The following is a 57,671-nucleotide window of genomic DNA, read 5'->3' on the forward strand; positions in this document are numbered from 1 at the left end:
TTCTTTTTGCTGTTTTACTTACTCATGAACCACTCATGAGTAACCTTTTTACTTCTTTTTGCTGTTTTACTAACTCATGGCTCCTTCCTGAGGAACTTATATTCATCTTCTCGGTATAAATGAGTTTTTGCTTAAAAGCTCTATTACAAAGTCCAATTAATAAGTAATCCTGCATGAGTTAATCCACCACCAAATCCATACAGTAAAACTTTATCTCCATGTTTAAGTTTTCCTTCCTTAACGCCCTTAACTAAAGATAATGGAATCGTTGCTGATGATGTATTTCCGCAATCTACTAAGCTATTTAATGTTTTATCGATTGGAAATTCACTTCTTTCGCAGATTGATTCAATCATTCTTAAATTTGCACTATGTGGAACAAACCAATCGACTTCAGTTAATAAAGTGGATCCATTGTTTAGTACAGCTTGCATTCCTTTTGGCACTGTCGTAACTGCCCATTTGTATACTTCGCGTCCATTTTGAATGATATTATTATTATTAATTAGCTCTTCGCCAAACATTTGATTTGATAAATTTGTACAATATAAATGTTTGCCTTTTTCGCCTTCTGATCCTAGGTAAGAGGAAATAAAGCTAGGTTGTTCTTCATCATACTCTACTAAAGCTGCACCAGCGCCATCACCAAATAAAATGCAAGTAGTGCGATCTTCATAATCGGTTATTTTAGATAAAGTTTCAGCTCCGACTACTAAAATTTTTCGATTTAATCCGGATGTAATTAATCCATTTGCCATATACAAACCGTAAGTAAAACCTGCGCAAGCAGCATTCAAATCAATTGCCCCAGCATTTTTTATTCCAAGCTTTGCTTGGATAATTGAAGCAACACTTGGTGTTTTGTAGTCTGGAGTTAACGTACAAACGATAATCATATCAACATCTTCAACAGACTTATTGTATTTTTCCATCAAGTCTTTTACTGCCTTAAAGCTTATGTCACTTGTAAATTCATTTTCATTTGCAATTCTTCTCTCTTTTATGCCAGTTCGCTTTACAATCCATTCATCATTTGTTTCAACTATTTTTTCTAAATCCTTATTTGTTAATACTTTTTCTGGTACATATGAACCTATTGCAGTGATACGTGCTTTCGAATTTTGCATTATGGTCACCTCAGTCATATTTTTTAATATCTTTCCAATATTATATCACCAGATATTAATACTAGGTACTAATTTTATTTTAAAATTTTTTCATTCTTTTAATTTAGAGGGCTAATTAGTTGAGGATTAAACTAAATAAAGTTGCTACAACAGCAACTTTACTTAAAAAATATTACAATTCTAATGTCATAAAAACACTGTTAGGGTCTTCTTTATAATCAGCAAAAGGCTTACAATACTTAAATCCAAAGAGTTCATATAGTTTTTTTGCTGGATCGAATGCTTCCATTGAACCTGTTTCCAAACTTATTCTCTTGTAGCCTCTATTTTTCGCCTCTTCGATGATGTGTTGGAGCATGCGCCTTGCCACTCCTTTTCTTAAATGAGCTGAAGAAGTTCTCATTGATTTTACTTCTCCATGCAAAGGATCAAGTTCTTTTAGAGCCCCACATCCAACTAATTCACTATGTTCCCATACACTCCAGAATGTAATTTCCGGTTTCTTTAATCCTTCAAGATTTAAAGCATGTATGCTTTCAAGTGGAGAATGCTGTGTCATACCTTGTAGATGCTCACTAATTAACATAGCAACTTCATTTCCAGTTAAATCATCAACCTTAATATCCACGTAATGACAACCTCATTCCCTTATTTATAATTGCTATTATTATACTAAATTTTGATAAACTTCTAGCTAGTTTTTTAGTCAAAAAAAAATAACTTATTAACTCTTAAATAAAATAGAATTTTATGGAAAAAATAAACATCTAGAAGAAAAATTAGAAGTCAAAAGAAGGAATTCAAATGAATCGTAAATTAAATATAAGTGGTTTTCAATTCTTTTGTATGATTTTTATGTTTGGGGTCGGTGCTTCTCCACCACTTGAAATATTTGCTAGAGCTAAACAAGATGGATGGATTAGTTTATTGATCGGACTCATCTCAGCTTGTATAATTTTTGCTGTGTATATTAAGTTATATTCATTATTTCCTGAACTTCCCTTAACAAAATATATTCAAATTATTTTAGGGAAATATGTAGGGAAAATACTTGCATTACTATATATCTTATATTTTATTTATATTGCTGCACGTGCTTTACGTGATTTTGAGGATTTATTAACAATCACTTTATATAATGCTTCTTCTCTAATTTCTATTGGATTAATCATGGTGTTATTAATCATGTATGCTATTTCTAAAGGACTAGAAACATTCGCTCGTTCGTGTGAATTTATTTTTGTCATGATCATGTTTCTTACTGTTATATTTATAGGATTTGAAATCATTTCAAAATTAATAAAAATTGATAATTTAAGACCTGTTTTAGAAAATGGATGGACACCAGTATTAAAAGCGGCTTTCCCAATTTCTTTAACTATTCCCTTTGGTGAAATCGTTACATTTACAATGATTATGCCACATTTAACTAAACAAAATTTAGCAATAAAAGTAGGAATACCAGCCTTACTATTTTCGGGTCTTGTATTAACTTTATTTGCAGTTTTAAATACTGCAATATTAGGCCCTTCCGTTATTGAAAGAACTACTTATCCACTTCTAACATCAGTTAGTTATATTAATATTGCCGATTTCATTCAAAGATTGGATACTTTCATAGTAGTAATTTCAGTATGCAATGCCTTTGTAAAAATTACAATTTACTTTTATTGTGCGGTATCTGGAGCAGCAGATTTATTTAATATAAAGAAAAGTGACCAACTAGTCTATCCTATTGGTATGATTACCGTTCTTACTTCCCTATGGGTCGCTTCTAGTTTTCTTGAGCACCATTTAGAAGGGATCCATTTAGTACCCTACTTGCTTCACATTCCACTTCAAATTATTATTCCGGTTAGTTTATTACTTGTTCTCCTAATTCAAGGTAAACTAAAAAGTAATAAAGACGACTTGAATTACAATTAACGAAAATTAAAAAGACAAAACAAAAGGCTTCAGTTTTCACTGAGCCTTTGTTTTTTATTTTGGTAATTTAGTATTATTGAGTAACCGTAATAGTTTTAGGCGTTGTTGTTACTTTAAAGCCATCTTTCGTAACAACATCTACTGTAACCGTATATGTGCCACTTGGAAGATCTTTTTCTGGTGCCCATTGTGTACTAAAAGTATGCTCATTTTCGAATGTAGATGAATCTACAAGATTTCCTTTAGCATCTTTAATATTAATTGTCCAGTCTACTCTGTTATAACCATATAGAGAAATTCTCGCAGGCTTAGATGCACTTACACCTGTAGATGGAGAAATACCCCAAGTTACCATTGCCATAGTTTGTTTATTATAACTTTGATCGCCCCATGTTGTCCAAGCATTGTTTCCAGCATAATCAAGAGATCTGATTACCATACCTTTTGGTTCTGTATTAACCGTTAGTTTCGTTACGCCCGGTCTAAGTTCATAAAATGTTCCATTTACATAAACATCAGCAAAGTTAAAGTCAGTTGCATTATCAGTCGCATTAAATGTAATATCATATTTACCGTTGTTTGGTGTTACTTTAATATCAGAAATTTTTGGTGCAACTGAGTCTACGATCATCGGCATTTTAACCGATTGTGGTCTAGCGTTTGGATATGCTAATGTTGTTTTAATTACGTAATAGTAAGTACCATCGGGAACAAAATTCCCTGATGCGTCTTTCATATCCCATTGATATAAACTATATCCGTAATCCGCATTAAACATTATATTTTTATTAAATCTCCAAGGCTCACCAGTACCTGTGTATTCACTATAGTCACCTAGATATTTAAGTTGTTTTCCAGCAGAATCTTCAATAGAGACCTCGGCTTTTTCTAGGTTACGTAAAACCGCCATTCCTCCAAAGATACCCTTATCAATATAGTTTGGAGAGAATGCAATATGGTTAAGGTCAAAGCCTTTCCCATTGTATCCTAATGGTGCGCCTCCCTCTGTAGTATCATTCCAAAGTGCCGTATGACCTGCAAATGAATCCTTTTCCCAAGCTGGAGCATCAATGTTTCGTGGCTCATCCCATTTTCCATAGAAGCCCATATAAGGCATAGTTAACGGTACAGCTTTATCTTGGTCTTTTGCCACTGGTACAAGACGAACATATCCTTCAACAAAACTGTTTTTCTTTAATGAATCCGGTAATGATATATTAACAGTTAACATTTTTGATTGACCTGGTTTGATTTTCAATGTAGACCCTGTTTTATCTGTTACGATATTATCATTAACAGTGATCTTTGCTCCTTTAATTTGTTCACTTGATAAGGTTAAATAATCTTTTGAATCTAATTGGCCATCATGATCAAAATCAAATTGCTTTGTTTCTGTCTTATCTTTTAATAAATCAACATATACATTGTATTCAATATCCGCACTATTATTTTTCCCTTTAGGTGCATCAAAAGCATCTACGTTTAATTTAAAGCTTGTATTTTGCCCGATTTCCTTTAATGCTACTGAACCAGCTTGTTCCAAAGGAGCGTTTCGATTTGTCACAACAACTGGTGTATTAATGGCATTTTGAATTTGCATTAAACCAGACCCTTGAATACGTGGTGAATATGGCGCTTCATTATTTGTTCTTGGATCCAGAATGACTTTAGATGTATTCATTAATGCAACTTTCGCTTTTAAAACTGTATCTTCTGAGTGTTGTAGCCCTTTTTCATAAAGTGATTGTAATACTAAAGCTGAACCACCTGCAACATGTGGCGTCGCCATCGATGTACCACTCATCACTTGATAACTATTTCCAGGGATTGTTGAATAAATATTTCCACCTGGAGCTGAAATTTCAGGTTTAAAATCTAATGTTGGAGTTGTACCCATAGATGAGAAATAAGACATTGTATCTTTAGCAGGATTATCTACCCAATAATCGCCGATATTTTTCATACTTAAATATTGACCAGTAGGCATTTTACTCATTTTATCTAATAATGCTTGACCAATCGATTTACTTGTTGAAGCAGTCGGTGTTGCTGAACCAGTTACTGGTAGAGTTGCATAATCAGGCGTGTTTGAAGATGGTATCATAATGATCGCCTTTGCTCCTGCAGATTTTGCAGTAAATTGAATGCTAGAAACAGAACTATATGAATTTAAAAGTTTAACTACGGCAATGTAATTCGTTTTTCCTTTTGGATAATCAGCCGCTGTTTTTCCTTCATTTACATATACCAAATCATAATTTGTATTCGGCAATAGATTATTAGATACATTAAATGCTTGTCCATATTGAGAATGGTCTTTGAAAGGTACCGCTAGACTTCCATCCGAAATTGCATTCATATGAAGCTTACTATTTTCATAGGAAGCAACCGATACCGCGAATGGACTGACTCCTGGTGATCCTACTGTTCCAATATCAGGATTTTCTGCAAATGGTTTTACTGTTGCAGGCGTTAAAAGAGCTTGTGAACTGAATGCTGAATTTCCAGCTGCTACTACAACTAATGTACCTTTTTCTGTCGCATTTCTGATTGCTTTTTGAATTGGATCATAATTTTCATCTACATAGCCTGCATCGCTACCTAAGCTCATGTTAATTACATCTGCACCCATTGTAACAGCATGCTCGATTCCTGCAATAATATCATCTTCATAAGCACCGCCACCATTATCAGAGAATACTTTTTCTGCTAATAACTGTACGCCTGGTGCGATACCAGCAACTCCACCTTTAGAATCATCACCGTTTGCTCCAATTGTTCCAGAAACGTGTGTACCATGCGAACTACCTTTTGGCCCAGGAATAACATCCGTATCATTGTCTGCCCAGTCATAGCCAGATGGTACTTTATCTGAATACCAAGTTTCATTTACATCTGTTGTTCCTGCAAACTGATCGAATTTATTCTTCATCCATTTTTCTTTTGCTTTAGCATCATCTGATAGTGTCATATCTTTATGTTTCCAATCAATACCAGAATCTACAACACCTACTACTAGGCCTTCTCCCTTATAACCATATTGCTCCCATACCTTTTGAGCTTGTACTAATTCTTTACTTGCTGCCATCGTTTCGTGGAATGTTCTAGCTACTTGAACATGCTTAACACCAGGAATCGATTGGATATCTTTTAAATTTTTATATTCTGTTTCAATACTAAACCCATTAAAACCTTCAAAGTAACGGTGCTTTACTTTAAAAGCAGCATTTGAATTAGAATTTTTTTCTTTTGAGATTTCATCAATTACATTGTCTTGTTTTTGTTTAAACATTGCTTTTTTATGCTCAGGTGTAGCTTGCTCGCTATCAGCTGGCTCATCTACCTCAACAATTAAATGCACTTCATCATCTGGTTTAAACGTATTTGCAACATCTTGATTTGTAGCTTCTTGACTGTTGCCTTCTTTATATAATGAGTTTTCTTGAGATAAATCTAAATTATCCTTAGTAAATGTTCCATGTTCAAAACTAACATCAGTTGAATCAGTTTGAGATGTAATGTTATCGTTATCCGCAAAAGCCAATGAAGTAAAAAGTAATGATACTAAAGCAGTTGTAGACATAACTTTAAACGCTTTAAATTTTCCGTTTTTCATAACAACACTCCTACAATTTTATTCGTATTTACTTAAATCCACCTTGGATCGATAGAGTAATAGTTAAATATAATAACAAACTTAAGTTTTCCTATTCATCTGATTTTCGTGGTTGTTAATTAAATACATTCAAATTTTACATCCAACCCCAGTGAACGTGTATTGGGGGAATTCAACTTATTTCATTAACAAACTTTTTTATCAAATTCACATGCAACAATGTCTAATAGATATAAAAATATGTTATATCATGGAATAAATTATATTTTTTTGTCGGATTTTTTATATATTGGTCTGGAAAATAAAACTGAAAATTGGGAAAAATTAAATACAAAACGTATTTTTTTAGCAAAAATTCTATAACCTTGACGAAAAAAACAGGATAAATGACCTATCAAAAGTGGTATAAATGTCGAAAAATTTTGAATTTTTAACATAAGTAGGAACGCGATTATTAAAATAGGTACTCTTTGGCTTTTAAATTTTTCCAAAATAAAAAAGAGCCACAAATAGGACTCCTTTTCCTTAACTAACTTACGATTAAATTAAGAAACTTACATTTTTCCTAAAGAAAAACCTTCAAACAGCTTTCCTCCAAAAGGGTGCAAAACTTCATCAACTAATTTGATTATTCGGTCCTTTTCACTAGTCGTATAAAACGAATCAAAAGCTTCTACAAAACAGTTCGCGAAATCCTCATTATAATTTCTTAACGAGCGAACAAGCCATTTTGAAGAACCAATCCATTTACAATTTGTTCTTAAAACGAATTCACTTACTAGTTCGGCTATTGTATTAGCTATAAATAAATCTTCTGCTCTATTAGAGGAACCTATAAAATCATTTAGTGCATCCGTAATAAAATATCGCTTTATCTTGATCGTTTCCACTGTCCATCTTTCTGGTCCTTTATCTAATAATTCATTTGCTTCTTTTTTTATCTCCTCAATTATTCCTTCATCTTTTAAAATGAATCCCTCAGAAACCATCCTTGGTAGTGAAGGCCTAGCTCTCTTGTAATCACTTTCAAAAAAATGTTTATAGGAAGTTAGGTTGTGTACAAAAACTTCTATGTCCCATCCGAGTTCTTTTAACGACTCTCTATATGAAGAGTTAAGGCTTGCATCAAAAATAACGATATCAAGATCCGATGTTTCGGTTGCCTCACCTCGAACTACGCTACCCGCTAATAATGCCCCCTGACAGTTTGGAAAATACTTATGAATAAAATGTTTTGCCGCTTCAATATGGTCTAACTTATTTAAATAACCCATTATTCATCACCCCATTTTTAAACATTGTCTAATTTAAGTATACTCGATATTTCAAAGGACAATTGTTTGATGTTGTTGTTGATCGCTTCCCAATCAAGTTATCAAAAAAATCCCTTGTGACAAACTGAGAAATCCGTCAAATTTAGCAAAAAAAAAAGAACACCTCCTGGAAAATCAGGAATTGCTCTTAACCTACTAAAATCAAACTTTTTGTCTACTGCTATAAGTACTTTTTGGTAGCTAAGTATTAAATACTATAAACGTTTTTTTATCGATTTTCAGATTAAAAACTTTTTTTATTTTCTTAAAACCTTCAATGCCCCACTCCAAGCAACAACCTGGTCAAGCATTAAATTAACATTATTTAGATGTAGATCCGCAGGTTTAAAGGTAGAGAAGTTCTCAAAATCTGTGAATATAGACAATGTTGGATGAACTTTCACATCAGCAATTAATAGCTCACCACAGATTCCACGTAAGTGTTCTGCTGCACGCGCACCACCAGTTGAACCATAACTTACGATTCCTGCTGCTTTGTTGTTCCAAGCTTCACGAGCTAAATCAAGTGCATTTTTTAACGCACCTGATATACTGTGATTATATTCAGATACTATAAATACAAATCCATCTAAGCTAGCAAGTTTTCCATTCCAAGCTGCAATTCCAGGCTCAGTTCCATCAGTTGTTCCAAAAAACGGTAATTGGTAATCAGCAATATCTACAATTTCATAATTCGCATCACCACGTTTGTCTGCGATCCCTTTTACCCACTCTCCTACTTGTGGACTTACTCGACCTTTGCGCGTGCTTCCTAGGATAATCCCGATATTTGAATTTTCGTTTGGCATTCGTTCTTCCTCCTTAAATTCCCTCTGATTTCTTTCAACTTAACACATTCTATACTTTCCATAATTTACCTTTATTTAATTCAATAAGTTTTTATCCAAAAAAACTTAAATTTCGACCAAATTTAGTATCATGAAATTAAATTAGATAGTTGGGTAAGAAATTTTATATTTTTTTGACACCTCTATCAGCTTCTGAATTTTTTTAGCTGAAGGAGGATCTTCAGGTTTTTTGAATCCTTTATAAAATGGTTCAGATAGTTCTTTAACAAATTGGTCAAAACCTGATGGATAAGCAGTAACAATGAATTGTGTTTCTTCAGAACATACTTTAAATGTGTGGGGAATTCCTCGAGGAGCATATACATAATCTCCAGCCTTTGCTAAAATTGTTTGATCCCCAATAAAAAAAGTGATTTCCCCTTCTAAGACATAAAATGTTTCATCTTCTAATTCATGTACGTGCAGAGGAGGTCCACCGTCTTTTTTACCATTGCAATGCAAGACACAAAAAGCCCCGTTTGTGTCTTCCCCACTTACTAATATGGAAGTAAAATCATTTAAAAAGAAGTAAGTGTTCTCTTCTGTAATACCTCGGTGCATAAAACCTGCTATACGTTTTTGTTCGAATGTCATTTTGATCTCCTTCTTTGAGATTTACATAATTGAATTTAGTTTTTAGATTGAACTATTAACCTACTAACTAATGCTATTCATAGAAAATTAGCTTATACATTCTTTTTGAGAGAATAATAAATTTAAATTATTAGCACTTAACCTTGTCTTACAGTCCTCTTTTATTGAACAAACAATTTTATATGATAAAGTTTTTAAGCATGCAAAAAAGGCTAGCATCGCTAACCTTTTTCATTAGAAATAATATTTAATTATTAGGATACAGAATCTCATCAATGATTCCATATTCTTTCGCTTCTTCTGCACTCATAAAATAATCTCGATCTGTATCCTTTGCTACTTTCTCGACTGACTGTCCTGTTCGGTCAGAGATTATTTGATTAATATGCTCACGTAATTTTAAGATTCTTCGAGCAGATATTTCGATTTCTGTTGCCTGGCCCCTTGCTCCTCCTAATGGTTGATGAATCATAATTTCACTGTTCGGCAGTGCAAAACGTTTCCCTTTTGTTCCCGCCAGCAAAAGCATCGCACCAAAGGACGCTGCCATTCCCGTACAAATTGTTCTAACATCAGGCTTTATATATTGCATCGTATCATAAATCGCAAATCCTGCTGAAGTCGACCCACCAGGGCTATTTATATAAAGTGAAATTTCTTTATCAGGTGCATCTGCAGCTAAAAATAACAATTGTGCAACTACACTATTTGCTACGTGATCATTTATTTCATCACCGATAATAATAATTCGATCTTTTAACAAACGGGAATAAATATCATATGAACGTTCACCACGATTAGATTGTTCAATTACATAAGGAACTGTCGTCATTTAAAAATCCTCCTTAAAAGCGTTAATTGGCTATGCAGCCATGCAGAGAGTGCTTGAAGGAGTTTGAGTACGGGATGATTGGAAATTACCGAATATCATTTTAGGATTTTCAATAATACGATCAAAGGAAGGAAGCGCTTGAATTAAAACAGCAGGGTCTTGAACTTCTAAAGCTAAATGAAAAATTTCTTCAAGCTTCATCCGTTCTTCCTCATTCCAAAAATATTCAATAGAAAGGGATTGTTCCTCTTTGTTTGTTTTATCTAGACGCTTTTTTGCTCGATGCAGGCTAGATTTTATGGCTATTTCAGTCGTTCCTAAAATGTCTGCTATTTCCCTGGATTTATATTGAAATGCTTCTTTTAGAAAAAAGATAACCGCTTGTTTTGGAGTAAAATGTTTAAGTAAGAGCTCCACACTATTCATTTTATGATCAATCGGATGACTAGCTACATATTTAGAAAGTTCAAAATCAGGAGTTATCGTTTCTTCTTTTCTTTTTCGTAAAGTATCAATCCAATGGTTGTAAGCTATTTTATTTAATAAAGCCGAATTCATTTTTTCTTTATGATAATATTTTACTGCTTTAAAAAATGCTTCCTGTGCAATATCGTCACCATCCCATTCATTCTGGGCTAGAAACCGACAATAGCGTTGCAATTTAGGATAGTACTTCTGCCAATAAAATTCGTCAGTTGCTTCATCCTGTTCTTCCTTTTCTATGCTGTGAAGACTAAACTTACTAGACATTTATGTTCACTCCTTTATTAACACTCTCTAACCTATAAACGGAATAAGAGTATAAAAAGATACGGGGGTTAAAAAATTTTTTTTTATTTATTTTAATTTATGTAATAGAAATTAAAACTCTTCTATGTTATTTTATTTTTCAACTTTTAATGCATTTTAACATAATTAGGACGTTTTCTAACAACACAAAAAAGCAGAAACCACTTATCTCCGCTTCTGTCTAAATTTAAATTTAAGTTAAAACTTTAGGCTAACCTATTTATGAGAGACTTCAGTCCTACTCTCTTTCCACTGAGTTTGCTCCGATTTCTTCTTTTATTACTCCAATTACTGAAATAACAGATCCAATTGCTTGAATCCAGCTTCCTGTTGCAACCAATTTTTCAGATTCCGATATTGTATTACTTTTTTTGAAGTAATCCCCATAAAAGCCAAACTCTTTTTGCTTATTTTCATTTGCTATAATTTCTTGTAATGCTTCTGACCACCCTATTGCTTGCATGGTGTTTCCTATAATTTGTGTTAGTCCACCTACAATGTTTTCAGATTGTCCTGGGAAAGGAGTAGTTTCGATTGCTTCTCCAACATTAACCCCTAACCCTAAAGCTTGTAACAAGTTTCCTGCAACGAATAATTTGTAGGATGCTTCTTTTGAAATGTCAAAAACCAGCCCTGAAGTAACCGTAATATTCCCACTTGCTGTTATTTCTTTACCAACTGCCCTAAGTACGGTCCCCTCTGCTTCAGCATCAATACCATTTCCTGTAGCCTGCAAAACATTACCTATTAGACTTAGGTCATCACGAATACTACTTTTTATGTAGTTAGATGGGGTTGAACCAATTGCAGCTGTTATTGTTCCAATTGATACGATTACAGATCCTACTAATGCTTTTGACTCTCCTCCCAATTCAACCACCAACCTGCTAAAAGGAACCTTTATCGTAGTATTATGAATGAAGGTCTGATTGTGTGCCTATTAGTATAGTTTTAATTTAAAATACCCTCTAAACGGGAATAAAAAAAATCGGTAACGACATGTTGTCGTCACCGATTTACTATGAATCTATGAATCAATTACTCTAAACCAAGGTCAGTTAAAACATCATCTAAAGTTTTACCTTTATATTTCTTAACTGGCTTACCTGCATTGTCATCCCATGGATTTTGCATAGAGTAGTTATCAATTACATACTGCATATCTTTCACATCAACTACACCATCATAGTTGATATCCGCATCACGCTTATTCGTTCCCCAATAAGTTTGAATGTAAAGAGCATCTTTTACATCAATGACATTATCTTTATTTACATCTCCACCTGGGATATAGCTATAATCAACCGGTTTAGATCCAGCTGTCACTTTACCGTCTTCTTTTATACCAACTGTAAAGTCTTTCTTGAATGTGAAATGTCCTGGTACGTCAATTGATAATGTAAATGGTTTATCTGTAATTGGTAATCTAGTTGTAAAACCTTCTGGAGCAGTTACACTATTACCTAAAGGATCTGATACTCCATATTCTTTTCCACTTGAATCTTTTAAACTAATTTTTGAACCTGCTTTATTATAGTCAATCTTTTTCATTGTAGGTTGACCTAGATTGTTAAATCCAGAAGCTAACCCTTCCGCTTGAACCGCTCCTCTCATTAGAGAATAAGTAGGAGTCACATAGAAATAAGGTTGAATGCCTTGAGTTGTTACTGTACTATTATCAACATTTGTATAAACAGCTTTAAAGAATCTAGATGTACCAGTTGGATCTTCTAACTGCATTGCTCCTTTGTAGTACTGGTCTTTTGCTTTGAAAGTCACGTCTACTAAAGAAGTATCTCCAGCAATCCCCGATGTTGCTAGGTCACCAGTTGCTGATGCTGTAATTGTCATAACATTGTACGTATTATTAAAAGCTGTATTTGTATATTTAACATCTAATTTTCCATCATATGCTCCATGTGGCTTTACATTCGTAATGTCTAAGAACTTAGCTGGATATAAGAATGAGTATTCAGCTTTTTTAACTGGCGTTGCTATATTTTTAGTTGAGAATGTTACTGTTGTAGAATCTCCCATGTTGATTCGTTGTTTATCAGAAATTGCTGTAGTATAAGCAGTTCCTTTTTTAATAAAGTATACGTCTTTAAAGCTTCCATAATTTTCTACAGTTGATTTATCTCTGTCATAGAAATCGTACTCGGTAATTGGTAAAGTATTTGGACCAGCTGTAGCCAATGGTATAGCAGAATTGAAGTTTCCATTTTCGTCTACTGGAATATTAATTTCAGCGGAGTTATTTGGATTATAATAATACATTTTATTTTCGCCTTGTGAAGCAGTAATGCCAGCTGCTTGCATTTCAGCAATATTTTTATCAAATGCATTACCTGATACTGTAACAGTTTTATCAGATGCATTAGCAGTTTCTACAATTTGACCAGCTTCATAGTTCATCGTAACTTTAGGCTCTTTTTCACCATAGAAAATTGGAGCGTCTTTAGTGAAGGTTTCACCATTATCATTTGTACCAACCATTCTAATTTTCCATAGACCTGGTGTAACTTCATCAAAACCAAATCCAACAGGGTTGTCTGGATCTCCTGTTAAAGGACTATATTGCCCATTGTTTAACACACCTCTGAAATAATACTCAGTATTCTCATCTGCACCCATTCCATCTGCTGTACCAAGATAACCGATTTCTTCGTTTGTTTTTGGATCAACTAAGAAGAAATCAAATGTACGCATATGAGAATTTAGTTTAAAGTTAACGCCAACTGACCATTTTGTTGCATTACTTCCTGCTTCATATGGTAATGTAAAGGCTGCTGGATTACCAGTAACATAGTCAATTCCCTCTTTTACTGTATGAATAGCAAACGGAATTTTATATGTTTCATTAGGATTTGTTTGATTTGTATAGACTACATAACCTTCATATGTTCCAAGCTTCGCAGTTTTAGGAACATTAATTGTAGCATCCATATTCGTACTGCTATATCGTTTTACTTTGACAGATGATTTCACATCTAATGTAACACCGTTTGCAGCAGCATCTTGATCCGCTCTAGAATCATTAGTGAATCGTGCATCCAATGTTTGGAATTGAACCTTTACATCAAATGTTTTATCTTCAGAGCTCTTATTAAATATCGTCATTGAACGTGAATCTGAAAAATCCGTGCCTTCAACAGCTTGTTCGCCAAAGCTTAATGCACCAGTAATATTTTTAATTGTTTTGATTCCTTTACTAGCAAGCGTAATTGAATCATCAATATTTTTAGCATTACTACTTAACGTTTTTGTCTGATCTTTCACTTGAATTTCTGTTTGTGCATGAACAGCTTTGTATGGATTTACAAGGCCTGCCCCAACTTCGTAAACACTATATTTATCATTTAACGGATCAGCTGAATTCATAAGGGATGCCTTAATATCTGCTGGTGTCATGTCTGGGTGAGCTTGTTTTAATAGTGCTGCTACTCCTGAAACGTTAGGTGTTGCCATTGATGTACCAGATAAGCGTTCATAAGCATATTTATAATCAGGTAATGGATTACCATTATCATCTTTATGCATATATGAAGGTACAGTTGAGAATACAGAAACACCTGGTGCTGTTACTTCTGGTTTAATATCATATAGCACACGTGATGGACCTCTTGAGCTAAAATCTGCTAATTTATTACCTGTCGTTACAGTTTGGCTCATATCACCAAATGTAAAATCCAATGTCTTACCTTTATTGGCTTCATTTAAAGGTATTTTTATACTAATATTCATACCTTGTGCGCTATTTATTAAAAAGGTTGGTATATACCCATATACGTTACCTAAGAAAACATCTTGCAATGTATCTCCAGAAGTATTAATTAAAACTACAGCCTTAGCTCCATGTGATTTAGCTCTTTTAACAATTTCTTCTATACCTAGGGTACCTCGTTGAGCAAGTACAATCTTTCCAGTAACATCGACTGGTATTGTATAATTTCCAGCTGCATCTCTTTTATAATAGGCAGTTTCCGCCCCAGTACCAACATTAACTATTTGATATGTTTTTCCTTGGAAATCTGCTATATTATCAGAAAGACCTTGAGCAGCCAATTTCAGATTAGCTGGTAAATCTCCAGTTGTTGATTTTGCTGTCGCTGTATAATTTGGAATCGTTGCTGAAGTATCACTTGCTCCAACTGTTATTGCCAAAGGAGCATTACCAGGTGCACCTAGTGAGTACATCTTGTTTCCAGAATTTCCCGCTGCAACTACTGCTGTTACCCCAGAAAGTACGGCATTATTTACTGCAATCGCTGTAGGAAATAATGGATCGTTGTAGTTTGCTCCAAGTGACATACTGATGATGTCCATACCATCTGTAACAGCTCTATCAATACCAGCTAAAATCGCTGAAGTTGAACCAGATCCATATGCCCCTAAAACACGGTAAGCATAAATATCAGCGTCAGGAGCAACTCCTGTTACCGAGTAATCTGCGTTGTTTTTACCTTGACCAGCAATAATTCCTGCTACATGCGTTCCATGCTCAGTATAATAAGGCTCGCCATTCGTTTCAGGCATTCCGGACTTTTTCCAATCTGCATATGTTGTCTCCATTGGATCATTGTCATTATCGACGAAATCGTAACCGCCTTTAAAAGCGCCTTTTAAATCTGGGTGATTGTAGTCAATCCCAGTATCAAGAATACCAATTTTTACACCTTTCCCTGTATATCCTTCTTGATGAAGTTTTTCTATTCCAGGGAATGTTACCATGTTATGAGTTGGACCTTGTTGATCAGAACTTTCTACTTTAGTAGTTGGATCATCCAATTGAACTTGTAAATCACTCCATACTGCTTGAACAGCGTTCGATTTTAGTAATGATTTTACTTTATTAGCAGGGAGTGTCATTGATACTCCATTAAATGCCTTTTTATATGAACGTTTAATTTTGTATGGGTTTTTCTTTTCTTTTAACTCTTTACTAAAAATTCCCTTTAAATCTTTATCAAATGTTTCGTGTGAAGCGTCTACTTTTGCTTGTGCATCTGCTTCAGAAACAGTTGTTCCTTGAGTTTGTGCTACCATTACAGCTGTTTGTGCAGGCTTGTCCTTAAATTCAACAATGACAGAAGTTGGCGCATCACTTGTTAAATCTAAATCTGGAGAAACTTGAAGTCCTTCTTTGTCACTAATTTTTAATTGTTTAATCGCCTCGCGTTGAGCTGGTGTTAGTGCTGATAAAACTTGTTCCACCTTCGATACTTGTTGTGCATGAACATTGTGTGTAATTGAAATCGGATTAAACACGCTAGTTACAAGACCTGTTGATATTGCCAAGGTCGTAACATTTTTCTTCATTTTCTTTTTCATCCCCATCTTCCTCTCTCTCTTGATAGTTTCATTATAGTGAGATTTGACAGGATTTTATTTTTCATAAATTTTATCAAACACAAATTTTTTTATAATTCGAATATTTTCTACAAAAAAAGATAAAAAAGTGGCGGAAATTCAAATAAAAAAAGCAAACGATCAATACTACACTAAACTGTTTGCTTTTTTCTGTAAGACATATTTATTAAAATTAGTTTTTGAGGTTCGGTATTACATGTCCGATTTAGCCCTTTTACAACATTTTCATCATTTTGATCCACAACTTTAATCGCTAATTGAATATTAGACTCCCCATTTCTACGACCTAAAGAACTTGCTAATTTCTCTATTACTGTCATTCATATTTCCACCTTTTTATTTGACCTAACTCTTTTATCAGTCTAAACATTGCAAAACACACACATCCTTTATACTTATTTAAGTCCTTTGTTTTTTCTTATCCAAATACATAATTTTCCTTAGAGAAACCATCCTATTGTGAGGAGGTGGTTTTATGTCTGAACCATTACAACCAGGGAATAAGAAACTTCCTGATTTTAATGAATTAAACGATCGGATTATTGCTGAGCATGGTACAACAGGACCGTCTTTAGTAATTAAAACAAATTTGGATCCTAAAGATTCTACTGTAGATAATCCTTATTATCGTAATGAAACACATACACCTAAAAAACCATTTAAAAATTATTTTGAAGAGTAATAGAAAAATGAGTCCGGTTTGATACACCGGCTCATTTTTTTACCCAAAATAGTCACTTGAATGAATTTAACTCCTACGTACATACTAAGAAATATATGGCAATTTCTTTAAGGAAAATGTTTATACTTTTCAATGTACTAGGAGGAATAGGATTTTGAGTCCAACAAAAAGTATGCTATCGGTTTTTGCCTTAGGTGGAATTAATGAAATTGGAAAAAATATGTATGCTATTCAATACTTAAAAGAAATTATTCTAATAGACTGTGGTTCGAAGTTTCCAGACGAGAGTTTATTAGGCGTTGACTTGATCATTCCAGATATTACTTATCTAAAAGAAAATCAAGAAAAGATTAAAGGTTTATTTGTTACGCATGGCCATGAAGACCATATTGGTGGAATTCCGTATCTTTTGAAACAATTGAATATTCCAGTCTATGCAACGAGATTAACGCTTGGATTAATTGAGCTTAAATTAACAGAGCATGGATTATTAGGAGAAACTGAACTAATTTTAATAGATTCTGATTCAGTTATTAAATTTGAACATTTTTCGATTTCATTTTTTAAAACAAATCATAGTATCCCTGATTGCTTAGGCATCGTATTCGAAACGCCTGAAGGAACTGTAGTACATACTGGAGATTTTAAATTTGATTTAACACCTGTTAACAATCAATATCCGGATATTCATAAAATGGCCGAAATAGGTAGTAAAGGTGTTTTATTACTTTTATCAGAAAGTACGAACGCTGAACGGCCAGGTTCAACACCATCGGAACGGATAGTTGGAGAGCATATAGTAGATGCTTTTATGAAGGCAAAACAAAGAGTGATTATTTCAACTTTTGCTTCGAATGTACATCGTGTGCAACAAATTGTTGATGCTTCAATTATCACTAATCGAAAATTAGCCTTACTAGGTAGAAGCATGGTAAATGTAGTTCAAGTTGCGATGGAGCAAGGATACTTATCAATCCCTGAAGGTATGTTGATTGATAAAGATGAAATTAATAATTTCGCACCAGAAGCAATTACAATTTTATGCACAGGTAGTCAAGGTGAACCCCTTGCAGCACTTGCTCGTCTAGCTAGTTCTAGCTTTAGAGGCGTTGACATTTATCCAGGTGATACTGTGATTTTAGCTGCTTCACCAATTCCTGGTAATGAGCGCGGCGTTTCTAAAATTATCGATAATTTTTACAATCTCGGAGCAAATGTTATTTATGGTTCAGGAAGCTCGACCGGGATGCATGTTTCTGGTCATGCTTATCAAGAGGAACTTAAGCTCATGCTTACTTTAATGAAGCCAAAATATTTTATTCCGATTCATGGTGAGTATAGAATGCTTCATCATCATCGTTCTCTTGCTGAATCTGTTGGTGTCAAACGAAATAATATTTTTATTATTAAAAACGGTGATGTTGTCGATATTCTACAATCAGAAGCGATTCAAAGCCGAAGAGTTCCAGCAGGAAATATATATGTAGATGGAATGGGCATAGGAGATGTCGGTAACATTGTCCTTAGAGATCGAAAACAACTTGCTGAAGATGGAATGCTTGTAATCGTCATCACCATTAGCAAAACGGAAAAGAAGATTATCTCTGGACCTGATACAATATCAAGAGGATTTGTCTATGCGCGTGACTCTGAAAGTTTACTGAAGGAAGTAAACCAATTAGTTATATCTTCAGTAAATGAATTACTTGATGAAAACAAGCTCCAATGGGGAGTTATGAAGCAAAATATTAAGAAGTCTCTAGGACAATTTTTATTTACAAAAACGAAGAGAAAACCAATGATTTTACCAATAATCATTGAAATATAAAAAACAAAAAACTCCCTATTCAAACTAATTAGGGAGTTTTTACTTTGAATGATTTTCTTTAATTTTAAAAATTAAATCCACTAAAGAACTGTTTTCTTGTTCAAAATAGGTTTGCATTGGACATGAACTATTTTCTAACCGGTTTAGTACGAAAGGAATTGTAAAAGTTTCAATTTTTAATTCATCATTTACCTCATCCCAAAAAAGAGGGGTTGCAACGGTTGGTTTTTCCTTTCCTCTTGTAGAGTATGGGCAAATAATTGTTTTTCCTTTTGCGTGCTGTATATAGTCAATATAAAGACGATTGCCTCGATTTTTCTTTAAACGTTCAATCGTAAAATCATCTGGAAATTTTTCAATTAAATAATGTGCAATAAAAGATGTAAAGACTCTTGTTTCATCATAGGTAAGAGAATCTTCTTTTATTGGAATATGGATTTGAATACCTTTACTTCCAGATACTTTTGGGTAGCTCTTTATTTGAAAAGAATCAAAGATTAATTTCATTTCCAACGCGGCTTTTATAGCTAAAGGAAATGCATCTGCATTAGGTGGATCCAAATCAAATACTATTTCAATCGGATTGTTTGCTTCATATGTTTGAAAAGGGATATGGTATTCGATAGCTAATTGATTTCCTAACCATAGCAATGTTGATACATCATTACAGATAATAAAATTATTCCCCTCATGCTCTTCAGTTTTAATAAAACTCGGAGCATAATCTGGACGGTTCTTTTGAAAAAAAGATTCACCGTCTATTCCATTCGGAAAACGAATTGTTGTTAATAAACGATTTTTTAAAAATGGAAGCATATATGTGGATATTTGAGCTAAATACGAAACAAAGCTCTCTTTATTTATATATGGATCTTTCCATATTACTTTTTCAGGACTGGTAAGTGTTAATTCTTCCTCCAAATTAAGATTACCCAATAGTAAACCATCCAAAGTACATTCATTCCATGCATGCTTTAATTGAAATGATATAAATTTTGCATTTGTTATTTGGTTGTTCTCTATACTTTGAAACTCAAGTTCAACACAGATCCCAGGATCAACAAATTTTATATTACCCTTTTTGGTTTTTTTATTTGCTTCGATTGCTTTAATCAAAATTCCCTTCTCTTCCCCGCTAAGTCCATTTGAGAAGAACCCCATTTGCAAAATATCATTTTCTTTTTTAAGGCCCACTAAAAAGGTCTCCTCTTTTAAATTGAAACCTAAAATAAAGAAAAAGCCTGTATAGTTTTTATTCCGTTTTTGAAAAAAGTAATGATTCATATCTTACTTCCCCTAATCTGTAAGAGTGCATTCTTTAGGATCTTTTTCGATAAAAGCTTGGATACTTGGTTGTCTTAATGAATGACCTTCAGTCCATTCAATAAATTGAACTTTAACAGTTAACAATGGTTGAATCCATTGTATTTCCTTTATTCTTTTTGGTTGGCTGCTGAATGGATTGTTTTCTATTTTTATCTTATTAATGACTGTAGTAAGGTCTTTCCATTCTGATTTCGTTAATTTCCCTGTTCCTACATGTCCAATAAACACGAGTTCACTATTTTCGTCATATAGTCCTACTAAAATAGAATTAACAATACCAGAGCGATACGTTACCCCACCGATTACTGCAATAACGTCCTTATAATTTTTTATTTTTTGCCACGCATTGTGCTTTCCATTGATCAAGTATTTACTATTTAAATTCTTACATACGATACCTTCTAAATTATGTTGTTTCGCAACTTCAAATAAGGCAACCCCATCAGTATTATTTGGAACTAACTGAATTTGTTTATTAGGTTGGATCGCTTCTAATAATATATTTTGTCTCTGCTCAAGAGATAATTGCGTAACCCATTCTCCATTGTAAAAAAGAATATCAAAAATCATATAAAAAATAGGTACAGCTCCTATAGCTGAATCAATCCGATCCATGCGTCTAATTCCATCTCTTCGCATTACCTCATGAAACGATGGATTGCCATTTTGATCGAGTGCGATGACCTCTCCATCTAAAATGATTGATTGAGCAGTACAATAGGATTTTATATCCGTTAGCTCTGGAAAAATAGTTGTACGATCATTTAATTTGCGGTTAAATAATTTAACTTCTTTCCCATCAAAATAAGTTAGAATTCTAACACCGTCCCATTTTATTTGCGAAATCCACTCAGGACCATTTGGTACAATATCTGAAGAAATAGGCTCAAAAGGAAAAATTGGATTTAGCTCCATTACTGCCTCCTATTTAACTCGTTGCTTTTTTAGGCGCTTTTGTTTTAGGCTTTTTCGGAGGTGTTGCTTGTCCTTTTGTTCGATCAATACTCGCTTGTAATGCAGACATTAAATCAACAACATTTTTTTGCTCTGCTGGTTTCTCCTGCCCTGTCGCGATATAATCATTTTTATTAACTTTTTCCGAAATTAATTGTTCTAAAGCTGTACGATATGTATCGGTATAGTTTTCTGGATTAAACTCTGTTGTTAATTGTTCAACTAGCATCATGCCAGCCTGTAATTCACGCTCCGCCAATCCAGCCTTTTCAGGAACACCACCTGGAAGATTTTCAATTGCTCTAATCTCATCTGGAAAATGTAATGTTTCAAGAATAATCGCGTTTTTATATGGCCGAATAGCAGCTAAATGCTGTTTGCTACGAATTGTAATTTTAGCGAGACCGATTTTCTTACTTTTCTTCAATATTTCCGAAAGTAAAGCATAAGCCTTTGTACCACCAGAATCTGGACCAATATAATATGTTCGATCAAAATACACCGGATCAATTTCTGAAAGTTTGACGAAATCAATAATTGATACAGTTTTTAGTTCAAATTCTTCTTTTAATTTATTCATTTCCTCTTCTGTTATTTCCACAACTCTACCATTTGGTGTTTCAAAGACTTTAATAATTTCTTCAGGAGTAACTTCATCGTCACAACTAGCAACTTTTTTATAGGAAATCGGTGTTTTACAATCCTTATGATATTGACGAAACTTTATATCCTTATCCTCAACTGCTGAAAACAACTTTACTGGGATCGTAACTAATCCCATGCTGATTGTACCTTTCCAAACTGTATGCATATCTTCACTACCTTTTTTATTTTTATGATTAGCTTTTGTTAAATGAAAGGGTTTAATTCAATATGCTTTTCTAGTTATCTCCATCAGAATAAAAAACACCTTTAAAAGAAGACTAAAAAAGTTCATCAACATATAAGTCTTAAATGGAGGATCTTATGAATAAATCAAATGATCTACAAAAAATGAATAAGGAATTTCATTATATGCCTATTACATCTATATCAAGTGGAAATGGGTTAGAATTAGCGAATGATTTATACTATGAAACAAATCAAATTGTGAATTTTTGCTTTTTCGGTAATCCTAATTTATCAAGTGAGTGGGTATTAATTGATGCCGGTATGCCAAAATCATTTGATCATATTATGGATTTAGCTGAAAAACGATTTGGTGAAAAACACAAATTAAAAGCAATCATACTTACTCATGGACATTTTGATCATATCGGGGCAATCTTTGACTTAATAAAAGAATTCCATATCCCCGTCTATGCGCATGAAAAAGAATTACCATATTTAACAGGTGAAAAGAATTACCCTGAACCAGATGGAACAGTTGAAGGTGGATTAATTGCAAAGTTATCTCCATTGTTTCCAAACGAAGGAATTAATTTAGGAGAATATATTCATGTGCTCCCATCAGATGGTTCTGTACCTGAAATGCAAAATTGGCAATGGATTCACACGCCGGGTCATTCACCTGGACATATTTCACTTTTTAGAGAAGATGATCAATTACTAATTGCTGGAGACGCCTTTGTTAATGTTAAACAAGACTCTATTTACAGCGTTCTAACTCAACAAAGAGAAATAAATGGTCCTCCTAGATATTTAACGACAGATTGGACCGCTGCTTTAATTCCGTAAAAAAACTGCAGGCTCTACATCCTAAAAGAGCAATAACAGGTCACGGCTTTCCATTCCTAGAAGACGATTTAAATGAACAATTAGATTACTTAGTTAAAAACTTCAACACAATCGCCAAACCTGATTATGGACGATATGTTTAAAAATAGATTGTTGCAAAGAGGTAAAAATAAAACTCCCTACTTTTGTAAGGAGTTTTTTAAATTTAATTTACTAAATCATATAAACCAGCTATGTTCATTTTGCATATCAGGAAATTCTGGATCAGGAAAACCTTTCGGAGGTTCATTTACGTTTAAACTCCTCATCAAGGAGCTAGTTTGTCCGGTTTTACCGCCCCGTTGTTACAATATTTTTAAAATTCAATTCAAAATTCTTCTATTATTTAGATGTGTTTTAATTGGATTTAGCGGTATCTGTATTTTGGTTTGGCTTAATATATTTGATGGACAAAATAAGTCCAAGTATTGCTAAGATAATGGAAAGATACAACATATAATTGTCTGGTTTACTCATCAAATAGGCAAAAACAGGAGGTCCTGCAGCTACTCCCACAAACCGTAAAGAACTATAAAGAGAAGTAATAGTCCCTCTTTGTTCCTTCTCAATCCCCTCAGTTATTAATGCATCTAAGCTTGGTAAAGACATTCCGATTCCAATTCCACTTATCAATAAACTCGTGATAATCATATAAATATCTTTATTGATAATCGGTATGACAAAAGAAATACTTATTAAGATAAAGCCGATAACAATGCATTTTTTCATGGCACCTTTTTGATTTCCAATCTTTTTACCTGTCTTATAAGATGTGTAGGATAAAGCAGCGAGTGGAATCGCTAACACACAACCTTTCCATATTCCAATTATGTGATAGCGCTTTTCTAATATTTTTGATAAATAAAAAAGCATACCAAATAAAATGAACATGATAATGGCGCCTAATATGAATATGGTATAAAGCCATTTGCCATTATTTCGAAATATTTTCCGAATTGATCTGATAAACAGTTTAAACTTTTCCTTTCTTTTATCTTTTCTTTTTGATCTCATCGGTTGTTTTGGAGGTTTTACAAAAACTAAAATTAAAATAATTGATAGTAAACAAAGGAACGGTATTGATAAAAATGGTAAATACCAAACAATCGCTGCTAATGCTGAGCCAAGTATTGGACTTAGTACTTTTCCAAAAGTATTCGATGTCTCAACTAAGCCTAATCCTTTACTAACCTCATTTTCATCCTTAAACATATCTCCCACACACGGAATAACAACAGGCATTGCCCCAGCAGAACCAATCCCCTGAATGATTCTCCCAACAATTAACCACGCGTAAGGATTTTCTAATTTCCAACAAACAAAGCCGGCTAAGGCTCCTCCAATTCCCGCAATAATTAAACTTGGAATGATTACTTTTTTCCTTCCATATAAATCAGACAAATAACCTGCTATAGGAATAAGAATGATTGCAAAAACTGAATAAACCGTAATAATCATTGAAACTTTAAGGCCAGATATATTTAATTGTTGTTCTAATTTTGGAAGTACGGGAATCAACATTGAATTACCTAAAGTCATTACAAGAGGTACTGTAGATAGCGCCCATAAACTCCGCTTTTGTTTTTTATCCATATAACCTCCGCGTTTTGTGTAACTAAAAACAATCACAATCCTTATATTTCCCAAGTATCGTTGTTGGTTGAATTGTAATTTTTACTAATTAAGCAAATTGGGGGCAAAATGAAGAATATACCATTTTCGAAAGGATGAGTCTTTATGACTACTTTAGAGAATTCAACTAATTATTTAAATTTATGGTCTGGAATTTTATTTGGCCTAGGATTGGTGGCATTTTTTGACGAAGTAGTTTTTCATCAACTTCTTCATTGGCATCATTTTTACGATAAGTCTACAACAAGTTTAGGGCTTATCTCTGATGGGCTTTTTCATGCTTTTAGTTGGTTCGCAACGATTGGCTCCTTATTTATGTTTGCAAATTTAAGGAGAAAAAAATCACTTTATATTAAAAGATGGATTGGCGGAGTTTTACTCGGAGCAGGTTTGTTTCAACTTTATGATGGAACTGTTCAACATAAATGGTTGAAGCTTCATCAAATTAGATATAACGTCGATATTATGCCCTATGATGTAACTTGGAATATTACTGCTTCTATTATGACATTAATAGGTTGCATTCTAATTTTTAAAACTCAAAATAAAGGTGATCAATTTGAGGGATAATTTTATAAATTACTTCAATTCGTTTGATCTATTCATTATTTTATTCATTTTACTTTTAATTATCGGATATTTGGTTGCTGCGATAAATCATAAAAAAAAGCCATGGCCAAAATCACGCTCTATATTATGGGTAACTGGTTTTGTTTGTATATTAGTTTCCGTTGTTGGACCAATTGCAAAACTAAGTCACCATCTTTTTGTTTTTCATATGATTATGCATTTGTTACTAGGAATGCTCGCTCCATTTTTCATCGCTTTATCTAGACCGATTACATTATTATTAACATCATTAAAAACTCAACATGCAAGGCGTGTGACACGTCTTTTAAAATGTGCTCCTGTTCGACTTTTAACTCATCCTATTACCACAATCCTTATAAATATTGGAGGACTTTGGGTATTGTATACCACCACAGTATTTAACTTAATTCATGAGAATATCTTTTTGTTAATTGTAGTACATATCCATTTGTTTTTTGCTGGGTATTTCTTTACAATTTCAATCATTGCAATTGAACCGATCTCACATAAATACAGTTTTTTGTTTCGCTCATCAATTATGATACTTGCATTAGCAGGTCATGATATTTTATCGAAGTTTCTTTTTTCAAATCCATTAGACAGTTTCAGTTTTAATGATGTTCAAAATGGTGCGGTCTTAATGTATTATGGAGGGGACTTTGTTGATTTATTATTGATTACCGTGCTTTGTTATTTCTGGTATAATTCTACAACTCTTAAGAAGCCTAGAACAATTTAATGGACTTTTTTGCCACATATATTCCTCCTAAAGATGCACAAAATATTATTGCATAAAGAAGGAGGGTTAAAGATGAATAAAATTTGTCTTACATTATGCACAGTTTCATTATCATTTATCATTTCAGCCAATGTTCATGCTGCTTCAACAGGACCTGATGCTACTCAATTAGAACCAAGCTATGATCATAACGGTAAACATATCAAAAGAGATTTTAACAATAATTTTAATGATCCAAACCATGTTGTAAATAATACAAAAAATACGGTAAAAGAAGGCTATTATGACACGAAGAATACCGTTAAAGAAGGATATTATAATACAAAAAATAATATAAAAAATACATCAAATGATATGTTAACTAACAATAATGGGGTAAATAATCCAGTTAGTAATGACGGAAATTATTATCGACGAAATGTAAATAATGTAACGCCTACACCAGTTACTAACACATTAAATACTACTGACAATACAAATAATAATCATTTCAATTATGGCTGGCTTGGACTACTTGGATTATTAGGATTTGCGGGTCTAAGAAAAAAGGAACGAGTTGAATAAAGGATTTTGTTTACACAATAAAACCTTATTGGGGTATCCAATAAGGTTTTATTGTTTGACGATGTTTTTATTACGAATTACTTCTTTATAAAAACTGATTTTTTGCTCTAACATTTTATTCGTATCTTCTAATGTTTTTAGCTGATGTTCAATAGACTGCTTATGCTCGACTAAAAGATCTAATCTAGCTAATGATGTATGCTCACCTTCTGTATATAGATGTGCATACTCCTTAATCTTATTAACTGGCATTTGTGTTTCTTTTAGCTTTAGGACAAATCTTAACCACTGAATGTGTGATTCAGAATAAAGCCTTTCACCATTTTCATTTCGATCAGGAAGAATGATCTGTTCTTTTTCATAATAACGTAATGTATGTGTGCTTATCCCTAACATCTGAGCGACTTCACCAATTGAATACATAAGACCTCCAGTTTGAGTCAAAAATAAAAACTGTTTGACTTAGAGTTTACTCTAACCAGTATAATAAATCCGTAACTGATACACAATTAATTTAATTTTAGTATAAACCAAATTATCGGGAGGAATTTAGATGAAAAAATATACTGTCATTACAGGTGCTAGTTCAGGAATTGGTTATGAATCAGCTCTTGCGTTTGCCGCACGTGGAAAAAACCTAATTATTGTTGCTCGTAGAACGGAAGAACTTGAAAAATTAAAATCAGATATCGCTAAATTGAATTCAGATCTTGATGTGGTCATAAAAACGGCTGATTTATCTGTTGTTAAGAATGCTTTTAATTTATATGAAGGACTGAAAGAATATGATATTGAAACTTGGATTAATAATGCAGGTTTTGGTAATTTCGCTTCAGTTGGTGAGCAAAATTTAGAAAAGATTGAAACTATGCTTAACTTGAATATTGAAGCTTTAACGATTTTAACTTCACTATACGTACGCGATTATTCAACAGTCGAGGGTACACAAGTTATCAATGTTTCATCTGGTGGAGGGTATACAATTATTGGTAATGCCATCACATATTGTGCGACTAAATTCTATGTAAGTGCCTTTACAGAAGGGCTGGCTCATGAATTAAAAGAAAAAGGTGCAAAGATGCAAGCTAAAGTATTAGCACCAGCTGCAACTGAAACTGAATTCGCAAAAGTATCCTATGATTTAGAAGAAAACATTAAATTTGAAGGCGTTCTACCAAAATATCATACTGCAAAAGAAATGGCCGGTTTCATGTTGGAGCTTTATGACAGTGAAAAAGTGGTAGGAAAAGTCGATGGAATTACTTATGAATTCCAATTATTAGATCCACTTTACCCTTATGCAACAAGATTAGAAAGGCAGGATTAAGGGTAAGAAGAGTCTTTTAGAACCTTCTACTTAACCTTAAACACTGCATCCTAATTTTAATTTTCTAACACTAAATTTAAATGTGGATATTTAGTAGCCCTATATTCAGAAGGGCTACTTTTTATATATTTTTTAAATATACGACTAAAGTAATTCGAATCTTGAAAACCAATTCGTGTAGCAATTTCTTGCATAGTTAAATCAGTCATTTCTAAATAAAACATTGATTTTTCAATTCTTATTCTATTTAAAAAATCAATCACACTTGTGCCAATTTCTTTTTTGAATAAGTGACTGAAATGATATTTACTTACGCAACAATATTGAGCAATTTCTTCCAATGTAATACTAGTTTGATGATTTTCTCGTATATACTTAGTTGCTTTACGAATAACAGGAGTCATCTGATTATTAAATGAATTGGTTATTTGAATTGTTAGCCAGTAAGCATATTCGCAAACCTTTTTTACAAATTTATCATAGCGAATAATATGATATAATTCCTGGATCATTTGAGCATTTTTTGACATGATGAGTGTTGCATTCACGCCTGACTCTACTACAACCCTAGAAATTAACATAATTAAATCGACTACTTCAGTTTTAAATACGTCTTCATTTAATCGGCATGCATTTGCTACCTTTTCAAGGAAACTTTTTAATTGATCGACTACACCTACTTCATCACCTATTCGTACAAGTGCTAATAATTCAATGCGATCTTCAGTTGATAATGCTCTTAGTGTATTTTCTTCCACCGGTTTAATACCACTATGAAATATCAGTTTGTTCCCTTGAAAAAACCGACCTGACATTGACTTTCTAGCCTCTTCAAAAGAGTGGTATAACAAATAAGGATCACTATATTTTTTACCAATTCCAATTGAAACTGTAATCTGAACCCTATCCAATGAATTTTGAATTTCTTCTGCCATTCTATAGATCTTTTTATTGAACTCGATTTCACTATCTTCATCATCTAGCTCAATTAGAAGAGCAAGCACACCTTCTTCTACCCAGTTCCACAAATAAGAAACTCCGATCGTCTGATCAATTTGATTGATTAGTTTATGGCCAATTTCTTGTTTCCACTGCTTTGGGTTTTCTACTGCTAAATCAGGATAGCGATCAATCGAAATGACCATTACAATATTTGGATAAGTATTAATGCCACATCTTTTTTGAACCTCATCAAAAGTTCCTATATGGACGAGCGTACCAGAAAGTAACAAATTTGAAAAAGCTGATTGAGTAGCATCTCGATTCATCTTAATTTCTCCTTTTTAGCTTATGATTTTTCTTAGTTGAACGTTGGTAGTAAGGATCAAAATGATTGAGCCATAAAAAAAGAAGCTGTCGTACTCTTAGAGTATAACTGCTCCTTTAAAAATTTCATAATTCCATGACCCCTATTTTCTCTTCAACAAGTTCAACAATCTCTCCATTATGAATTTGATTACGAATTGTTTCAATATCATGATAAAAATAGCGATCTTCTTCAACTGCTGGAACTTGATTTCTAATTAACTGATATACACTTGCCGTTACCGGTGACGGTTTTAGTGTATCATGGAATTCTAGTGCTTGAGTGGCAACCATTAGTTCGATTGCTAAAATATGTTCAAGTTTTTTTGAAATCTGATAGGCTTTCCTAGCAGCGAAATAAGCAAAGCTAACAACATCCTCTTGATTTGCACATGTAGATGTATTATCAATCGTTGCCGGATGCGACAGAACCCTTATTTCATTAAGCAATCCAGCTGCGGTATATTGAGGAATCATATAACCGCTATTTAAACCAGGATTGACAACTAAGAAACTAGGAAGCTCACTTACATGATAATTTACTAATCGATCAATACGACGTTCTGTTATTTTTGCTAAGTTTGCCATACCTATACAAATCGTGTCTGCATCAATTCCCACATAGGAAGCATCAAAATTTCCACCCATTAATGCAAGACCGTCTTCTTCCTCCGGCCAAATAATCGGATTATCACTTGAAGACATCATTTCATTATGAATATTTTCCAATGCATTTTTTAAGACCTTCTTTACTGCCCCATGAACTTGCGGTATGCATCTAAGACTAAGTGCATCTTGTAATCGATAGTCTTTATATTGTTTGGCAATCTCGCTTCCATCTAGTATTTTTGAAACGATTCGAGCTGTCTTTGCTTGTTCCAAATGTTTTTTTACCGAGTGCAGTCGAGGATCTAAAGCTTTTATCGTTCCCTTCAATGCTTCTAGTGACATAGCACCAGTAACATCCGCTGTTTTAACGGCCTGAATTGCATTATATATCGAGAGTACAGTAAATGCTGTGGCTGATGTAGTACCGCTTAATAGTGCAAGACCTTCTTTACATTCGAAGGTTACTGGTTTTAGACCAGCCCGCTCCAACGCCTCATGGCCGCTTAATAACTCATCCTTATACCAAGCTTTTCCCTCGCCCATTAACACTAGCGCCATATGAGCCTCAGGCGATAAATATGCAACAGATCCATCGCCTGGAACAAATGGCAATATATCATGATTAAGTATGGCTGCAATTAGCTCTAACACTTCTATTCTAACGCCTGAATAACCTTGACCTATATTATTTAAAACCATTAATTGAATGGCTCTTACCACTTCTTTTTCAAGTGGTTCACCTACAGAAACAGCATGAGAACGGACAATATTTCGTTGAAGAGTATGAGCATCTTCCTTTGAAATCACTTCGGTTACATTGCTTCCAAATCCTGTAGTTACCCCATAAACCGCTCTTTCTTCTTCAAGGAACTTTTCAATTAGATTACGAGATTTATTGATTCTAAGATAATAGTTTTCTGTAAATGATACTTTTGCACCATATCTTGCAACAGCAATTACTTCATTAATTGATAACTCATGTTCTCCAAGAATAACCTCTTTAATATTTTTTGGATGCATGTCATCAAACACCTTCTTACTTTATATATCTTAAGTTTAGTGACTTGAAACTGATTGTTTATTTGATTCAACTAAATCGCCTTCAAGTAATGGATTACTAGCTTCATTTAATGAAAGTGATTTTGTTTCCGGAGCCCAGGCGATCGAAACAATTGTACCAATGAATAGAATAATAGACATTCCTATCATAGAAGGTGCCATTCCCATTGAACTAACACTTATCGGTAATAGGAATGTACCAACAGCTGAACCAATTCGACTAACTGCTGTTGTCAAGCCAACTCCGGTTCCGCGTACCTCGGTAGGAAATAGTTCAGCAGGATAAACTAATGTTAAATTAGAAGCTGCTGACATTACAAATGTAAAGATTGCAAACACAATAATAGCAATTGTATGTAGACCTGGAGGTAAGACTGTTAATGCGAATAATGAAATCGTTAAAATAATAAATGTATTAATTGTAAACCCTCTACGAGTTAACTTTTCAGTACACCATACACCAGCTAACGCTCCTACTAGAAGGAACAAGTTTAGAACCATATCAACACCAAATGTTTCTTCAAATCCCAATTTAGTTAAAATAGTTGGTAGGAATGTATAGATTGCGAAATATGGAACGACCTGACACATATAAAAAAGTGATCCGAATGTCGTACGTTTCCAAAGCTGCTTATTGAATAAATCTGTAACCTTGTATGCATGTTTAGAATTAGCATCCACTGATTCATCCATTACAGCATTTTCGCCAATATACTTTCTTACAATAGCACGTGCTTCTTCAACACGGCCCATCTTTAATAACCAACGTGGAGACTCTGGTGTTCCAAAACGTAAAAGCAAGACAACTAGACCAGGAATGGCTGCACTCACTAGCATCCAACGCCATGCGTCTGGGCCTGTTTTTTCTAAATAATAACCAACTAGATTTGAAGCTACATATCCAACAGTCCATAAAACGTTTAATGAAGATAATAACATACCTCTATACTTTCTAGGTGCAAACTCAGCTAGTAAAGTAGATCCTACGGCATAATCTCCTCCAAGTGCAACACCGATTAAAATCCTTAATGCAAAAAGTGTATATGGATCGTGAACAAAAAACTGTAAAGCAGATGCGATTGTAATTATAACAAAGTTTGCTAAATAGATTTTCTGCCTACCAATGCGATCTGATAATCCGCCAAGAAACAAACTACCGAAAAATAGCCCGATTAATGCAGAACTACCGATTAATCCTTCCCAAACAGAATTTAATTTCATCTGTGGACCTAGTAGCGAAAGTGCCATACCTATAATTCCTAAAGCATAGCCATCCGAAAAATTCGATCCAAAAGTAAGTGCCGTAATACGAATATGGAATTTATTAAGCGGTGCATCGTCCATCATAAATTTTTTTTCTTTCAAAAGAATACCCCCTTTTTTGATTTTTCAGATAATATAATTTGTAAAAAATAGTAAGTAATAAAATAACTACTTACTTAACATGCCTAAAGCGCTTTCAAATTTTTCAGTATTTTTAATAAATTATAAATATTACTTATCAAATTATCTCTGGATAAAGTTTCGGATTATTAGCACAATATTGCTGAAATATTTGGTCAGGAGATGATTTATTTTTCTTCAATAAAATAAGAGATAGCGTATTCGCTATCTCTTACTTTATAAAACGGTTTAATGAAAACATGCTCAAATTAAAAGCAGATTTCTGTTTTGTTACTAGGTCAGCAATTATCTCGCCTACAACGCTTGCAAACTTAAAGCCATGGCCTGAGAAACCTGTGGCAATGATTAGATTATTGTATTCTGGATGCTGGTCAATAATGAAGTGCTCGTCTGGAGTCATTGTATATAAGCATGTTTTCCCTTTTACTAATCTACCATTTGCAAGTGGCATATATTCGCTTAAGAAATTTCTCAGATCCGTTTCATCTTCAATGAACTCTCCAAATTCTCGATTAAATTGATCCGGGTCTACAATTTGCCCCCCATCATGTCGACCAATTTTTAGTCCGCTATTATGAATACTTGGAAAGCCGTAATAATGACGATCAATTAGATCAATCGTAAATGCTGGTAGCAAACTAGAATCATATAGTTGATGATCACAATCAAACCAAGCAACTGTTTTACGAGTAGGTTTTACAGGTATATCAATACCAGTCTTTTCAAGAATTTTACCAGACCAAGCACCTGCACATACTACAAGTTTATCTGCTGTGTATACAGCATTCTCTGTACGCACCATTGTCTTATGAGTATCTACTTCAATATCTATAACCGGCGAGTTTGTATGAAGACTATTTCCTTTCTCTATATATAGTTCTTTATACGCTCGAACACATTCTTCGCTAAAAAGTATTCCAGAGGTCGTTTCTAAACAACCTATAAATCCTTTCGGTAAACGGAATCCGGGCCACCTTGCATTGATCTCATTACTATCCATTATTTCAAGCGGCAACGAAAATTCTTTTGCACTATTTATTACTTCATTCGTAAAAGTCGATCCGGGTGCACCAGCACATAAAACGCCTGTTCTCGAGAATAAATGTTTTCCAGATAATTGTTCTAGTTCTTCCCATAACTTTTGTGCTCTCAATGCTAGTGGCACGTATTCTCTACTTTCTCCATATGCATGACGAATGATTCTAGTATCGCCATGATGGCTACCAAGGCTATGTGGTGGATCAAAAGAATCTATTAATATAATTTTCTGATTTCCTTTTGATAAATAGTATCCTGCTGCCATTCCCATAGAACCGGCTCCAACAATAATTACATCATAGTGATTATTCAATCATTTCACTCCTTACCCTGTTCATTCGTATGACATATTCTTTTTGTTTTTACAAATTACCTTCTTAATATTATCATTTTTTGTAAAACAAACTTTTTCAAAATAACAAAAAACCCGTTTATGATCATTCATAAACGGGTTTTATAGTTTTTATAGTTTTTCGTATGCTGCTTGGTATTTTTGAATATCACCAGCACCCATAAAAATTAATACACTATTTTTATGGTTTTGTAAATTGCTGATATTGTCATCAGTCAATAATTCAGCACCTGCAATTTTACAAGAAAGGTCTTCAATTGTTAAAGTACCTTTATCTTCTCGTGCAGAACCAAAAATATCACATAAGTAAACTTTATCTGCTTTTTCTAATGTACCAGCAAATTCATCTAAAAATTTACTTGTGCGTGTAAATGTATGCGGTTGGAACACTGCTACGATTTCACGGTCAGGATATTTTTGACGTGCTGCTTGAATCGTCGCTTGGATCTCAGTTGGATGATGAGCATAATCATCAATTAACATTTGATCTCCGAAGCGTTTTTCACTGAAACGACGCTTAACGCCACCGTATGTTAATAAACGAGCTTTAATAATATTAACATCGATTTCTTCATAATGGCAAAGCGCAATTACTGCTAAAGCATTTAAAATACTATGATCACCATATCCAGTAATATCAAAAGTAGCGTAATACGTATTACGGACGAATACATCAAATGTTGTACCATTTGTATGTTTTTCGATATTACGAGCTTGGAAATCATTGTCCTCGTTAAATCCATAATACATTACAGGCACTTTTGCATAAATTCGTTGAAGATGTTCGTCATCTCCACATGCAATAATACCTTTCTTTACTTGATCAGCCATTTGTTGGAAAGCATCGAATACATCATCTACACTCTTATAATAATCCGGATGATCAAAATCAATATTAGTCATGATGCAATAGTCTGGAAAGTATGAAAGGAAATGACGACGGTATTCACAAGCTTCAAACACGAAATACTCGCTGTCTTTTTCACCTTTACCAGTACCATCTCCAATTAAAAAAGAAGTTGGACGCGCACCAGAAACTACATGGGCTAATAAACCTGTCGTTGAGGTTTTACCATGTGCTCCAGTAATTGCTACGCTAGTAAATTTATTCATATATTCCCCTAGGAATTTATGATAGCGTGCCATCGGTATTCCTTTTTCAATAGCAGCTGCAATTTCTTCATGAGTATCAGGAAATGCATTACCTGCTATAACGAATTGGCCTTCTTGAATATTTGCTTTATCAAATGGTAAAATCGTAATATTTTTTTTTCGTAATTCATTTTCAGTGAAAAAGTGCTTTTCATAATCTGATCCCTGTACGGTCAAACCAGAATCATGTAAAATTTGTGCCAAAGCACTCATTCCAGTACCTTTAATCCCTACAAAATGGTAAACTGTCATATTAAAAGAACCTCCAAAATCGATCACTAATACAACGGCCTATCTCTTAGACAGTATATGTGTGAATAAAAGAAATGGCATCAATATTTTATAAATTTGATGCATTGTTACTTTGCCGAGTCTAGTTATTTTTTTAATGATAACTAACTTAAATTTTTACGCAATTAGTATTATATCACTTTAACTCCCATAGGACTATTTATTTTAAGTCGCACTATGAGGAAATAGATGGAAAAGTAAATACTTTAAGTCATCTGTTTATCTTAAAATACTATCAATCTTAAATTGATTTTTTTGTCCCTTTATAGTCTAGGGCGCATTTCTACTCTTTCTAATCGAGAATTTTCACGAAGCTTTCTTCCAGCTTTCGCTTGTTGTATACCATTTAACTCGACATTATCACCTGTAAAGCCTATATTAACTTTTAATAAACTTCCGCCTACACCATATAAATCTACTGGTACACCTTGTTTCTCAAAAGCTAAGATTCTTTCTACAGTAAATCCACCGCTTACTACAATTTGCACATGCTGATACCCTTCTTGATCTAGTGCATTTCGTAAAGCAAAAATTAACGGAGGATTTACACCCCTAGGGTCAAAACTTCCTAATAATTCAGGATTACAAATAAAATACTGATCAATCATTGTTTTTGATGTATCTACACGTACAGCCTTTAATTTGCTACCATATTCTCGTGCAACCTTTAAAGCGTCATTTATAACATCATTATTATAATCTACTAAGACAATTAAATCATCTTGTGGATAAACTTCTGTGTATGCACGGGCAGCCTCTACTACATCACCATTATACATTTGAATTAGTGCATGAGGCATTGTACCCATACCTTCATTGCCCCACCACTCATTCATTGCATGGGTTGCTTGTGCAGTTGCACCACCAATAAATGCAGCATAACCGTCACCTGCTTGGGTCGTGAAATGATCATCACGATCTCCCATGAAAATAACAGGCTTTTTAATGCCTGCGGATTTTGCAGAATGTTTTACATTGTATACATTTGTAGCAACAGAAGTACGTCTAGCTAAAATACCGTCAATAATTCCCTCTAAATAGCCAAAATCAGCATATTTACCTTTAATTGTTAAGACCGTTTCAAATGGTTCAATCATATCTCCATCCTTTAAAGAATGAACAATAAGATTTTCTGGATGATCTGCAAAAGTTTGTAAAATCGCAATTGCTTCATCCGTGCCACATAATACTGCACTTTCTCTTTGGAAAAATTGCATTGTTACTTCAGTATCTGGCTTCTTTTTTCGAATAATTTCTCTAGTTTTTAAAAAATATACAGCTGAAAACCAGCCCTCTCCGATTCTCTCATCAAATTTAAATGTTTGGTTCGTTAATCGGCTTATTTTACCTTGTAATTTTAAATCTAATTCTTTTTCCATGAATCTTCACCTGCTGAAAAGTATCGTTCTTTTTTTTCTAGTATGGGTTAAAAAAACTTTAACATTCGTTACTTAATTTTTATCGAATTTTTAATTTATCACTCAGAACGAAACTCCTCTAATGATGTAATCAGTACATCACGAGGTTTACTTCCATTTTGATTCGATACGATCCCGTGATCAAACATTAGGTCAATTAATCTAGCTGCACGGTTGTATCCAATTCGAAAACGTCTTTGTAACATTGAAACAGAAGCACCTTTTTGATCAATGACAAACTCCACTGCTTCTTGAAAAAGTTCATCATCAACATCCTGTGCATCCGCTTTTGCTACAAGTTCCTCTTGATTAAATAAGTAATTCGGTTTTTGTTGGTCTTTAACAATCTCTACAACATGTTCGATTTCATCATCCGAAACATAAACGCCTTGTAATCGAATTGCTTGAGATTTTCCATTATCTAAGAATAACATATCTCCTCGTCCAAGTAACTTTTCAGCTCCGCCAATATCAATAATTGTTCTAGAATCTACTTGTGAAGAGACTGTAAACGCAATCCGTGTCGGTATGTTTGATTTAATAATACCGGTAATGACATCAACTGAAGGTCTTTGTGTTGCAACTAATAAATGGATTCCGCATGCTCTCGCTTTTTGAGCAATACGACAAATATAAGTTTCTACATCCCCAGGAGATACCATCATTAAATCCGCTAATTCATCAATAATAATGACTAAGTATGGTAACTCGTCATTATAAGCACCTTTTTTCTTCGCTAAATCATTGAATCGCTTAATATCTCTTGCCCCAGCATGAGCAAATAAATCATAACGTCGATCCATCTCATCACATGCCCACTTTAAAGCAGCAGTCGCGGCTCTAGCGTCAGTAATGACCGGCGAAATAAGATGTGGAATATGATTGTACGGTGCAAGCTCAACCATCTTAGGATCGATTAATATTAATTTCACTTCATGAGGTTTCGCTTTATATAAAATGCTAACTAAAATCGAATTAATACATACACTCTTACCAGATCCTGTTGCCCCAGCAATTAACCCGTGTGGCATTTTTGAAATATCTGCATAGACAGGATCTCCACCTATATCCAGTCCAAGAGCAACAGTTAAAGGTGACTCGCTTTGCAAAAATTTATCCTGGCTAACTAATTCTCTTAAGTAAACAGGCTTACTTTCTTTATTTGGTACTTCTATGCCTATTGCACTTCGACCAGGAATCGGAGCTTCAATTCGAATATCTCTAGCTGCTAAGCTTAATTTAATATCATCTTGTAAGTTCGTTATCTTATTTACTTTCACGCCAGGCTCGGGCTGTACTTCGAAACGAGTTACTGTTGGACCTTGGGTTGCGGCAATTACTCTAGCTCCTACATTAAAATTATGTAATGTTTCTTGTAGTAGTTGCTTTTGATCTTCAACCCAATCCCCATCATTAAATTGTTCAATTGGGGGTTCAACTAATAAATCTAATTCTGGTAATTCATAAAGTACTGGTGGTTGTTCATCTAAACTTTGAGGCTCATCAGTCTGAACAATCTCATTTTTAGTCTCTATCGTTATATCCGTTTCTGTTATACTTTCTACAGTTTCAAGAACTGGCTGATCTTGAATTCCTTCAGGAGGATTTTCATATGTGATTGCTTCGGCAATTATTTCACTTGGTTGAACTTTTTCTGAAGATAAAATTTCACTTTGTTCAGATAAACTAGCATTCTCGATCAACTGTTCATTTTGTTTTATCTCAACTTCTTCATTTACCTTTTCTACTGTTGCAGCAGATTCATTTTGTAATTCACGAAGTTGTCTCATTATATTTGCTTTTCTTGATGCCTCTACATCACTTCTAAGCATCATTACATTAAAAGGAAAATGACGTTTTTTCTGACGTTTCTCCATTGGTTTAGGTTCAGATTCCTCTTTATCGGCTTCAATTTCAGTCTGTTCATTAGAATTTGCAACAGAATTTTGATTAATTTCAGCGGATTCTTCTACTTTGGATTCTACCGTAGAACTTTCATGCTGTACTACTTCTTCTTTAATCTCTTCTATAACACCATCTAGCTCGACTGTTAATTCCGATTCTACTTCATACTCTTCATTATTTTGAACGAGTTCAATCCCTTTGTCTTCGTTTTCATCTAATTGAACCAAAGTCTCAGCTTTGTGCTCATTCGACTCATTTTTTTCAATGATATCTTCAACATTTAGTTTAATATGAGCATGGTAATCGTTTTCTTTTTCTTCTTTAATGGAGACAAGATCTAATCTATAAATATTTACTTCATGTTGTACTTCTTCACTCTCAACTTCATCTTCCGCTTTAATTTTTAGGGTTTCAAGCTGTACTTCTTCATCCATCACTTTAGCTTCTGCTTCAATTTGATGGATTTCAAACTTTTCTTCTTCATCTTTCTCCTCAGCTTCTGCTTCAATTTGGTGAGCCTCAAGCTGTACAACTTCATTCTTCTCTTCAGCTTCTACTTGAAGAGCTTTAGGTTTTAAATCTTCATTCTTCTCTTTAACTTCAATTTCATGAGTTTCAAATTGTACTTCTTCAACATTCAACGTATCTTCTACATTTTGATAATATTTAGCTTGTAGCTCTTCATTCTCAATTTGAATAGCTTCAGTTTGAAGTTTTTCATTTTCTACTAGATTTAATCCTTCAATTATTTCTTGATTTTGATTGCCGAAACTTCCAATTTCGAAAGAGTTGGTTTCAACTTTTTCAAGTACATTATTAATTTGAGAAGCTTCAACTCTCATTTCTTCATTTGTTGAAGAAAGGATAGAATCAGTAGCATTTTCTTCTTTTATTGGAGGCTTTTGATAACCATAAATTGGTGAAATATATTCACTAGGTCGAAATGGTGTTTTTCTTTTTGGACGAAATACAATATCGACCTTTTCTTCTTTTTCTACTTTTGCTGGTTCTTCTTCACTTTTTGTGACTTGATTTTTTTCAAGTCGACTAGATAAATTACTTTTATCAAAATGATTATTTTGAAAAGTATTTCTAACAAAATTAGTACTCTGATTATATGTAGGTTTATATTCTTTATTTAAATTGTTTGGTGACTTCTGCCAAATATCAGCATTTTTTTCTTGTTTAATAACTGGTTCTTCAATTTTTGTTTCCTTTATCGGCTTTGGTGATGGTAATTCTTCATCTAATTCAATTGGAAATCTAAATTTTGGACGCTCTTGTAAAGCGTTTCTCTTTTTTTCGATAGAGTGTGATTGATATACTTTCTCCTCAACAGGCTTTTCTTCAAACCCTTCTTCAAACTCTTCTTCAATCTCATTAAGGCTATTCGCCTTAAAAAGGCTTTTTAACCATTTTTTCATTTTTCTCACTCTCTCTATTTCTTTTCATACCTTTTATTTTAACATGTGACATAATGACAAAAAACACATTATTATTACAAATTGCGCTAGTTCAATCATATTTCGATATCAAATATATAATTTAATCAAATTAATATTAAAATAATAATTCTTTTATTGAAAAACAGAAAAAATACTAGACCAATTCATGGCCTAGTATTTATACGAAAATATATATTATTTAGTTAAAAAAAGCTTTTCCAACTTCAGCATCAGCTTCAAGAACTAAGATTCCTTTTTCTTGTGGAGCATCAGGTAAATCAAGTTCACGTGCAGAGCAAATCATACCAAATGAATCCACTCCACGTAAATTAGCATCCTTAATGACTAATCCTGATGGCATTACTGCACCAACTTTTGCAACAACTACCTTTTGTCCTTGTTCAACATTCGGAGCACCACAAACAATTTGTAATGTATCTGTTCCAACGTCAACTTTGCAAATATTTAATTTATCAGCATTTGGATGTTTTTCTTTTTCGATTACATATCCAATAACGAATTTAGGTGAAAGGTCTAATACTAAAGTATCTTCAAACCCTTCTTTTGCAAGTAATTCATTAACCGAATTAACAATATGTTCGGTAATCGTAACGATACCATTTTCTTGAACATCTACATAAGTAGATGCATCAAACACATTAATAGCAACTGTTTCATTCGTAACTGCACTATATACGCGTGCTATATTCCCTTTTCGTTCAACTTTACGATCTTCTGATGGAATTTGTTTTAATGTAATTAATAGCGTATCGCCGATTCCTTCTTTGTTATAAAAAATATTCACTTATTTCTTCCTCTCTATTGCTTCTTTTGTTTCCCTAAAATAAATACTGGCATTAGCTTCTCATTTTCGTAAGCAAATGACAATGATGTAATTGGTATTTTCCCACTTGCAAAGAAACTCATATTCATTTGCGCCATTATATCATAACCTATGTTATTTCGAATGTCAGCAAGGATTAGTACATCTCCATGAGGAATTCCTACTAATAATTCACCTTTTACTTTTGATTGAATTTCTTTTATAAAAGTACTGTTTAGTACTCTACTCGCATCGTATCCATCATTTGTACGTACAAAATAAAAAGTATTTTCTGCAACAATATCTTCTTTTACTTGAACAGGCATTTTTCTTAAATTAAATAAAGCAATAGAATGAAGTTGCTCTTTTGTATAACCTGACTTTACTAATAATCTTTCATCGATAAGTTGATACGTTTTTTCTGAATCAATAGCATAGTAAATTCTAGTTTCTGCAGTATGCTCATCAGTTACAAATAAATTTCCTTCTTCCTTTTCAGTCGGAAACGATGTAGCTCGAATAACTGGACGAATTTGTTCTTCAAGAAATACAGTTTCAGAGTGCATTGCAGAAAGTGCTTCTTTTATATAATAAATTAATTCGTTAAATGCCTCTTCACCTTCAGCCTCAAACTTTGCTACTGCACTATTTAAAGAGACACTCATCCCTTTATTACTTTCAATCCCTTCAATTCGAAGGTCTTCTTTTTCACGATCATAGATAAAACGCCAATCTTCATTTCCAAGGCGATTTTCTATCATTTTTTTTAAGTCTAGTGTTGTTTTTTTAGCCAATTGTTTTACCTACCTTATTAGCCTCTTAATCCTTCAAGAAACTCTTCTACTTGTTCTTTTGTTTTACGATCCTTATTTACATAACGACCAATTTCTTCACCATTATTAAACGCTACAAAGCTTGGTATGCCAAATATATCTAGATTTTGGCATAACTCAATAAATTGGTCACGATCTACATAATAAAAGGTAAAATCTTTATTTTCATCAATTATTTCTTGGAAGAACATATCTAAAAATCTGCAATCTGGACACCAATCTGCTGAAAATTGGAAAACCACTTTTTCTCCTTGTTTCGCTTGTTCGAATTGTTCAACTGATGTAATTTTTTCCATTCTTTTTCCCTCGCTTATTCGTTTTCTTTTATTTTATCTTATTTTTATCGATATGCAAAAAGGACGACCTCAATTGTTTTCTTCTTTTCGTTTCTTGAATTCATATTGTCCAAATAGTAATTCACAAATATGTTCAAAGATTTCTGTCCTAGTAATTCGACCATTTGTAAATACCCCTACTGCCCCTTCTTTACTTCGTATATCTTTTTCATTCGTATATTGTTCCATTAATACTGAAAGCTCAGTTCCATTTCTTAGCTCATTAATAAATTCGCTAGGTAATAAAATTTTTGCTCCGCTTGCTAGTATTACCTCATTTTCATACACAAGTGCTCCCCAGTTACAAAGAAAAAGCCGATCGTTTTCTATAATGACTCCACCTTCTAATCCAATACCGATTTCCGACTCACCTGCGATTCTAGCATTATATGCTCTATTTATAGCACCTTGCATAGTTTCTTGATCAGTCAAAGGTTGATTCGAAACATTTGATGGAACATTTAGTCCCTCAACTTTATACTGATTAAAAACTTTTTTAACAGCTCCTACTTTTGTGGGATTTAAAGAACCAATAATTATTTTCATTGTCTTAACTCCATTCACCGCTCTTATGCTTTTTAGTTAAATATAATTTTAATATACAATAAAAAAGACACTTTCAAAATGAAAGCATCTTTACAATCTATTGAATCATTCAATTATTACCTCATTTTGGGCAAACATTTTTCTGCTATGATAGCATAGAAACATAAAACCCCTTCCAATCTTTATCTTTTGGCTACAAAAGTATCAATATATCGATAAATAGCATGGGCAACGCCATTTTCATCATTATTTAGAGTAGAAGTTGTACAAATTGATTTAATATCTTCTTTTGCATTCCCCATTGCAACACTATATCCAACTTTTTCAAGCATCGAAATATCATTATTACTGTCGCCAATAGCCATGGACTGTTCTAAAGAGCCACTCATTAAAAAAACTAACTTTTCTAATGCTAATCCTTTTGATGCAGAGCGATTCGTAATCTCAATATTATGCTCCGCTGATGAAACAACCATCAAATCAATACGCTTATTAAATTGATTTCTAGCCTCTTCTAATTTTTTCATATCAAACGTACATACTAAAATATTATTAACTTCTTCATTTCGTTGTATGATTTCTTGACAATGATCAACTAATACATACCCAAACTGATCGAATTGTCTTTCCGCAACATTAACTAATTCTTTCATATCTTCATCTAACTCAACTCTTTTAAGGCTATTAATCTCATTTTGAAAAATTTCTCTTCTTTCTTTAAGAGCATAAATGCTTTTATCTGTAAAAACTTCAAAATAATAATTTCGTTCATCAAGCCACCTTAATATCTGTTCAACATTCGTTTTTGAGATTGTAATTGATGAGATACATTCTCCGTATTTTGAATGGATTGTTGCCCCATTTGTTCCGATCACATATGGCGATATCCTGAATCTTTCACAAATTTTTTTGGCATCAAAATGAGCTCGACCAGTTGAAATAACGATTTCAATTCCATTTTCCCCTGCAAATTTAATTGCATTAATATTTTCTTCACTAATTTCATTCTCATTATTTAATAGTGTTCCATCTAAATCTATTGCAATGAAACTCATTGATTATATCCCCTTTAATTTATTATGCTTTTCATCTAGTTTTATAGTGTTCAGTAATCGGTCATTACCAAAATGGCAAGCTTAAGAAGGACAATAACGATTCATTCATTATGTTATTGTCTACTTAACAAAAAAGAATTCAATGAATATAGTCCGTCTTTTTTAATTTGCTTGAATCCATTCGATTTCTTTTAATATTGAATGCTCTTTCCATTCTTCTGGAAATGAATGGTCACATACTATTGCATCAACCTTTTCAAGAGAACAAACTTTACAAAATGTATCTACACCAATTTTCGAGTAATCTGTTAATAAAATCACTTGCTTCGACACTTCCACCATTTTTCGAGAAACTAAAGTTTCATGGAAATGATAGTTGCTAACTCCATTTTGAGCTGAGACACCACCCGCTGAAATAAATGCCTTATCAACATTAAATTGACTTAGTAATTGTTCTGTTATACTCCCACTCATTGACTGTTGTTTTGGATCAACTATTCCACCTAGTAATAATATTTGTCCGGTAAACTTATTTTGATTTAATGATTCTGTTAACAGGGAAGATACCGGTAATGAATTAGTCAATATAGTAATGTCTTTTTTATTTTCAATACACTGAGCAAATTCAAGCATTGTTGTGCCTACATCAATCGCAATGACATCTCCATTGGAAATTTGGTCCATGGCCTTTTTACCAATTTTTACTTTTGCTTCCTGATTCACAGTCGTACGCTGCATAAAAGGAGGTTCCTCATTTTGGTATACTGTTTTAATTGCTCCACCATACACCTTTTTTAAAAGACCTTTTTCCTCTAATATCATTAAATCTCGACGAATGGTTTCTTCTGATACATTAAATTGTTCAACTAAATCGATAACTTTAACTTTTCCTTTTTTATTAAGTTCTTTTAAAATCTCGTTTTTTCTTTCCTCAGGTAAAACAGACATTTTAATCCTCCAGAAACTTTAAAAATTTATAAGATAACGCATTCTTTTTTAGGTACAATAATGTTCACATGTTCTCCTTGCTGGAACATTTCACCTCGGTGGTTAAGGTTGTCTACAAGAAATGCAGATTCTTCGGTTTCAACTTCGTACCTTAAGACATTACCAGTCATAGTAACATCTGAAATAATCCCCTTTATTCCCCAGTTTTGTTGTAAATCCATGCTGTCATTTCCTACAGCCACTAATTTTAATACTTCAGGTCGAATTGCTACATCATTTCCAATTAATTCATTACTACATACAAGTTTATGGAAAGCTTCCATCTTATAAATATTATAATTTCCGATGAATTTTGCTACGAATTTATTTACTGGTGTTGTATAGATCTCGGTAGGTGTACCTTCTTGTACTACATTTCCATTATTCATAACAAAAATTCGATCCGACATTGTCATTGCTTCTTCTTGGTCATGTGTAACAAAAATAGTCGTAATATTTAGTTCTTGCTGTATTCTTTTTAATTCCTTTTGTAAGCTTTTTCGAATTTTTGCATCTAATGCACTTAACGGTTCATCTAATAATAGTACTTTTGGTTCCATGACAAGCGCTCGAGCTAAAGCAACTCTTTGTTGTTGCCCTCCTGATAAGTGGTGAGGGTAAGATCCTTCTTTTCCTATTAAATCAACTATTTCTATCATCTTTTTTACTCTTACATGTATGTTTTTTGCTTTTTTCATTTTTAGACCATATGCAATATTTTCAAATACTGTCATATTTGGAAAAAGTGCATATGACTGAAATACCATACCTACCTCGCGTTGGCGCGGAGATAAATTAGTTATGTTCTTCCCATCTATTAATATATTTCCTATATCGACGTCTTCAAGTCCTGCAATAGAACGTAATAAAGTACTTTTCCCGCATCCACTTTGACCTAAAAGCGTTACGAATTCTCCTTTATTTAATGTTAATGAAATATTATTTAAGACGACTTGATTTTGATATTTTTTAGTCACTTGATCAATATTTACATAGCTCATTTAACTTCACCTTCTATTGCAGTATTTTTTATATAACCTTGTTTTTTAAAAATAGACCGCCTCTTATTTAACACGGCAGGATTTTTTTTAGTTTTAAACGTGAGTTTTAAGACTGTTCCAGTTAAAAGTAAAATCACCAAATAATAAGTAATAACTATGGCACTTGTTAAATGACCACTACTATTTAGTTTATCGGCAAGATAGATTTGAAGGGTTTCAAATCTTCCACCTACTAGTAAATTTGCAAATGCAAACTCACTAAATAAAAGAGCTACGGACAATAAACTTGATACTAATATTCCAGATATAATATTCGGAAGCACAACCGTTCTAAACGCTTGAAATTTAGTTGCACCAAGTAATTCAGCTGCATCTACAAGTTGAATGGCATTTATTGTTCTAAGACTATTACGAATACCTTGATACATAAAAGGTAGAATGGTTATAAAGTAAGCTCCAACTAGTATCCATGGAGTACCAGCAATTTGAAATGGTCCATTAGAATAAAGCTTAATTAGCCCAACTGCTCCTACAATAGGTGGGATACCATACGGAAGCATCGCAATTGCTTGGAGAATTCCTTCAAATTTATTAAAATATACAGTTATAATAAAGATTGTTGGAATCATGATTGAAACACTTAAAGTGACAGTTATGATAATTAAAAATAATGTTCGTTGAAAGGCCTCAAAAAATCGTCCATCTTGAAATAATTCAATATACCAATTTAATGTATAGCTCTCAGGTAAGATTGAATGATCCCATTTAGTTGCAATTGAAAATAAAAATGTACCGACTATTGGAATTAATAAATAGATTACAAGTAATCCAACTATTACTTTAAAAAATGTTGTTTGTAATTTCATCGTAAATCCCTCCTAATGCGGCGCATCATTCTTTCATTAATCCACATCGCTCCAATCATGGTCGTTGCTAAAAGGACTCCTAGTGCGCTACCTAATTGTGGTTTTAATGTAACGTCACTTGAGACTAACGAGGCTATTTGTAATGACAATAAATTATAATTGCTACCAACTAATGCGTAGGCTGTTGCATAAGCACCCATAGCGTTAGCAAATAAAATACTAAATGTGCCTACTATACTTGGTAATAGTACTGGAATTCCAATTCTTAGCCAAAATGATATTGTTGATCCTCCTAATAATGCAGAAGCTTCCTTCCATTGTTGCTTTATTCCTTGAAAAGAAGGGTATATCAACAAAATCGCTAATGGAATCTGAAAATAAATATAAACAAGGATCAGTCCGGTCCAAGAATATAAATTAAAATCCGCAAATATATTCCAACCGAGTTTTGCAAAAAGCAAAGTAAATAATCCATTGTTTCCAAGTAAAATAATATATGAGAAAGAAAGAGGGATTCCTTCAAAATTTGAAGTCACATTAGCAATCATTAATAGACGATTTTGTATTTTACGTGAAAACTTTGTAAAGGAATAAGCTGTGACAACAGCTATTAGGATCGAAATCACTGCCGAAATAATTGAAATAACTATACTATTTTTGATAGCTTGTAAGTAAAACTTACTTTTAAATATAGTTATATATTGATTCATAGTTAGATGGATTCCGTCATCTGCGTAAAAACTATTCTTAAACATTGCCATCATTGGCCCTAATTCAAATCCTATTACAAACAATACAAATGGCAATAAAAGAGCTAGTAAGTAAATCTTATGATTTTTTATTTTTTGCAAAGCTTCTCGCTCCCTAAATTCTTTATACATTAGAGAATTGGTAAAATTTTCACTAAACCAATTCCCCTTCCATAAAAATCTTCATATCATTAAAACGTCAATTAATTTCTTTATATCCAGGTAACTGATATGAAATCATCTTATTTGATGGCTCTATTTTTAAGAGCTTACAAACAAGTGGAGCAAAAGCCAACTGAGGGATTACTTCGTTATAAACACCAGGCTCAACTTTTGGACTGATGATAAACAGTGGTACATCTCGTTCCCCCGGTGTTATTCCTCCATGATTACCAGTTTCGCTCATCCCATGATCAGAAGTAATTAAAATGTGATAACCTTCTGACATCCAAATTGGAAGTAGTTGAGCTAACAAACTGCCTACTTTTAAAATTTGTTCACGATATTCTTTCGATTCTGAACCAAATAGTTCTCCTTTAACATCTACACCTAAAGGGTGAATGTATATAAAGTGTGGATCATATTTTCTACGTAAAGCTTCTGCATCCATAAACACGTGACTGTCTGGATAGTCATCATCCCAATAGAATTTTCCGTATTGAATCGCTTTAGAAAGATCATCTTGTTCTCGATCTTCAATAAAATTAAATGGTGCTCGATTATATAGCTCGCTTACCCAGTAATACGAAACCGCTCCATTTCTTAAACCATTTTCCTTTGTAAGATGAAAGATACTTTTTTCATTCGATAAACGAACTGCTTGATTAGATGTAATTCCATTTACAGATGAAGGTGTTCCAGTTAATAACACCTCATATAATGGGCGAGAAAGACTCGGAAGCTCCGATTTCATCTTGTATAGTGCTGCTTGATTTAATTCCACTAAATGCTGAACATATCCAAGCGCTTCGCATGCTTTGTCATATCTCATTCCATCAACAACGATAGCTATAACTTTATTTGACATTTACTAACACCTCTTCTTGCCATTTTTGAGGTAAAGTTTTTGCAGTTTCTTCCCAAGCCTTAAAATCTCTAATTGGCTTTGCATTTTTGTATTCCTCTTTTGGAACCATCTTTTCAGCTACATCCTTTGGAAGTTCAACATTACGAATTGGTCGAGCAAATCCTTTTGCTAAGTTTATTTGTCCTTCATCGCTTAGAATATATTCCCTTGTAGCCATAGCAGCATAAGGATGTTTAGCATATTTATTGATAATAGTTGAGTATCCACTAACAACTGATCCATCACTTGGGATAGATACATCAAATTGACTACGCTTAATTGCTTCAGCATAACCAAGCGCATTAAAGTCCCAAACAAGTGCTACTTCAACCTCTCCTTTTTCGATATTTGCTGGTTTAGCATCTGTTAAGCTTAATCTCCCTTGCTTAGCAAGCTTTTTAAAAAAGGCGATCCCTGGTTGGATATTTTTTTCATCTCCACCGTATGCAATAGCAGCAGCAAGTACGGCCATTTGGTTTTGTGTACCACGTTGAACATCTCCAACTGTTACTTTATAATTTCCCTTTAAAATATCGTCCCAAGATTTAGGAGGTGTTTTTACTAGTTCTTTATTTGTCAGAAAAGAAATAGTTCCTTGGTATCCGACTACCCAGTCACCATTGTCATCCTTTGCCCAATCAGGAATCTCGTTCCAGTAAGATGTTTTGTATGGAATAGTTAACTTCTTTTGTTCAGCGATTGGACCAAAAGACATTCCAACATCCCCAATGTCAGCAGTAGCATTCTCTTTTTCAGATTCCATTTTTGCAATCTCTTCCGCACTAGACAAATCTGTGTCAGTGTGTTTCAAATTATAATTTTTATTAACTTCATTCCAAGTTTCAACCCAGTTAGCCCATGAATCTGGCATACCTACACTATTTATTTCACCTTCTTTTTTTGCTTTTGTTTGAATTTCTTCAAGTGTTAATGAATTTGGATTTAATACAGATTCACTTTTCGTTTCTACGGCTTTTCCGCATGCTGTTAGTCCTAGAACTGTCATACCCAAAACGACAACCTGCACTGCCTTGTAACTTTTCTTTTTAAATTCAGTTTTCATTTTAGATCTCCTCACATTAATGTGGTTTGTTTAATGTTTGTTACTGGTTATTACGGTTTTATCATAAAACAACATCGTAAAACCCACATTAACTGTATGTTAAGAATTTATTAATAACATTAATTGAAAGTAGAGTTAAGGTTCTAGGTAATAGATAAGAAAAGATGTGAAGTGTAGGGATTTGGGAAGGCAAGGTAAGGATTTTCAATAAAAAAAGAAGCCTCTTTTTAAGGCTTCTTTTTTTACTTTCTTAATAATTACGTAATGTTTCAACTGTTGTTTTATCAGTCGCTTTAACTAGCTTAACAAGTAATTCCTTTGCAGCTAAATAATCATCAACATGAATAATCGATGCCGCAGTGTGAATATAACGTGAGCAGATACCAATTACAGCAGATGGTACGCCATCGTTTGAAACATGTACTCGTCCAGCATCTGTTCCACCTTGTGAAACAAAATATTGGTATGGAATTTTATTCGTTTCTGCAGTATCTAAAATAAATTCACGGATTCCTTTATGAGTAACCATTGTTCGGTCTAAAATTCGTAATAAAACACCTTTACCTAATTGACCAAACTCGGATTTTGAGCCTGACATATCATTAGCTGGGCTTGCATCTAATGCGTAAAAGATATCAGGTTTAATCATATTTGCAGCTGTTTGTGCCCCTCTTAGTCCAACTTCTTCTTGAACAGTAGCACCTGAATATAAAATATTTGGTAATGTTTCGTTTTGAACTTCTTTTAATAATTCAATAGCAAGTCCACAACCGTAACGATTATCCCATGCTTTTGCCATAATTTTTTTCTCATTAGCCATAGGAGTGAACGGACATACTGGTACAATTTGTTGACCAGGACGAACGCCAATATTTAGTGCATCTTCTTTGTTATCTGCACCAATATCGATTAGCATATTTTTCATATCCATTGGTCTAGCTCTTAACTCATCGCTTAATAAATGCGGTGGAATTGAACCAATCACACCAATAACTGGTCCTTGATCTGTCATTACTTGAACTCTTTGAGCAAGCAATACTTGATTCCACCAGCCACCTAGTGGTTGAAATCGTAACATCCCATTTTCTGTAATTTGAGTAACCATGAAACCAACTTCATCCATATGACCTGCCACCATTACAGTAGGTCCATCTTCAGCTCCACGTTTCACTCCAAAAATACTTCCTAAACGATCTTGCACAATCTCATTTGTATATTTTTCAAGTTCTTTTCTCATGAAGTGACGCACTTCATGCTCAAATCCTGGTGCACCTTGTAATTCTGTTAAAAATTTAAAAAGCTGTAGAGTGTCTTGATTCATAATTAAAGTTCCTCTCTGTACAAAACATATCTTCTTTTTTTATTTTATCTAAAAATAACTCATAATACCAATGCTAACCGTTGAAATGTTGCCCCAGTTTGACTAAGATAAGTAGTAGAATATTTTTTCAAGCGCATAATACATAAATAGAGGTGGTACAAATGAAACTTAAACGTGTCTTAATTGGCTTAGGTTTAGGTGTTGCTGGTGGACTATATTTACAAAAAAAATTATCTTCACAATATATTCCAGCAGAAAAAGCATTAAAAACAATTAAACCAGTATTTCTTTCATATGGTAATGTAACTGGAACTTGGATTCATTCAGAACCAAAGTGGGCAGATTTACCTGATTATGAAGGTGATGTTTATGAAGGTGGTTTTACAGTAGTAGAATCAGATAATGACACTACAAACTATTCATTCATCATTAATGCTGTAAATGGTGAGCTTATTTCTGCTCAAATTGTTTAACAACAATAGCCAAATTACTTGGAGCGTTCGATCGACTGTAATACTTGTCCTTCAGCGCTCCATTTTATTGCTCTAAATACATCGTCATGATAGAACGTAAACCAAGATTTTTTTTGCAAACCAAAATTAACCCATTTTTCTTTTGCGTAAATAGATGTCATTGGGTAATCATCATATGCCATAACCCATAATGGTGACTGATGTGCATGTGTTGGCATTAAATCCCCCATATGCAATAATAGCTCGTCTTCAGTTTCAATTTTTATAATACTGTGCCCATCGCTATGTCCACCTGTGTGAATAATTGTAATCTCATCTGTTAAAGAATATTCTTTTTCAAATGCAATTACTTGGTGCCCAATTGCTTCCCAATTTTCTTTCCAATATGTATTACTTGAACGAATATTCGGATTTCTCATCTCATCCCATTCAATTTGAGAAGTAATAATTTTTGCATTCGAAAATACAGGTTTGAATTCACCATTTTCAAGCCTCGTTAATCCACTTGCATGATCAAAATGCAAATGTGTCATAATGACATAATCAATATCGTCTAGTTTTAATCCATGCTTCGCTAATGATTCTTCTATCATTGAATCTTCGGTAACGCCAAAATTTCTTTTTTGCTTCTCATTTAATTTATTAACACCAATCCCACTATCAATAATTATGTTTAAACCACTTGTTTGAATAAATACCGGGTCAGTACGTAAAGGGATTTGGTTTTTCTCATTAACAATATATTTTTTTGACCAAAGCGCCTTTGGAACAACTCCAAACATTGCTCCACCATCTAAATGGGTATTTCCTCCAGTAAGCCACTGAATTGTACAAGTTCCAATTTTTAACTGTTCCATACTTATCCCCCTTCTTTTTTACTAGACCTAAATATTATACCACTTTTCGAATTTACTGAATATTTCAAGAGCAGGAATAGGTAAAAGAAAGGGAACAATAAGGAATATGAAATGAAAATTCCGTTTTAGATTGCCTAAAAATAAACAATCTTATTAAAATTTCGCGTGTTGCAGCAAAAAAAGACTATCGTGATAAATAGATCACGATAGTCTTTTGATTAGATTAGTTTCTATAAGCAGCTTCAACTCGGTAAATACGGTTACCTTTTGAAGAAAACTTCTCTTCGTATTCAGTCATAATATTTCCTTCAAAATCACTATTATGAAGATCTAAGCTTAAGAAATGCATAGTCATTCCGTAGTTCGCCATACTCATGATTGAAAACTCGAATAAATCTTGATTATCTGTTTTAAAATGAATTTCCCCATCATTTTTCAAGATTTGTTGATACATGTTTAAAAATGTTTTATATGTTAATCGACGTTTTTCATGACGAACCTTTGGCCATGGATCAGAAAAGTTTAAATAGACTCGATCTATTTCTCCGTCCTCAAAGAAATCCGTTAATTTTTGAGCATCTACATTTAACAGCTTTAAGTTTGGAACTTCAGCTTCAATTAATTTATCTAATGCATCAGAAATTACACTTGTATATTTCTCAATGCCAATATAGTTAATATGAGGATTGGCCTTAGCCATACCGACCATAAAACGACCTCTACCCGTACCAACCTCGATATGAATAGGTTGATCATTTTGGAAAACTTCATTCCATTTCCCTTTTTGTTCTGACGGATTTGGAATTACATAATGAGCATTTTCTTTAACTTGATCTGCCGCACCTGGCTTATGTCTTAATCTCATAAGATTTTACTCCCTCTCGATTTTGCAATTTATATTTACTCAAAGAAAAAACCAAGCACGATGGCACTCGGTTATTCACGTATAGTATAAAATCATTTCGTATAACACAAACTATTTCAAGTGTACTTAATAAAAAAAGGATGTGAATTTATGCCTTTAAATCATGAACATCAATTAACAATTTTACGAGATATTCTAATGAATCACCAATCTGACTGTTGTGGAACTGTATCAGAATGTGAACAATTGGAAAGACTTGTTCAATCCTTATTAACGAACGACCAAATAACAGATGATGTGAAAAGCATGTTAAATGACGTTTATTATTATAGTCAGTCTGGAAAGTATTCTGCTGATTTAGATCAACACATTACAAACCACCAAAATCAACTCTCACAATGGGTGACTGATTTTAATACTTATTCTTAATCTATATGACAATTTCCGAGGAAATTTTTATTTAATCTAATATCTTCTCTAGCAGGCTCTTCATTTTTTGGGTCTGCTTTTCATTTTCACGAAGAGTATACCATTTAATCCAAATGATTGTTTGAGCGACTACATACCATGTCATTCGATTTAATAGGTCTTCAGTTAATTTTATTCCATAATTTCGAAGCCATTTGTCCCAATCGTTCTGTTCTACATAGGTGAATAAAAACATGCCCAAATCAAAAGCTTTATCAGCAATGATTGCTTCATCCCAGTCTATTAAATATAGATTATTTGTCTCAGTAAGTAACCAATTATGATGATTTAAATCACTATGACAAACAACTAAATCCTCTGAATCAAAAGATGGCATATTTTCCTCTAAATATTCGATACCTTTTACAATGATCTGGCTTTGTGTAAACTCTTCAGTAAGATTTCCTACAATTGTTTGCAGTAATTCCTGAGGTTCTAAAGGATTAATCCCTAGCTTCGTTAACATATATAACAATTCTTTGGAAGAATGGATACGATATAAAAATTGCGCAACCCCTTTCGCAGAGAGCTCATAAGGTTCTAAACTCCGTGCAATCACCCACTCTTGTGCAGTAAGTACATCACCATTTTCTAGTCTTCTAGTCCAAACTAATTTTGGAACAAAGCCAGCTGCTGATAAAACTGCTAAAAAAGGAGAAGAATTTCGTTTTAGAAATAATCTCTTATCATTATTTTCTGCTATATACGCTTCACCAGTAAATCCACCGGCTGGCGAGATTGTCCATTCTTTTCCGAGTATTTCTTGTATATGATTATCCATTATTCTTCCGTTCCTTGTTGTTATATATGTTTGTATTTAATATTATTTTATTACAAAAAGAAAGATAGCCTATTACAATCAGCTGCAATAAGCCATCTTTTACAAGTTTACATTGTTTAATTAGAATCTGCAAGTAGTTGCTAGTATTTTACTAATACAACGGTCGAAAGCGATGGCATTGGTAATTTATTACAATCCACTTTCATCCCTTTTTTAACATAATGTTTATGACCATCCCATATAAATTCCCAATTGTCTTCTTCATTCTCTAAATCAATGTAAATATCAGAAAGACCATTATGAAATAACACCATTATCTCTTTAACTTGGTCGATTTCTTCTATTCCGCTAATTCGGTATCCAATTAGATCTCGATGAATATTAACTGGCGTTACATACTTTTCTATTTCCTCTTTCAAAGAAAAACGGAAACTATTAAAGCGCTTTCGAATTGCGATAAATTCTTTAATAATTTCAATCGATGTCGCTTCACGTTCAGCTCTTGCCCAATCAATACTATTTATTGTGTCTCCTGAATTATAACTGTTTTCGATCCCTTTTTTTGTTCGAAAAAACTCCTGACCACTATGCAGAAACGGTACACCAAACGAAAATAATACAATACTTGTTCCAAGTAAATGCCTTTTCTTTAGTATTTCCTCATTCTCTTTCTGTTTGGAAAGCTTTAATCGATCCCACATAGTGTGATTATCATGTGATTCAACATAGTTGATCGATTGATATGGCTCTTTAAATAAATTTACTTGTTTATTAATCCCAACGCTTCCTAAAAGTAAATCGGACAAGTAATCATTATGAATATTATTGCCTTGTATAAACCCTATTTCTTGAAATGAAAAAGTACTTCCTTTGATTCCATCGCGAAATTTATCATTAAAAAACCCAACCATTGATAGTTGATGACTTTGGTTTATCGTTGCTTTTCGAGAAGATGGACTTAATGATGTATTTAAATCCCAACCTTCTCCAAAAATGATTATTTCTGGTTTTAAGAATGTCAGTTCAGTTACTATTTCATTCATTGTATCCGTATCCAAAATTCCCATTAAATCAAACCTAAACCCATCGATGTCATATTCTTTAGTCCAATATTTTATTGATTGTAGAATAAATCGTCTAGCCATCAATCTTTCAGATGCAAAGTCATTCCCAACTCCTGTTCCATTCGATGGTAAACCACGTTCATCTTGTCTAAAATAATATCCTGGAACAATTTTTTCGAATTGGCTAGTTTGTAATTCATAAACATGATTGTAAACAACATCCATAATAATCCGTAAACCATGTTCATGATAAACCGAAATAAGTTTCTTTAATTCATTTATTCTTTCGATTGGTTCATCTGGTTTTAAACTATAACTACCTTCTGGTGCATTGAAATTCAATGGATTATAGCCCCAATTATAGCTTTGGAAAGGGTTATTTTCATCTATTCCTTCAAAATCAAAAAATGGTAATAATTCAACATGTGTAACTCCTAGCTTGCATATATAATCCAAACCTGTTGAAAAACCATTGTACATCGTATCTTTTTCATGAAATCCTTTAAAAGACCCCTTTTTTTGAATCCCACTTAGTGGATGTGAAGTAAAATCTCGAATACTGGCTTCGTAAATAATACAATCAGTATACTTACTTGGTGGTGTACTATTTACCTTACTAACTTTGCTACTCTTGGATAAATCAATTACTACGCTATGTTTACCATTTACAGTAACTGCTTTTGCATAAGGATCGACAGCTTCTCGCCAAATCAGATTCACACATACTAAAAAATTATAAACTAAACCGTCACAATCACGGTCGATTACTGCTTTCCATGTCCCTTTTCCTTCTCGTTCCATAGACATTTCAGTAAACTTTTCTTCTTCACCGTATTCTTGATAAATTCTTAACTTAACCTTAGAAGCAGTAGGTGCCCATAATTTAAATTGTGTAGATTTACTTGTATAAACCGCACCTAAATCTTCTCCATCATAGGCATATTTTTCATCAAAGTCCTTTGAACGAATAACTCCACCTACTTGTAAATCTGTGCGAATACCAAATTCATCTTCAATCTCATACTTCTTTTCTAACAAAAGGACTTCAGTAGTCAAAACAGTATATTTAAAAAAACGATCAAACTCTATTCGAGATACGACAGGAAGCCTAGTTTTCCGACCATCCATTTCAATTAGTTCAAAATATGACTGCTCTGTTTGTTTGTTCGATTTGGGAATAATCATTGTTATTTCTTGAAATCCATCTATATAAGCTTCAAAAGCTCTTTTAATATGAAACAACGCTATTCACCATCCAGACTATAAATTTAAAACTTTTAAATAAAAACTACCTATTCTCGTTATTTATTAAATCGATATGATTAGTATATTCACAAAGAGTTAAAATGGATTCAAAACAAAAATAATGTTGCCCTACCGCTTTCATGCTTCTTCTGAAAGTATTCGTTTGTTTCTTCAAATATTTCTTCTATTTCATCAATTTGTTCATGATTTTAAATAATATTTTTACTTTAATGTAATGGATTCAGCAATTTGGTAACTTGGTTTTTGTGAAGGTTGAATTTTATATAAAATGACTTCATTCACTTTGAACTTTAAAGGTTCTTCTTCCCAACTAAGTGGGATTTCAAATTCTTTATCGAACCTATCATTATATTTCTTTGCGATAGTAATATGCGGATTATATGGCCGTTTATCAATTGAAAAACCACTTTCTTCACATATCTTATTAATTCTATTTTGTAACGCCAATAATTCAACACTATTCTCTAAACCAAACCACCATACACGAGGCTGTACTGTACTCCCAAAAATACCTAACTGTTGAATCGACAAATCAAAACTTTTAAAATCGTTAAGCTCTTTTTGTAGTTGATCCATAAGCTCTACACTTTTTGTATATGTAACTGGACCTAAAAATGATAATGTAATATGAAAGTCATCTTTAAAAGTCCATTTCTTTAAAGGTAATTTTGTATGCCATCTTTTTGAATAATCATCTAAAATTTCTTTTATTTGCATTGGCAAAGGAACAGCAAGAAAATAATGTTCACTCAAATTACGCAATCTCCTTTTTATCTTTTATGTTAGAATCCTTTTTTAAGTATTGCATGATTCCAACTGCAACTATACTAAGAGAACCAAATAAAATATAAATTGCTTTAATTGAAAATGCCTCTGATATAAATCCACTTATAAAAGTACAGAACCATTCTCCTAACCCTAAACCTAAACCAGAATAAATTGTAACAGCCGTTGCTTTTAAAGAATCCGGTGCTTGATCTCTTACAAACTGGAGAGCTGCAGGTATAAATAATCCAACCGATAGTCCTTGTGTAAGACAAGATAAAAAAAGAATCGAAAGCGGAGGATTTGTAAAATAAAAATACCATCTTAAAGCTGATACTAAAGCGGTTGCAATTAATATATTATATATCCCAAAACGATTAATTAATCTCTTAGCTACTTGCAAAAATGGTGCTTCACTACCTGCAGAAATTAGGAATGCTATACCAACACCTGTTAATGTTCCACCTAAAGATTGAATATATAAACCGAAGTAAGTATTATTTGCACTAATTGGTCCAAAAACTAAAAAAGCACAAATTAAAAATAATAAAAATCTTTTATTAGATAGCAAAATCGGGACTCCTTTTAAGATGGGCTCCCTTTTACTAATTGTCATAGCGTTAGGAATAAAGATTGAAATACCTAGACCGACTAAAATACAAAATGCAAATACAAAAAATATAATGACTAAACCAAAAACTTCAGCTAATCTTCCTGAAACTAATACAGCAAGAG

Annotated in this window: 50 protein-coding genes and 1 pseudogene (1 of these 51 cut by a window edge); 10 read left to right on the forward strand and 41 right to left on the reverse strand. The window is 33.3% G+C overall.

Going from position 1 to position 57,671, the window contains the following annotated elements; genetic code table 11:
* Positions 1–143 precede the first annotated feature (143 nt).
* Positions 144–1,127, reverse strand: a complete 984-nt coding sequence (locus BM319_RS16290; RefSeq protein WP_175495629.1) for a ketoacyl-ACP synthase III — start codon at positions 1,125–1,127, stop codon at positions 144–146.
* 172 nt (positions 1,128–1,299) lie between these two features.
* Positions 1,300–1,755, reverse strand: a complete 456-nt coding sequence (locus BM319_RS16295) for a GNAT family N-acetyltransferase (RefSeq protein WP_069034677.1) — start codon at positions 1,753–1,755, stop codon at positions 1,300–1,302.
* A gap of 176 nt (positions 1,756–1,931) precedes the next feature.
* Here BM319_RS16295 and BM319_RS16300 point away from each other — a divergent pair, with 176 nt between their 5' ends.
* Positions 1,932–3,053: a GerAB/ArcD/ProY family transporter gene (locus tag BM319_RS16300; protein WP_091023667.1), complete on the forward strand. Its 1,122-nt coding sequence runs from the start codon at positions 1,932–1,934 to the stop codon at positions 3,051–3,053.
* Positions 3,054–3,126: 73 nt separating this feature from the next.
* Here BM319_RS16300 and BM319_RS16305 read toward each other — a convergent pair whose 3' ends face one another.
* The 9 genes from BM319_RS16305 to BM319_RS16350 form a co-directional block, all read right to left on the reverse strand.
* The gene (locus BM319_RS16305; RefSeq protein ID WP_091023669.1) at positions 3,127–6,669 is read right to left on the reverse strand and encodes a S8 family serine peptidase; all 3,543 of its coding nucleotides are present in this window, start codon (positions 6,667–6,669) and stop codon (positions 3,127–3,129) included.
* Positions 6,670–7,223: 554 nt separating this feature from the next.
* Entirely contained in the window at positions 7,224–7,943 is a 720-nt protein-coding gene (locus BM319_RS16315) for a nucleotidyltransferase domain-containing protein (protein WP_091023673.1), read from the reverse strand.
* A gap of 296 nt (positions 7,944–8,239) precedes the next feature.
* Positions 8,240–8,791, reverse strand: a complete 552-nt coding sequence (locus BM319_RS16320; RefSeq protein ID WP_069034682.1) for an NADPH-dependent FMN reductase — start codon at positions 8,789–8,791, stop codon at positions 8,240–8,242.
* 141 nt (positions 8,792–8,932) lie between these two features.
* Positions 8,933–9,424 carry a quercetin 2,3-dioxygenase gene (locus BM319_RS16325; protein WP_091023675.1) on the reverse strand — a complete coding sequence of 164 codons (492 nt, stop codon included), beginning with the start codon at positions 9,422–9,424 and terminating at the stop codon, positions 8,933–8,935.
* Positions 9,425–9,671: 247 nt separating this feature from the next.
* Positions 9,672–10,256 (reverse strand): ATP-dependent Clp endopeptidase proteolytic subunit ClpP, encoded by a 585-nt coding sequence (clpP, locus tag BM319_RS16330; protein ID WP_069034684.1) that lies wholly within the window; start codon positions 10,254–10,256, stop codon positions 9,672–9,674.
* 30 nt (positions 10,257–10,286) lie between these two features.
* Positions 10,287–11,006 carry a sigma-70 family RNA polymerase sigma factor gene (locus BM319_RS16335; RefSeq protein WP_069034685.1) on the reverse strand — a complete coding sequence of 240 codons (720 nt, stop codon included), beginning with the start codon at positions 11,004–11,006 and terminating at the stop codon, positions 10,287–10,289.
* 277 nt (positions 11,007–11,283) lie between these two features.
* Complete coding sequence (locus BM319_RS16340) at positions 11,284–11,916, reverse strand: DUF6944 family repetitive protein (RefSeq protein WP_091023677.1); 633 nt, start codon at positions 11,914–11,916, stop codon at positions 11,284–11,286.
* 167 nt (positions 11,917–12,083) lie between these two features.
* A complete protein-coding gene (locus BM319_RS16345) occupies positions 12,084–16,376 on the reverse strand; it encodes a S8 family serine peptidase (RefSeq protein ID WP_175495630.1) in 4,293 nt (1,430 codons plus the stop codon).
* 170 nt (positions 16,377–16,546) lie between these two features.
* Complete coding sequence (locus BM319_RS16350; RefSeq protein WP_091023681.1) at positions 16,547–16,735, reverse strand: hypothetical protein; 189 nt, start codon at positions 16,733–16,735, stop codon at positions 16,547–16,549.
* A 155-nt stretch (positions 16,736–16,890) separates the two neighbouring features.
* On the opposite strand from BM319_RS16350, the gene BM319_RS16355 reads away from it, so the two are divergent.
* Together BM319_RS16355 and BM319_RS16360 are read left to right on the forward strand one after the other, a co-directional pair.
* Positions 16,891–17,097 carry a hypothetical protein gene (locus BM319_RS16355; RefSeq protein ID WP_069034689.1) on the forward strand — a complete coding sequence of 69 codons (207 nt, stop codon included), beginning with the start codon at positions 16,891–16,893 and terminating at the stop codon, positions 17,095–17,097.
* 172 nt (positions 17,098–17,269) lie between these two features.
* Positions 17,270–18,925, forward strand: coding sequence for a ribonuclease J (locus BM319_RS16360; protein WP_091023743.1), 1,656 nt, complete (start codon positions 17,270–17,272; stop codon positions 18,923–18,925).
* 39 nt (positions 18,926–18,964) lie between these two features.
* On the opposite strand, the gene ligD (BM319_RS16365) is transcribed toward BM319_RS16360, so the two are convergent.
* The 3 genes from ligD (BM319_RS16365) to ku are packed head-to-tail and all read right to left on the reverse strand — an operon-like array spanning position 18,965 to position 22,016.
* Complete coding sequence (gene ligD, locus BM319_RS16365; protein ID WP_091023683.1) at positions 18,965–20,209, reverse strand: DNA ligase D; 1,245 nt, start codon at positions 20,207–20,209, stop codon at positions 18,965–18,967.
* 12 nt (positions 20,210–20,221) lie between these two features.
* Positions 20,222–21,166, reverse strand: coding sequence for a non-homologous end-joining DNA ligase (gene ligD / locus BM319_RS16370; protein WP_091023685.1), 945 nt, complete (start codon positions 21,164–21,166; stop codon positions 20,222–20,224).
* 13 nt (positions 21,167–21,179) lie between these two features.
* Positions 21,180–22,016, reverse strand: a complete 837-nt coding sequence (ku, locus tag BM319_RS16375; RefSeq protein WP_069034692.1) for a non-homologous end joining protein Ku — start codon at positions 22,014–22,016, stop codon at positions 21,180–21,182.
* Between the two features lie 143 nt (positions 22,017–22,159).
* Here ku and BM319_RS16380 point away from each other — a divergent pair.
* Positions 22,160–23,025: pseudogene (locus BM319_RS16380) on the forward strand (MBL fold metallo-hydrolase).
* A gap of 253 nt (positions 23,026–23,278) precedes the next feature.
* Here BM319_RS16380 and BM319_RS16385 read toward each other — a convergent pair.
* Positions 23,279–24,514 (reverse strand): MFS transporter, encoded by a 1,236-nt coding sequence (locus BM319_RS16385; RefSeq protein WP_091023687.1) that lies wholly within the window; start codon positions 24,512–24,514, stop codon positions 23,279–23,281.
* A gap of 144 nt (positions 24,515–24,658) precedes the next feature.
* Here BM319_RS16385 and BM319_RS16390 point away from each other — a divergent pair, with 144 nt between their 5' ends.
* From BM319_RS16390 to BM319_RS25135, 3 genes are all read left to right on the forward strand, one after another.
* Complete coding sequence (locus BM319_RS16390; protein WP_091023689.1) at positions 24,659–25,123, forward strand: DUF2243 domain-containing protein; 465 nt, start codon at positions 24,659–24,661, stop codon at positions 25,121–25,123.
* Positions 25,113–25,883: a cytochrome c oxidase assembly protein gene (locus tag BM319_RS16395; RefSeq protein WP_286143803.1), complete on the forward strand. Its 771-nt coding sequence runs from the start codon at positions 25,113–25,115 to the stop codon at positions 25,881–25,883. Before BM319_RS16390 ends, BM319_RS16395 begins: the two co-directional genes overlap by 11 nt.
* A 72-nt stretch (positions 25,884–25,955) precedes the next feature.
* Positions 25,956–26,447: a WGxxGxxG family protein gene (locus tag BM319_RS25135; protein ID WP_091023691.1), complete on the forward strand. Its 492-nt coding sequence runs from the start codon at positions 25,956–25,958 to the stop codon at positions 26,445–26,447.
* 48 nt (positions 26,448–26,495) lie between these two features.
* Here the strand turns inward: BM319_RS25135 and BM319_RS16405 are convergent, their stop codons facing one another.
* On the reverse strand, positions 26,496–26,870 hold the full coding sequence (locus BM319_RS16405) for a MerR family transcriptional regulator (RefSeq protein ID WP_091023693.1): 375 nt from the start codon (positions 26,868–26,870) through the stop codon (positions 26,496–26,498).
* Between the two features lie 130 nt (positions 26,871–27,000).
* Between BM319_RS16405 and BM319_RS16410 the strand changes: the two genes are divergently transcribed.
* Complete coding sequence (locus BM319_RS16410; protein ID WP_069034698.1) at positions 27,001–27,774, forward strand: SDR family NAD(P)-dependent oxidoreductase; 774 nt, start codon at positions 27,001–27,003, stop codon at positions 27,772–27,774.
* Positions 27,775–27,830: 56 nt separating this feature from the next.
* Here BM319_RS16410 and BM319_RS16415 read toward each other — a convergent pair whose 3' ends face one another.
* The 19 genes from BM319_RS16415 to BM319_RS16505 all read right to left on the reverse strand — a co-directional run bounded on the left by BM319_RS16415 (position 27,831) and on the right by BM319_RS16505 (position 50,397).
* Positions 27,831–29,042, reverse strand: a complete 1,212-nt coding sequence (locus tag BM319_RS16415; protein WP_069034699.1) for a helix-turn-helix domain-containing protein — start codon at positions 29,040–29,042, stop codon at positions 27,831–27,833.
* 124 nt (positions 29,043–29,166) lie between these two features.
* Positions 29,167–30,708: a histidine ammonia-lyase gene (gene hutH / locus BM319_RS16420; protein ID WP_091023695.1), complete on the reverse strand. Its 1,542-nt coding sequence runs from the start codon at positions 30,706–30,708 to the stop codon at positions 29,167–29,169.
* A gap of 36 nt (positions 30,709–30,744) precedes the next feature.
* Positions 30,745–32,112 (reverse strand): MFS transporter, encoded by a 1,368-nt coding sequence (locus BM319_RS16425; RefSeq protein ID WP_286143804.1) that lies wholly within the window; start codon positions 32,110–32,112, stop codon positions 30,745–30,747.
* A 250-nt stretch (positions 32,113–32,362) separates the two neighbouring features.
* A complete protein-coding gene (solA, locus tag BM319_RS16430; protein ID WP_091023697.1) occupies positions 32,363–33,502 on the reverse strand; it encodes an N-methyl-L-tryptophan oxidase in 1,140 nt (379 codons plus the stop codon).
* Positions 33,503–33,652: 150 nt separating this feature from the next.
* A complete protein-coding gene (murC, locus tag BM319_RS16435) occupies positions 33,653–34,945 on the reverse strand; it encodes a UDP-N-acetylmuramate--L-alanine ligase (RefSeq protein WP_056473375.1) in 1,293 nt (430 codons plus the stop codon).
* 302 nt (positions 34,946–35,247) lie between these two features.
* Positions 35,248–36,363 carry a nicotinate phosphoribosyltransferase gene (locus BM319_RS16440; protein ID WP_069034701.1) on the reverse strand — a complete coding sequence of 372 codons (1,116 nt, stop codon included), beginning with the start codon at positions 36,361–36,363 and terminating at the stop codon, positions 35,248–35,250.
* 98 nt (positions 36,364–36,461) lie between these two features.
* Positions 36,462–39,731 carry a DNA translocase FtsK gene (locus BM319_RS16445; protein WP_091023699.1) on the reverse strand — a complete coding sequence of 1,090 codons (3,270 nt, stop codon included), beginning with the start codon at positions 39,729–39,731 and terminating at the stop codon, positions 36,462–36,464.
* Positions 39,732–39,951: 220 nt separating this feature from the next.
* Positions 39,952–40,557 (reverse strand): YtpR family tRNA-binding protein, encoded by a 606-nt coding sequence (gene ytpR / locus BM319_RS16450; protein WP_069034703.1) that lies wholly within the window; start codon positions 40,555–40,557, stop codon positions 39,952–39,954.
* A 14-nt stretch (positions 40,558–40,571) separates the two neighbouring features.
* A complete protein-coding gene (locus tag BM319_RS16455; RefSeq protein WP_286143805.1) occupies positions 40,572–41,369 on the reverse strand; it encodes a DUF1444 family protein in 798 nt (265 codons plus the stop codon).
* 17 nt (positions 41,370–41,386) lie between these two features.
* Complete coding sequence (locus tag BM319_RS16460; RefSeq protein WP_069034704.1) at positions 41,387–41,704, reverse strand: thioredoxin family protein; 318 nt, start codon at positions 41,702–41,704, stop codon at positions 41,387–41,389.
* 69 nt (positions 41,705–41,773) lie between these two features.
* Positions 41,774–42,289 (reverse strand): DUF84 family protein, encoded by a 516-nt coding sequence (locus BM319_RS16465; RefSeq protein ID WP_069034705.1) that lies wholly within the window; start codon positions 42,287–42,289, stop codon positions 41,774–41,776.
* A 182-nt stretch (positions 42,290–42,471) separates the two neighbouring features.
* Entirely contained in the window at positions 42,472–43,344 is an 873-nt protein-coding gene (locus tag BM319_RS16470; protein ID WP_069034706.1) for a Cof-type HAD-IIB family hydrolase, read from the reverse strand.
* A 162-nt stretch (positions 43,345–43,506) separates the two neighbouring features.
* On the reverse strand, positions 43,507–44,292 hold the full coding sequence (locus BM319_RS16475; RefSeq protein ID WP_069034707.1) for a DeoR/GlpR family DNA-binding transcription regulator: 786 nt from the start codon (positions 44,290–44,292) through the stop codon (positions 43,507–43,509).
* A 26-nt stretch (positions 44,293–44,318) separates the two neighbouring features.
* Complete coding sequence (locus tag BM319_RS16480) at positions 44,319–45,332, reverse strand: ABC transporter ATP-binding protein (RefSeq protein WP_091023701.1); 1,014 nt, start codon at positions 45,330–45,332, stop codon at positions 44,319–44,321.
* The gene (locus BM319_RS16485; RefSeq protein ID WP_069034709.1) at positions 45,329–46,198 is read right to left on the reverse strand and encodes an ABC transporter permease; all 870 of its coding nucleotides are present in this window, start codon (positions 46,196–46,198) and stop codon (positions 45,329–45,331) included. Before BM319_RS16485 ends, BM319_RS16480 begins: the two co-directional genes overlap by 4 nt.
* Positions 46,195–47,049 carry an ABC transporter permease gene (locus tag BM319_RS16490; RefSeq protein WP_084006978.1) on the reverse strand — a complete coding sequence of 285 codons (855 nt, stop codon included), beginning with the start codon at positions 47,047–47,049 and terminating at the stop codon, positions 46,195–46,197. Before BM319_RS16490 ends, BM319_RS16485 begins: the two co-directional genes overlap by 4 nt.
* A gap of 97 nt (positions 47,050–47,146) precedes the next feature.
* Positions 47,147–47,974 carry an alkaline phosphatase family protein gene (locus BM319_RS16495; protein ID WP_069034711.1) on the reverse strand — a complete coding sequence of 276 codons (828 nt, stop codon included), beginning with the start codon at positions 47,972–47,974 and terminating at the stop codon, positions 47,147–47,149.
* Positions 47,964–49,076: an ABC transporter substrate-binding protein gene (locus BM319_RS16500; RefSeq protein WP_069034712.1), complete on the reverse strand. Its 1,113-nt coding sequence runs from the start codon at positions 49,074–49,076 to the stop codon at positions 47,964–47,966. Before BM319_RS16500 ends, BM319_RS16495 begins: the two co-directional genes overlap by 11 nt.
* Before the next feature lie 250 nt (positions 49,077–49,326).
* The gene (locus BM319_RS16505) at positions 49,327–50,397 is read right to left on the reverse strand and encodes a M42 family metallopeptidase (protein WP_069034713.1); all 1,071 of its coding nucleotides are present in this window, start codon (positions 50,395–50,397) and stop codon (positions 49,327–49,329) included.
* Between the two features lie 161 nt (positions 50,398–50,558).
* Between BM319_RS16505 and BM319_RS16510 the strand changes: the two genes are divergently transcribed.
* Entirely contained in the window at positions 50,559–50,870 is a 312-nt protein-coding gene (locus tag BM319_RS16510; protein WP_056473349.1) for a PepSY domain-containing protein, read from the forward strand.
* Positions 50,871–50,884: 14 nt separating this feature from the next.
* Here the strand turns inward: BM319_RS16510 and BM319_RS16515 are convergent, their stop codons facing one another.
* Both BM319_RS16515 and trmB read right to left on the reverse strand, forming a co-directional pair.
* Entirely contained in the window at positions 50,885–51,727 is an 843-nt protein-coding gene (locus BM319_RS16515; protein ID WP_091023703.1) for a YtnP family quorum-quenching lactonase, read from the reverse strand.
* 223 nt (positions 51,728–51,950) lie between these two features.
* Positions 51,951–52,592 (reverse strand): tRNA (guanosine(46)-N7)-methyltransferase TrmB, encoded by a 642-nt coding sequence (gene trmB, locus BM319_RS16520; protein ID WP_069034715.1) that lies wholly within the window; start codon positions 52,590–52,592, stop codon positions 51,951–51,953.
* Positions 52,593–52,742: 150 nt separating this feature from the next.
* On the opposite strand from trmB, the gene BM319_RS16525 reads away from it, so the two are divergent.
* The gene (locus BM319_RS16525) at positions 52,743–53,021 is read left to right on the forward strand and encodes a YtzH-like family protein (RefSeq protein ID WP_069034716.1); all 279 of its coding nucleotides are present in this window, start codon (positions 52,743–52,745) and stop codon (positions 53,019–53,021) included.
* A 31-nt stretch (positions 53,022–53,052) separates the two neighbouring features.
* Here BM319_RS16525 and BM319_RS16530 read toward each other — a convergent pair whose 3' ends face one another.
* From BM319_RS16530 to BM319_RS16545, 4 genes are all read right to left on the reverse strand, one after another.
* A complete protein-coding gene (locus tag BM319_RS16530) occupies positions 53,053–53,841 on the reverse strand; it encodes a phosphotransferase family protein (protein ID WP_175403518.1) in 789 nt (262 codons plus the stop codon).
* 140 nt (positions 53,842–53,981) lie between these two features.
* The gene (gene pulA, locus BM319_RS16535; protein WP_091023705.1) at positions 53,982–56,147 is read right to left on the reverse strand and encodes a type I pullulanase; all 2,166 of its coding nucleotides are present in this window, start codon (positions 56,145–56,147) and stop codon (positions 53,982–53,984) included.
* Positions 56,148–56,372: 225 nt separating this feature from the next.
* Positions 56,373–56,924 carry an RNA 2',3'-cyclic phosphodiesterase gene (gene thpR, locus BM319_RS16540; RefSeq protein ID WP_091023707.1) on the reverse strand — a complete coding sequence of 184 codons (552 nt, stop codon included), beginning with the start codon at positions 56,922–56,924 and terminating at the stop codon, positions 56,373–56,375.
* A gap of 1 nt (position 56,925) precedes the next feature.
* Positions 56,926–57,671, reverse strand: the 3' portion of a protein-coding gene (locus BM319_RS16545; RefSeq protein ID WP_175495631.1) for an MFS transporter. The gene runs 442 nt beyond the window's last position; only the last 746 of its 1,188 coding nucleotides appear in the window; its start codon lies beyond the right edge, outside the window; it ends in the stop codon at positions 56,926–56,928.

Source organism: Bacillus sp. UNCCL81 (genome assembly GCF_900112535.1).
GTDB lineage: Bacteria > Bacillota > Bacilli > Bacillales > Bacillaceae_G > Gottfriedia > Gottfriedia luciferensis_B.

Coding starts and splice junctions, on each gene's coding strand:
- BM319_RS16290 (WP_175495629.1), bottom strand. CDS start 1,127: ATGCAAAATTCGAAAGCACGTATCACTGCAATAGGTTCATATGTACCA.
- BM319_RS16300 (WP_091023667.1), top strand. CDS start 1,932: ATGAATCGTAAATTAAATATAAGTGGTTTTCAATTCTTTTGTATGATT.
- BM319_RS16305 (WP_091023669.1), bottom strand. CDS start 6,669: ATGAAAAACGGAAAATTTAAAGCGTTTAAAGTTATGTCTACAACTGCT.
- BM319_RS16315 (WP_091023673.1), bottom strand. CDS start 7,943: ATGGGTTATTTAAATAAGTTAGACCATATTGAAGCGGCAAAACATTTT.
- BM319_RS16320 (WP_069034682.1), bottom strand. CDS start 8,791: ATGCCAAACGAAAATTCAAATATCGGGATTATCCTAGGAAGCACGCGC.
- BM319_RS16325 (WP_091023675.1), bottom strand. CDS start 9,424: ATGACATTCGAACAAAAACGTATAGCAGGTTTTATGCACCGAGGTATT.
- clpP (WP_069034684.1), bottom strand. CDS start 10,256: ATGACGACAGTTCCTTATGTAATTGAACAATCTAATCGTGGTGAACGT.
- BM319_RS16335 (WP_069034685.1), bottom strand. CDS start 11,006: ATGTCTAGTAAGTTTAGTCTTCACAGCATAGAAAAGGAAGAACAGGAT.
- BM319_RS16345 (WP_175495630.1), bottom strand. CDS start 16,376: ATGAAAAAGAAAATGAAGAAAAATGTTACGACCTTGGCAATATCAACA.
- BM319_RS16350 (WP_091023681.1), bottom strand. CDS start 16,735: ATGACAGTAATAGAGAAATTAGCAAGTTCTTTAGGTCGTAGAAATGGG.
- BM319_RS16355 (WP_069034689.1), top strand. CDS start 16,891: ATGTCTGAACCATTACAACCAGGGAATAAGAAACTTCCTGATTTTAAT.
- BM319_RS16360 (WP_091023743.1), top strand. CDS start 17,270: ATGCTATCGGTTTTTGCCTTAGGTGGAATTAATGAAATTGGAAAAAAT.
- ligD (WP_091023683.1), bottom strand. CDS start 20,209: ATGAATCATTACTTTTTTCAAAAACGGAATAAAAACTATACAGGCTTT.
- ligD (WP_091023685.1), bottom strand. CDS start 21,166: ATGGAGCTAAATCCAATTTTTCCTTTTGAGCCTATTTCTTCAGATATT.
- ku (WP_069034692.1), bottom strand. CDS start 22,016: ATGCATACAGTTTGGAAAGGTACAATCAGCATGGGATTAGTTACGATC.
- BM319_RS16385 (WP_091023687.1), bottom strand. CDS start 24,514: ATGGATAAAAAACAAAAGCGGAGTTTATGGGCGCTATCTACAGTACCT.
- BM319_RS16390 (WP_091023689.1), top strand. CDS start 24,659: ATGACTACTTTAGAGAATTCAACTAATTATTTAAATTTATGGTCTGGA.
- BM319_RS25135 (WP_091023691.1), top strand. CDS start 25,956: ATGAATAAAATTTGTCTTACATTATGCACAGTTTCATTATCATTTATC.
- BM319_RS16405 (WP_091023693.1), bottom strand. CDS start 26,870: ATGTATTCAATTGGTGAAGTCGCTCAGATGTTAGGGATAAGCACACAT.
- BM319_RS16410 (WP_069034698.1), top strand. CDS start 27,001: ATGAAAAAATATACTGTCATTACAGGTGCTAGTTCAGGAATTGGTTAT.
- BM319_RS16415 (WP_069034699.1), bottom strand. CDS start 29,042: ATGAATCGAGATGCTACTCAATCAGCTTTTTCAAATTTGTTACTTTCT.
- hutH (WP_091023695.1), bottom strand. CDS start 30,708: ATGCATCCAAAAAATATTAAAGAGGTTATTCTTGGAGAACATGAGTTA.
- murC (WP_056473375.1), bottom strand. CDS start 34,945: ATGACAGTTTACCATTTTGTAGGGATTAAAGGTACTGGAATGAGTGCT.
- BM319_RS16440 (WP_069034701.1), bottom strand. CDS start 36,363: ATGGAAAAAGAATTAGATTTAAAATTACAAGGTAAAATAAGCCGATTA.
- BM319_RS16445 (WP_091023699.1), bottom strand. CDS start 39,731: ATGAAAAAATGGTTAAAAAGCCTTTTTAAGGCGAATAGCCTTAATGAG.
- BM319_RS16460 (WP_069034704.1), bottom strand. CDS start 41,704: ATGGAAAAAATTACATCAGTTGAACAATTCGAACAAGCGAAACAAGGA.
- BM319_RS16465 (WP_069034705.1), bottom strand. CDS start 42,289: ATGAAAATAATTATTGGTTCTTTAAATCCCACAAAAGTAGGAGCTGTT.
- BM319_RS16470 (WP_069034706.1), bottom strand. CDS start 43,344: ATGAGTTTCATTGCAATAGATTTAGATGGAACACTATTAAATAATGAG.
- BM319_RS16475 (WP_069034707.1), bottom strand. CDS start 44,292: ATGTCTGTTTTACCTGAGGAAAGAAAAAACGAGATTTTAAAAGAACTT.
- BM319_RS16480 (WP_091023701.1), bottom strand. CDS start 45,332: ATGAGCTATGTAAATATTGATCAAGTGACTAAAAAATATCAAAATCAA.
- BM319_RS16485 (WP_069034709.1), bottom strand. CDS start 46,198: ATGAAATTACAAACAACATTTTTTAAAGTAATAGTTGGATTACTTGTA.
- BM319_RS16495 (WP_069034711.1), bottom strand. CDS start 47,974: ATGTCAAATAAAGTTATAGCTATCGTTGTTGATGGAATGAGATATGAC.
- BM319_RS16500 (WP_069034712.1), bottom strand. CDS start 49,076: ATGAAAACTGAATTTAAAAAGAAAAGTTACAAGGCAGTGCAGGTTGTC.
- BM319_RS16505 (WP_069034713.1), bottom strand. CDS start 50,397: ATGAATCAAGACACTCTACAGCTTTTTAAATTTTTAACAGAATTACAA.
- BM319_RS16510 (WP_056473349.1), top strand. CDS start 50,559: ATGAAACTTAAACGTGTCTTAATTGGCTTAGGTTTAGGTGTTGCTGGT.
- BM319_RS16515 (WP_091023703.1), bottom strand. CDS start 51,727: ATGGAACAGTTAAAAATTGGAACTTGTACAATTCAGTGGCTTACTGGA.
- trmB (WP_069034715.1), bottom strand. CDS start 52,592: ATGAGATTAAGACATAAGCCAGGTGCGGCAGATCAAGTTAAAGAAAAT.
- BM319_RS16525 (WP_069034716.1), top strand. CDS start 52,743: ATGCCTTTAAATCATGAACATCAATTAACAATTTTACGAGATATTCTA.
- BM319_RS16530 (WP_175403518.1), bottom strand. CDS start 53,841: ATGGATAATCATATACAAGAAATACTCGGAAAAGAATGGACAATCTCG.